This window comes from Coleofasciculus sp. E1-EBD-02 (assembly GCF_040218245.1).
Lineage (GTDB): Bacteria > Cyanobacteriota > Cyanobacteriia > Cyanobacteriales > Coleofasciculaceae > Coleofasciculus.
Window position 1 is genome coordinate 1 of record NZ_JAVJQN010000122.1, and the last position, 57,671, is coordinate 57,671.

The 57,671-nt window shown below is 46.5% G+C and carries 48 protein-coding genes and 2 pseudogenes; 24 read left to right on the forward strand and 26 right to left on the reverse strand.

Going from position 1 to position 57,671, the window contains the following annotated elements; genetic code table 11:
* The first annotated feature begins 140 nt into the window (after positions 1 to 140).
* The 7 genes from recO to RIC07_RS19610 all read left to right on the forward strand — a co-directional run bounded on the left by recO (position 141) and on the right by RIC07_RS19610 (position 10,516).
* Positions 141 to 1,010, forward strand: coding sequence for a DNA repair protein RecO (gene recO, locus RIC07_RS19580; RefSeq protein ID WP_446395983.1), 870 nt, complete (start codon positions 141 to 143; stop codon positions 1,008 to 1,010).
* Between the two features lie 393 nt (positions 1,011 to 1,403).
* The gene (locus tag RIC07_RS19585; protein ID WP_446383305.1) at positions 1,404 to 2,867 is read left to right on the forward strand and encodes an MFS transporter; all 1,464 of its coding nucleotides are present in this window, start codon (positions 1,404 to 1,406) and stop codon (positions 2,865 to 2,867) included.
* Between the two features lie 20 nt (positions 2,868 to 2,887).
* The gene (locus RIC07_RS19590) at positions 2,888 to 4,051 is read left to right on the forward strand and encodes a glycosyltransferase family 4 protein (protein WP_446395984.1); all 1,164 of its coding nucleotides are present in this window, start codon (positions 2,888 to 2,890) and stop codon (positions 4,049 to 4,051) included.
* 3 nt (positions 4,052 to 4,054) lie between these two features.
* The gene (locus tag RIC07_RS19595; protein WP_446395985.1) at positions 4,055 to 4,207 is read left to right on the forward strand and encodes a hypothetical protein; all 153 of its coding nucleotides are present in this window, start codon (positions 4,055 to 4,057) and stop codon (positions 4,205 to 4,207) included.
* 470 nt (positions 4,208 to 4,677) lie between these two features.
* Positions 4,678 to 6,177: an efflux RND transporter periplasmic adaptor subunit gene (locus tag RIC07_RS19600; protein WP_446395986.1), complete on the forward strand. Its 1,500-nt coding sequence runs from the start codon at positions 4,678 to 4,680 to the stop codon at positions 6,175 to 6,177.
* Between the two features lie 299 nt (positions 6,178 to 6,476).
* Positions 6,477 to 7,355 (forward strand): Rpn family recombination-promoting nuclease/putative transposase, encoded by an 879-nt coding sequence (locus RIC07_RS19605; protein ID WP_446395987.1) that lies wholly within the window; start codon positions 6,477 to 6,479, stop codon positions 7,353 to 7,355.
* Between the two features lie 71 nt (positions 7,356 to 7,426).
* The gene (locus RIC07_RS19610; protein WP_446395988.1) at positions 7,427 to 10,516 is read left to right on the forward strand and encodes an efflux RND transporter permease subunit; all 3,090 of its coding nucleotides are present in this window, start codon (positions 7,427 to 7,429) and stop codon (positions 10,514 to 10,516) included.
* Positions 10,517 to 10,878: 362 nt separating this feature from the next.
* Here RIC07_RS19610 and RIC07_RS19615 read toward each other — a convergent pair whose 3' ends face one another.
* The 5 genes from RIC07_RS19615 to RIC07_RS19635 all read right to left on the reverse strand — a co-directional run bounded on the left by RIC07_RS19615 (position 10,879) and on the right by RIC07_RS19635 (position 18,250).
* Positions 10,879 to 12,069: a glycoside hydrolase family 10 protein gene (locus RIC07_RS19615; protein ID WP_446395989.1), complete on the reverse strand. Its 1,191-nt coding sequence runs from the start codon at positions 12,067 to 12,069 to the stop codon at positions 10,879 to 10,881.
* A gap of 496 nt (positions 12,070 to 12,565) precedes the next feature.
* Positions 12,566 to 13,450, reverse strand: coding sequence for a pentapeptide repeat-containing protein (locus RIC07_RS19620; RefSeq protein WP_446395990.1), 885 nt, complete (start codon positions 13,448 to 13,450; stop codon positions 12,566 to 12,568).
* Between the two features lie 529 nt (positions 13,451 to 13,979).
* Positions 13,980 to 15,128 (reverse strand): DNA replication/repair protein RecF, encoded by a 1,149-nt coding sequence (recF, locus tag RIC07_RS19625; protein WP_446395991.1) that lies wholly within the window; start codon positions 15,126 to 15,128, stop codon positions 13,980 to 13,982.
* A gap of 84 nt (positions 15,129 to 15,212) precedes the next feature.
* Entirely contained in the window at positions 15,213 to 18,047 is a 2,835-nt protein-coding gene (locus RIC07_RS19630; protein WP_446395992.1) for a cation-translocating P-type ATPase, read from the reverse strand.
* A gap of 74 nt (positions 18,048 to 18,121) precedes the next feature.
* Positions 18,122 to 18,250 (reverse strand): hypothetical protein, encoded by a 129-nt coding sequence (locus RIC07_RS19635; RefSeq protein WP_446395993.1) that lies wholly within the window; start codon positions 18,248 to 18,250, stop codon positions 18,122 to 18,124.
* Between the two features lie 93 nt (positions 18,251 to 18,343).
* On the opposite strand from RIC07_RS19635, the gene RIC07_RS19640 reads away from it, so the two are divergent.
* From RIC07_RS19640 to RIC07_RS19670, 7 genes are all read left to right on the forward strand, one after another.
* Positions 18,344 to 18,922, forward strand: coding sequence for a hypothetical protein (locus RIC07_RS19640; RefSeq protein ID WP_446395994.1), 579 nt, complete (start codon positions 18,344 to 18,346; stop codon positions 18,920 to 18,922).
* 169 nt (positions 18,923 to 19,091) lie between these two features.
* Entirely contained in the window at positions 19,092 to 19,682 is a 591-nt protein-coding gene (locus RIC07_RS19645) for a CHAT domain-containing protein (RefSeq protein ID WP_446395995.1), read from the forward strand.
* Entirely contained in the window at positions 19,672 to 20,382 is a 711-nt protein-coding gene (locus tag RIC07_RS19650; RefSeq protein ID WP_446395996.1) for a hypothetical protein, read from the forward strand. The genes RIC07_RS19645 and RIC07_RS19650 overlap by 11 nt, the downstream gene beginning before the upstream one ends.
* A gap of 2 nt (positions 20,383 to 20,384) precedes the next feature.
* Positions 20,385 to 21,311 (forward strand): DUF1822 family protein, encoded by a 927-nt coding sequence (locus tag RIC07_RS19655; RefSeq protein WP_446395997.1) that lies wholly within the window; start codon positions 20,385 to 20,387, stop codon positions 21,309 to 21,311.
* 19 nt (positions 21,312 to 21,330) lie between these two features.
* Complete coding sequence (locus RIC07_RS19660; protein WP_446395998.1) at positions 21,331 to 24,522, forward strand: NACHT domain-containing protein; 3,192 nt, start codon at positions 21,331 to 21,333, stop codon at positions 24,520 to 24,522.
* Between the two features lie 57 nt (positions 24,523 to 24,579).
* On the forward strand, positions 24,580 to 24,741 hold the full coding sequence (locus RIC07_RS19665) for a hypothetical protein (protein ID WP_446396036.1): 162 nt from the start codon (positions 24,580 to 24,582) through the stop codon (positions 24,739 to 24,741).
* Positions 24,728 to 24,841 (forward strand): type II toxin-antitoxin system TacA family antitoxin, encoded by a 114-nt coding sequence (locus RIC07_RS19670; RefSeq protein WP_446396032.1) that lies wholly within the window; start codon positions 24,728 to 24,730, stop codon positions 24,839 to 24,841. The genes RIC07_RS19665 and RIC07_RS19670 overlap by 14 nt, the downstream gene beginning before the upstream one ends.
* A 172-nt stretch (positions 24,842 to 25,013) precedes the next feature.
* On the opposite strand, the gene RIC07_RS19675 is transcribed toward RIC07_RS19670, so the two are convergent.
* The 9 genes from RIC07_RS19675 to RIC07_RS19715 form a co-directional block, all read right to left on the reverse strand.
* Positions 25,014 to 27,299, reverse strand: coding sequence for a ShlB/FhaC/HecB family hemolysin secretion/activation protein (locus RIC07_RS19675; RefSeq protein WP_446395999.1), 2,286 nt, complete (start codon positions 27,297 to 27,299; stop codon positions 25,014 to 25,016).
* 304 nt (positions 27,300 to 27,603) lie between these two features.
* Complete coding sequence (locus RIC07_RS19680) at positions 27,604 to 27,843, reverse strand: hypothetical protein (protein ID WP_446396000.1); 240 nt, start codon at positions 27,841 to 27,843, stop codon at positions 27,604 to 27,606.
* Positions 27,831 to 28,988, reverse strand: coding sequence for an RRXRR domain-containing protein (locus RIC07_RS19685; RefSeq protein ID WP_446396001.1), 1,158 nt, complete (start codon positions 28,986 to 28,988; stop codon positions 27,831 to 27,833). Before RIC07_RS19685 ends, RIC07_RS19680 begins: the two co-directional genes overlap by 13 nt.
* A gap of 196 nt (positions 28,989 to 29,184) precedes the next feature.
* The gene (locus tag RIC07_RS19690; protein ID WP_446396002.1) at positions 29,185 to 29,637 is read right to left on the reverse strand and encodes a hypothetical protein; all 453 of its coding nucleotides are present in this window, start codon (positions 29,635 to 29,637) and stop codon (positions 29,185 to 29,187) included.
* Positions 29,638 to 29,783: 146 nt separating this feature from the next.
* Positions 29,784 to 31,037, reverse strand: a complete 1,254-nt coding sequence (locus RIC07_RS19695) for a DUF4912 domain-containing protein (RefSeq protein WP_446396003.1) — start codon at positions 31,035 to 31,037, stop codon at positions 29,784 to 29,786.
* Between the two features lie 18 nt (positions 31,038 to 31,055).
* Complete coding sequence (locus RIC07_RS19700; protein WP_446396004.1) at positions 31,056 to 31,184, reverse strand: hypothetical protein; 129 nt, start codon at positions 31,182 to 31,184, stop codon at positions 31,056 to 31,058.
* Positions 31,185 to 31,647: 463 nt separating this feature from the next.
* The gene (locus RIC07_RS19705) at positions 31,648 to 31,797 is read right to left on the reverse strand and encodes a hypothetical protein (RefSeq protein ID WP_446396005.1); all 150 of its coding nucleotides are present in this window, start codon (positions 31,795 to 31,797) and stop codon (positions 31,648 to 31,650) included.
* Positions 31,775 to 33,190 carry an LCP family protein gene (locus RIC07_RS19710; RefSeq protein ID WP_446396006.1) on the reverse strand — a complete coding sequence of 472 codons (1,416 nt, stop codon included), beginning with the start codon at positions 33,188 to 33,190 and terminating at the stop codon, positions 31,775 to 31,777. Before RIC07_RS19710 ends, RIC07_RS19705 begins: the two co-directional genes overlap by 23 nt.
* 242 nt (positions 33,191 to 33,432) lie before the next feature.
* Positions 33,433 to 33,810: a hypothetical protein gene (locus RIC07_RS19715; RefSeq protein WP_446396007.1), complete on the reverse strand. Its 378-nt coding sequence runs from the start codon at positions 33,808 to 33,810 to the stop codon at positions 33,433 to 33,435.
* 55 nt (positions 33,811 to 33,865) lie between these two features.
* On the opposite strand from RIC07_RS19715, the gene RIC07_RS19720 reads away from it, so the two are divergent.
* Positions 33,866 to 34,069: a hypothetical protein gene (locus RIC07_RS19720; RefSeq protein ID WP_446396033.1), complete on the forward strand. Its 204-nt coding sequence runs from the start codon at positions 33,866 to 33,868 to the stop codon at positions 34,067 to 34,069.
* A gap of 177 nt (positions 34,070 to 34,246) precedes the next feature.
* Here the strand turns inward: RIC07_RS19720 and RIC07_RS19725 are convergent, their stop codons facing one another.
* A complete protein-coding gene (locus RIC07_RS19725) occupies positions 34,247 to 38,704 on the reverse strand; it encodes a CHAT domain-containing protein (protein WP_446396008.1) in 4,458 nt (1,485 codons plus the stop codon).
* Positions 38,705 to 38,949: 245 nt separating this feature from the next.
* On the opposite strand from RIC07_RS19725, the pseudogene RIC07_RS19730 reads away from it, so the two are divergent.
* From RIC07_RS19730 to RIC07_RS19765, 8 genes and pseudogenes are all read left to right on the forward strand, one after another.
* Positions 38,950 to 39,517: pseudogene (locus RIC07_RS19730) on the forward strand (IS607 family transposase); the annotation flags it as partial.
* Between the two features lie 18 nt (positions 39,518 to 39,535).
* Entirely contained in the window at positions 39,536 to 39,895 is a 360-nt protein-coding gene (locus tag RIC07_RS19735) for a zinc ribbon domain-containing protein (protein ID WP_446396034.1), read from the forward strand.
* Positions 39,896 to 39,949: 54 nt separating this feature from the next.
* Entirely contained in the window at positions 39,950 to 40,159 is a 210-nt protein-coding gene (locus RIC07_RS19740) for a hypothetical protein (RefSeq protein ID WP_006100380.1), read from the forward strand.
* A 41-nt stretch (positions 40,160 to 40,200) separates the two neighbouring features.
* Entirely contained in the window at positions 40,201 to 41,139 is a 939-nt protein-coding gene (gene accD, locus RIC07_RS19745) for an acetyl-CoA carboxylase, carboxyltransferase subunit beta (RefSeq protein WP_446383271.1), read from the forward strand.
* Positions 41,140 to 41,288: 149 nt separating this feature from the next.
* The gene (psbV, locus tag RIC07_RS19750) at positions 41,289 to 41,777 is read left to right on the forward strand and encodes a photosystem II cytochrome c-550 (protein WP_044206775.1); all 489 of its coding nucleotides are present in this window, start codon (positions 41,289 to 41,291) and stop codon (positions 41,775 to 41,777) included.
* A gap of 139 nt (positions 41,778 to 41,916) precedes the next feature.
* A complete protein-coding gene (gene psbV2 / locus RIC07_RS19755; RefSeq protein WP_446396009.1) occupies positions 41,917 to 42,453 on the forward strand; it encodes a photosystem II cytochrome PsbV2 in 537 nt (178 codons plus the stop codon).
* A 273-nt stretch (positions 42,454 to 42,726) separates the two neighbouring features.
* Entirely contained in the window at positions 42,727 to 44,547 is a 1,821-nt protein-coding gene (locus RIC07_RS19760; RefSeq protein WP_446396010.1) for a hypothetical protein, read from the forward strand.
* Between the two features lie 661 nt (positions 44,548 to 45,208).
* Positions 45,209 to 46,207 (forward strand): DMT family transporter, encoded by a 999-nt coding sequence (locus RIC07_RS19765; protein WP_446396011.1) that lies wholly within the window; start codon positions 45,209 to 45,211, stop codon positions 46,205 to 46,207.
* A 154-nt stretch (positions 46,208 to 46,361) separates the two neighbouring features.
* Here RIC07_RS19765 and RIC07_RS19770 read toward each other — a convergent pair whose 3' ends face one another.
* Together RIC07_RS19770 and RIC07_RS19775 are read right to left on the reverse strand one after the other, a co-directional pair.
* A complete protein-coding gene (locus RIC07_RS19770) occupies positions 46,362 to 47,162 on the reverse strand; it encodes a DUF5829 family protein (protein WP_446396012.1) in 801 nt (266 codons plus the stop codon).
* A 438-nt stretch (positions 47,163 to 47,600) separates the two neighbouring features.
* Positions 47,601 to 51,512 carry a PatA/PatG family cyanobactin maturation protease gene (locus RIC07_RS19775; protein ID WP_446396013.1) on the reverse strand — a complete coding sequence of 1,304 codons (3,912 nt, stop codon included), beginning with the start codon at positions 51,510 to 51,512 and terminating at the stop codon, positions 47,601 to 47,603.
* Positions 51,513 to 51,554: 42 nt separating this feature from the next.
* Here RIC07_RS19775 and RIC07_RS19780 point away from each other — a divergent pair, with 42 nt between their 5' ends.
* Positions 51,555 to 52,214 (forward strand): hypothetical protein, encoded by a 660-nt coding sequence (locus RIC07_RS19780; RefSeq protein WP_446396035.1) that lies wholly within the window; start codon positions 51,555 to 51,557, stop codon positions 52,212 to 52,214.
* A 129-nt stretch (positions 52,215 to 52,343) separates the two neighbouring features.
* On the opposite strand, the gene RIC07_RS19785 is transcribed toward RIC07_RS19780, so the two are convergent.
* The 9 genes and pseudogenes from RIC07_RS19785 to RIC07_RS19825 all read right to left on the reverse strand — a co-directional run bounded on the left by RIC07_RS19785 (position 52,344) and on the right by RIC07_RS19825 (position 57,643).
* Positions 52,344 to 52,583 (reverse strand): DUF5838 family protein, encoded by a 240-nt coding sequence (locus tag RIC07_RS19785; protein ID WP_446396014.1) that lies wholly within the window; start codon positions 52,581 to 52,583, stop codon positions 52,344 to 52,346.
* Positions 52,511 to 53,104: a LynF/TruF/PatF family peptide O-prenyltransferase gene (locus RIC07_RS19790; RefSeq protein WP_446396015.1), complete on the reverse strand. Its 594-nt coding sequence runs from the start codon at positions 53,102 to 53,104 to the stop codon at positions 52,511 to 52,513. Before RIC07_RS19790 ends, RIC07_RS19785 begins: the two co-directional genes overlap by 73 nt.
* 102 nt (positions 53,105 to 53,206) lie before the next feature.
* Positions 53,207 to 53,371: pseudogene (locus RIC07_RS19795) on the reverse strand (microcyclamide/patellamide family RiPP); the annotation flags it as partial.
* A 109-nt stretch (positions 53,372 to 53,480) separates the two neighbouring features.
* Entirely contained in the window at positions 53,481 to 53,609 is a 129-nt protein-coding gene (locus RIC07_RS19800) for a hypothetical protein (protein WP_446396016.1), read from the reverse strand.
* Positions 53,610 to 53,640: 31 nt separating this feature from the next.
* Entirely contained in the window at positions 53,641 to 53,847 is a 207-nt protein-coding gene (locus tag RIC07_RS19805; RefSeq protein ID WP_446396017.1) for a type II toxin-antitoxin system HicB family antitoxin, read from the reverse strand.
* A complete protein-coding gene (locus tag RIC07_RS19810; RefSeq protein ID WP_446396018.1) occupies positions 53,844 to 54,068 on the reverse strand; it encodes a type II toxin-antitoxin system HicA family toxin in 225 nt (74 codons plus the stop codon). The genes RIC07_RS19805 and RIC07_RS19810 overlap by 4 nt, the downstream gene beginning before the upstream one ends.
* 15 nt (positions 54,069 to 54,083) lie before the next feature.
* Positions 54,084 to 56,414: a TOMM precursor leader peptide-binding protein gene (locus RIC07_RS19815; RefSeq protein ID WP_446396019.1), complete on the reverse strand. Its 2,331-nt coding sequence runs from the start codon at positions 56,412 to 56,414 to the stop codon at positions 54,084 to 54,086.
* A gap of 235 nt (positions 56,415 to 56,649) precedes the next feature.
* On the reverse strand, positions 56,650 to 57,333 hold the full coding sequence (locus RIC07_RS19820; protein ID WP_446396020.1) for a cyanobactin biosynthesis PatC/TenC/TruC family protein: 684 nt from the start codon (positions 57,331 to 57,333) through the stop codon (positions 56,650 to 56,652).
* A gap of 73 nt (positions 57,334 to 57,406) precedes the next feature.
* Entirely contained in the window at positions 57,407 to 57,643 is a 237-nt protein-coding gene (locus tag RIC07_RS19825; RefSeq protein ID WP_446396021.1) for a cyanobactin biosynthesis system PatB/AcyB/McaB family protein, read from the reverse strand.
* Positions 57,644 to 57,671 lie beyond the last annotated feature (28 nt).

Here is a 57,671-nt window from a genome sequence, read left to right on the forward strand (position 1 = left end):
ATGACAAATGACAAATGACAAATGACAAATGCCAAATGACAAATGACAAATGACAAATGACAAATGACAAATGACAAATGACAAAAGACAAATGCCAAATGACAAATGACAAATGACAACTGACAAATGACAAATGAAAAATGACTAAAACCTATAACGCCACGGGGATTAACCTGAAAAGTATGCCGCTAGGTGAAGCCGATCGCCTAGTCACGATTTTAACGCCAGAGTGGGGATTGATTCGGGTAGTGGCACCAGGTTCCCGCAAACAGAACTCGAAATTGGCGGGTAGAATGGGCTTGTTTGTGGTGAATCAGTTATTGATTTACAAAGGGCGATCGCTTGATAAAATTACTCAAGCTGAAACCTTGGAATCCTATCCAGGATTGGCGAAGGATTTAGGGAAACTAGCTGCAAGTCAGTACCTCGCGGAATTAGTCTTGTGTCATGCTCTAAGTGAGCAACCCCAAGCTGAACTGTACGCTTTGTTTAATGAGCATCTGCGGCGATTGGAACAGTTACCCCCCTTAAGCAGCAGTCCCTCCGGTACATCTCTCCTTTTGGCACACCTTTGCCAGGGGATTTTTCACCTATTGGCGTTAGCTGGGATTGCGCCGCAAGTGCAACAGTGTTGTATCTCTCAGCATCCGATTCAGCCTGATTTTACGGATCAGAATTGGCAAGTCGGGTTTAGTGTGGAGGTGGGTGGAACCTATCGTTTAGCGGTAGAGGCGTCTCAACCTCAGAGGATACTCCATCCCGTTGCTAGCCGTAGCCATGGTGTCGATCAATCCCCTCTGCCACGGTTGACCTGTAAACTGAATGCCATTGAATTAACAATAGTACAACAGCTCGCGGCGGCTGAGTTATCCCCGTCATGCCTAGACGCGATCGCGCCCCTCTGGGTAAAAGTGGAACGCATGTTACGGGATTATGCCCAGTATCACTTTGGTCGTTCCATTCGTTCAGCCACGTTAGTAGACGCCTTGGCGATGTCTGCCGAATCATAGACCCGCCATACATAATTTACCGGACACTGCGTATCTTTAGACAAGGGCGAGTCGAGACAGGTTAATTCTCACACCGCCATATTTGTGCAGCGACTCGCTCCTACAACCGCAATAATCCCGAACATCCTGCAAATCATGACAATCGATTCTCTATAAATAATTTGTGGTCTAATTTAGCATCTGTCCACAAACGAACATAGATGGTTTTTACGGCGAAAGCAATCCTCCACGAAGTCAAAAGCCCACACTCTACCTGATTAGAGATTAGCGCTGGGTAGTTCACATGCGATGATAGAGAAAGTGTAGTTTCATACAAAACCGATCAAAATACCTGGAGTGGACGATTCACCCATTGGGGTTAATCAGCCACAGCAGCCAACTGAAGAGTAAAGAATGCGATTATCTGAATCTGAATCCAAACGAGTTAACCAACATCCTGCCCAAAAAAAGTCATCGTCTGCGACTAAGCGCAATTATCGAGAACCTCACCAGCCGCCGCGTCAAGCAGAGAACGTCCCGGCGAAAACGGCTGAACCGACTGCTGAACCAGGCAAACAGGGGTTTGTACCCGTTCTGAAAAATGGTAATTTCTTAACCTTGTGGAGTGGTCAGGTTTTTTCTCAGCTTGCTGATAAAATCTATCTGGTGTTGATGATTGCCTTGATTGCTAGCCACTTTCAGCAGGCGGGAACCAGCATCAGTGGTTGGGTTTCAGCCTTGATGATTGCGTTTACGATTCCGGCTGTCCTGTTTGGTTCTCTGGCGGGGGTGTTCGTGGATCGCTGGTCAAAAAAGGCGGTACTTGTCTCGACAAATCTGCTGCGCGGTGTCTTGGTTTGGTCAGTTCCGGCGGTGTTATGGCTGACTCAGGATTGGAGTCCCATCTATAAGTTGCCCGTCGGCTTCTATGGCTTGTTGATTATCACATTCTTAGTTTCGACCTTAACCCAATTTTTTGCCCCGGCTGAACAGGCGGTTATTCCGTTGATTGTCAAGCGTCGTCATTTGCTCTCGGCGAATTCCCTTTATACCACGACGATGATGGCATCTTTGATTATTGGATTTGCCGTGGGTGATCCGTTATTAGCCTTGACCGATAAATTAGTCGCGCAGTTAGGGATTGACTGGCAATTTGGCAAGGAATTCGTCGTTGGCGGGGGGTATGCGATCGCGGGATTGTTGCTGCTAGTGCTGAAAACTGGTGAAAACACGGAACCAACCGAAGGTGAAACCCCCCACGTTTTTGCCGATATCTGGGAGGGACTGCTTTACCTCAAACGGCAACGGCGCGTCCGCAATGCCATGATTCAATTAGTGATTTTATTCTCCATTTTCGCCGCTTTAGCCGTGTTAGCGGTACGACTCGCCGAAACCCTTCCAGGGATGAAAGCCTCCCAATTTGGCTTCTTACTGGCAATGGGCGGTATTGGAATGGCTGCGGGTGCGGCGATTCTGGGACATTGGGGTCAGCATTTTACCCACAATCGCTTGAGTCTCTATGGATCAATCGGCATGTCAGCGGCGCTAGTGGGGTTATCGGTGTTTACTCATAGTCTCTGGATGGCGTTAGGAATGACCGCCCTGTTGGGGATGTGTGGGGCGATGGTAGGGATTCCCATGCAAACCACCATTCAAGCCGAAACCCCGGAAGAGATGCGAGGGAAGGTTTTTGGACTGCAAAATAATGGCGTAAATATTGCCCTGAGTCTGCCCTTAGCCTTAGCGGGTTTAGCCGAAACCTGGCTGGGTTTAGCTCCCGTCTTATTCAGTTTAGCCATAATTGCGATCGCGGGAGGGTGCTTAAACTGGTATATTTCCGGTACAGGATCAGCGATGTTAACCCACGCTGACAAATAGAGACTCACGATTCAACTTGAATGCATATCGCCTGGATCGGAAAAAAATCACCCTTTTGTGGCAATGTCACTTACGGTCGAGAAGTTACTAATGCTTTACTCGACCGGGGATACCAAGTTAGTTTTCTCCATTTTGCCCACGACGAAACCGCCGCAGATCCTCTGTGTTCGGGTTGTCAGGAGGTATCCCTCCCTTGCTTGTATAAGTCCCAAGTTTATACGATTCCCTCTCCTAAAGCGAGTAAGGTTTTAAAACAGGCTCTACAGCAACTCCGCCCGGATTTAGTCCATGCGTCTCTCACTTTGTCTCCCTTAGATTTTCTGCTTCCAGAAATCTGTGAAGACCTGAATTTACCCCTCGTTGCCACATTTCATCCCCCCTTTGATGGCAAACGCCGCAATTTTAAATCGGGAACCCAACTGGTTGCTTATCAACTCTATGCCCCGTTTCTGGCACACTATGATCGGGTGATTATCTTTTCTCAACTGCAACGGGATTTGCTGGTGCGTTTGGGAGTTCCTCGCCATAAACTCGCCGTAATTCCCAATGGAGTTGATGTGCAGAAATATGCTCCTGGCACATCGAATTTGAAAGTCCGATTTGATGCCCAACGTCTATTTGTTTATCAAGGTCGCATTGCTACAGAAAAAAATGTAGAGGCGTTACTCAAGGCGTGGAAACAGTCGGAAATGGGCGGTCGTTGTAAGCTTTTGATTGTCGGGAATGGACCTCTGGTTCCCACGTTAAGACCTTTTTATGATAGATCCGATGGGATTCTCTGGTTAGGATTTGTGGCAGATGAACAGCAGCGGATTGAGATTCTGCAAGCCGCCGATGTATTTATTTTGCCGTCGTTATTAGAAGGACTCTCCTTATCATTACTCGAAGCCATGGCTTGTGGTTTGGCTTGTGTCGCCACTGATGCGGGGGCGGATGGTGAGGTTTTAGAAGGTGGCGCGGGTATTATTCTGAATACCCATCGGGTCACGTCTCAATTGAATACGCTATTGCCCTTGTTACGAGATCATACGGAATGGACAACGCTTCTGGGTCAAAAAGCTAGAGCTAGAGTTTTAGAACGCTATACCCTGAGTGGGAATATTAGTCAATTAGAAATTTTATATAAAGAGGTGTTGAAAGGAACTCAGGCTTATGTTCCTTATCCTAGTCCCTCTTCCTTATGAGCAATGCCAATTCGGGGGAATGGGAGGGCAGAGGGAGCAGAGGGAGCTGGGGAAGCAGAGGGAGCAGGGGGAGCAGGGGAAGCTGGGGAAGCTGGGGAAGATTGTGTAGGGGCGGGTTTCACTATTATCTTTTCGGTTACACCCAGATGTAACTAAACCCGCCCCGACGTTACAAAGGACAAAAGACCTAAATCGAATGTCACTGACTTAAGCTGGGTTCGTAGTAGGCACTTTAGTGCCAGAAGCGCTTAAGCGCTTACTACAAACTCTAAAGTCAGTGGCATTCGACCTAAATCACTCTGTCGGATGAGTCTAATGGGTGATGTTGAAGTCGTTACTTCTGCCATATCTTAAAGAAAGGTTACATCTTCCCCAGCTTCCAGACGTGCCGTGGCACTGCATTGCCTCCTCATACCAAATCCGCCTTTGTACATTTATACCTTGAGTCCTGTTGCCTGTTGCCTGTTGCCTTGTCCCCACCATAAAGGGGGGTTAACCCGAAGTATCAACCAACAGCTTGGTCAAGATTGCGCTACAATGTAAAGTAGTGTTAAGTAAAGTAACCAGATATTCATCAACTTATCGTTACAAACCTAGTGACCTCGATTCGTCAAAGAGGAATAACCGTGACTCAGACAGCACCAAATCCCAAGAAAAGCCAGTTGAATAGTTCTTCTATCGCCAAGCCTGCCGAACTCAAACAGGATGTCGATGTTGTATTCTATCTCCCTGACGCTGAAGCCGACACTTATGCACAAGATGCAGGTTCCTCTCCCCAATCTGGAACCGAGAACGCCAAAAAAGGCTGGCTATCTGGTGGAAAAGGGCTGTTTTTGGGTATCGGCATTGGTGTCCTCTTAGCGTTAGGGGCGACGCGCTTAGTCTCGTCTCAACAAGCAGACGCCCCAACAGCAGAACCTCCCGTCGCCACATCATCTGCCCCTAGTCAAAGCGTAACTGTAGCCCAAGTGACATCCGAGAGTGTCAACCGCCGCTTAGACGCCACCGGAAGTGTCGCTGCTTTTGAAATGAGTCCCGTCTTGTCTCAGGCGACAGGCTTACAAATTCAACAGGTGTTAGTGGAAGAAGGACAGGTTGTCAAAGCTGGACAGTTATTAGCCCGTCTGGATGATTCGGTACTCCAGGCACAATTACGCCAAGCCCAAGCATCTGTGGCTCAAGCCGAAGCCCGCCTCGCGGAACTTCGGGCGGGTTCCCGTAGTGAAGAAATTGCCCGTGCTAAAGAATCCGTCAGCAGCGCTGAATCTGCTGTTGCAGCCGCTGAGTCAGACTTAGAATTAGCTAGAACCCGGGTCGATCGCAATAAAATACTCCAAGCTGAAGGGGCTATTGCCCGCGATCGCTTAGATGAAGTCTACAATCAAGAACGCAGCTATCGTTCCCAACTCGAACAGGCACAAGCCCGGTTACGAGAAGCCAACCAGCAACTTGCTCAACTCCAAGCTGGACCTAGGCGGGAAGTGATTACCCAAGCCGAAGCCCAACTCGCCCAGGCACAGGCGCAGGTGCAATCGACGATGGCACAACTCAACAACACCCGCATCGTTGCCCCCGTGAGTGGTAAAATAGCTGAACGGAATGCCCGTGTGGGAGATGTCACCTCTGGTTCCCAAACCCTATTCAAAATCATCGAAAATGGACGTTTAGAACTGATTGTTAACGTCCCCGAAACCCAACTTCCCCAAATTAAACCGGGACAATCGGTAACGATTACCTCAGATGCGGATAGTAGCTTGCAACTGTCGGGTAACGTTCGGGAAATTGACCCGATGATTGATGAAGCATCGCGTCAGGCGCAGGTGAAGATCGATTTACCTGCCTCAGCATCATTAAAACCGGGTATGTTTTTACGGGCGTCAATTACCACCTCAGCCGCCCAAGGGTTAACAGTACCCGCCAAAGCTATTTTGCCTCAAAGTGACGGTAATGCGATCGCCTATATCGTGCAACCCGATAATACGGTTAAAGCCCAGTCTGTAGAGGTGGGCGAACTTCTGAGTGATAATCAGGTTGAAATTAAAAGTGGGTTGTCTCCTAGCGATCGCGTTGTGGTTAAAGGTGCAGCTTATCTCAAAGATGGCGATAACGTGAATGTTGTCAACTGATTGGGTAAACAGTCCCAAACAAGTACGGGAGAACATTCTCATCCCGTAACCATCCCGTCACTCTATTTTTCTGATCGTATCGTACTGGCGTGACCCACCTAAAATGGTGAAATAGATTTGGTTCGTAGTGAGGGCTTTAGCCCTCTCCAGCTAGGCGTTAAAGCACGCTTTGTGCTTACTACAAACAAAGTCCTATTTTAACCCGGTCACGCCAGTACTGAACGTTAGACTCAATCCAAAGCGGAGTTTGGGTTATACTCAACGTAGGAGGACTAAGCTGTTTTTCCTTAACACTGATCATGAGATTTATTAGTCCCAAGACTGACTTTGCGTTTAAGAAAATTTTTGGCTCAACACGCAGTCAAAAAATCCTCATCAGCTTTCTTAACGCTATCGTTTATGAAGGCAAAAATACTATAAAATCATTAGAAATAATCGCTCCCTATAATCCGGGGAGTACCAGCACGCTTAAAGATACTTATCTCGATGTTAGGGCAGTTTTAGATAATGGCTCTACAGTAATTATTGAAATGCAAGTCTTAAACGTTGAAGCATTCGAGAAACGAGTGATTTACAATATTGCCAAGGCTTATGCAAACCAATTAGATATGGGAGAACAGTATACAAGATTACAACCATTTATTGCTTTGAGTATTGCTGATTTTTTGCTGTTTAAAAATAGCTCACAAATGATTAATCGGTTTCGACTCAAGGAAGAAAAACAGCTATTTAACTATCGAGACGAGTTAACATTAATTTTATTAGAATTGCCAAAATTCAATAAAGAACTATCAGAATTAGAAACCCTTAGCGATAAATGGATTTATTTTCTCAAAGCTGCCCCCAGTTTAGAGAGGGTTCCCGAATCCCTAGGGGCAGTGCCGGAAATAGAAGAAGCGTTAACTATTGCCAGTCGTGCTAATTTAAGTAATCAAGAATTAGAGGAGTTGCACAAGCAGGAAGTATTTATCGGAGATAGGAAGGGTGAGATTGCTCTTGCAAAAATTGAGCAGAATTTAAAATTTATTTCCCTGGTCATTGAACAGAAATTCGGAGCAGTTAATCCAGAAGTAATGACTACTATAGAGAAATTGTCGTTGTCAGAATTAGACCGTTTGGTTGAGACGATTTTAACGTTTAAAGCTATGGAAGACTTGGAATGTTGGTTATATAATTAATTGCAATCATAACAATTACACTCACCTTAAACTTGATGGCGCTAAAGCGCAACTACATACAAACGAAGTTTATGTCTTTTAATCTATCCGCTTGGTCAATTAAAAAACCTGTTCCGACGATTGTCTTATTCCTAATTTTGGGCATCTTTGGTTTGGTGTCCTTTTTTCGCTTAGGAATTGACAGTAATCCGAATATCGATATTCCCGCCGTGATGGTAACAGTTACCCAACCCGGTGCGGGACCTACGGAATTAGAAACTCAAGTCACTAAGAAAATAGAAGATTCGGTGGCGGGGTTGGGAAATATTGATGAACTAACCTCCACGGTGACGGAAGGGAGTTCCACCACTACCGTTAGTTTTGTCCTGGGAACGGATAGCGATCGCGCGACGAATGATGTGCGGAATGCGGTTGCCCAAATTCGTCAGGATTTGCCCCAAGATGTGAATGAACCGATTGTTAAGCGTCTGGAGTTTGCTGGCGGTTCGATTATGACGTATGCGGTGGCGTCTGAGACGCGATCGGTTGAACAATTAAGCGATTTAGTCGATCGCACGATTAGCCGCGCCCTGCTGAATGTACCTGGCGTGGCGCAAATTGACCGTTTGGGGGGTGTGGATCGGGAGATTCGGGTTGATCTTGATCCGAGTCGTTTGCAAGCTTATGGGATTACCGCCACCCAAGTTAATGATCAAATTCGGAATTTGAATATTGACTTACCCGGAGGGCGGGGAAATGTCGGCGGAAGTGAGCAAAATATTCGGACGCTGGGAAGTGCAGAAACGGTTGAGGAATTACGCAGTTATCGGATTGTTCTGCCCAATGGTGCGACGGTTCCCTTGTCCAGTTTAGGGGAAGTAGAGGATAGTTTTGCTGAACAGCGACAGGCGGCGTCTTTGAATGGGGAATCCGTGGTTGCTTTTTCGGTGCGGCGGAGTACGGGGAGTACGTTAGTCACCGTGGAAGAAGGGGTACGTGAAGCTGTTTCAGAATTGGAAAAAACCCTCCCCGATGATGTAACTCTGGCACTCATTTTTACCCGTGCCGATGCGATTCGGGATTCCTATCAAGCCACAATTGATGCCTTAATTTTAGCCTGTATTTTAACAGTGATTGCCGTCGGTTTGTTTTTGCGGGATTGGCGAGTCACACTGATTACGGCTACAGCGTTACCCCTATCGATTATTCCTACATTTGGGGTGATGAAAATCTTGGGGTATACCTTAAACGGGATGACGTTATTGGCGTTAGCTTTAGCCGTGGGTAACTTAGTCGATGATGCGATTTGTATGATTGAAAACATCGACCAGCACTTAGATATGGGCAAAAAGCCCTTTAACGCTGCATTGGATGCTTCACGGGAAATTGGGTTAGCGGTGGTGGCGACAACTGCCACGATTGTGGCGGTGTTTCTTCCGGTGGCATTTATGGGGGGTGTACCGGGTCAGTTTTTCCAACCGTTTGGCGTTACTGTTGCTGTTTCCACGATGTTTTCTACATTGGTGGCTTGTACGATGACGCCGATGTTGAGTGCTTATTTGCTGAAATCGAAAGGGAATAGGCAACAGGCAACCCTTCAACTTCGTTCAGGGCAGGCAGGCAACAGGCAACAGGGGCAAAAACGAATTCACCCTTACCGCAATCTACTCACTTGGGCATTACGTCATCGAATTACAACTTTATTAATTGCGGTTGCTTTCTTTATCGGTAGTTTACAACTGGTGCCGTTAATTCCCAAGGGGTTATTTGATAGCGGGGATACGGGGTTGAGTACAGTTATGGTTGAACTTCCTCCTGGATCAACCTTGAGTGAAACTGAAGCGATTATGCAACAACTCAACCAATCGTTGCAAGAAAATCCGGCGGTTGAAAAAGTTTTTACTACGGCGGATAAGATCAATTCGGGTACAGTCTACGCCAACCTGCTACCTAAAGATGAACGGGAGGTTTCCCAGCAGGAATTTGAACAACAAATGCGCCAGGTGTTTCAAACCATTCCGGGGGCGCGGATTAGTTTCCAAAGTCAAGGTGCAGGGGGAGGAGGTAAGGATTTATCGATTGTTCTCAAGAGTGAAAATGCCCCAGCGCTGACGCAAACAGCGGAAACCTTGGAGAAACAAATGCGCGATATTCCGGGATTGGTGGAAGTGACATCCAGTACCAGTTTAGTTAAGCCGGAAATTGTGATTCAGCCTGATCCAGAACGGGCAGCGGATTTGGGCGTTTCTGTAGGCGCGATCGCACGCACGGCATCGTTAGCGTTAATTGGCGATAATGAGTCGAATCTGGCGAAGTTTGATTTAGCGGATCGGCAAATTCCGATTCGGGTACAACTTGATCCAGAAACTCGCGCCGATATTAGTACGCTGAAAAATTTACAGGTTCCCAGTCAAACCGGGAATTTGGTTCCGATTAGTGCGGTGGCGGATATCCGTTTGGGAAGTGGTCCAGCGCAAATTGACCGTTTTGATCGCAATCGTCAGGTATCGGTGGAAGCGAATTTAGAAGGAATTTCTCTGGGGGATGCGTTAGAAACGGTTAAAGCATTGCCCGCGATGAATCCCCTCCCGCCAGAGGTATCCGAGGAACCGGCTGGTGATGCCAAGATTATGCAGGATATTTTTACCCGGTTTGCTACCGCATTAGGGGCGGCGATTCTCTCGATTTATGCGATTCTGGTGTTGCTGTATAGCAATTTCTTGTATCCCTTTGGGATTTTAGTCGCCCTACCGTTATCCATTGGTGGGGCGTTACTGGGGTTGTTAGTGACGCAGAAAGAGTTAGGCTTGTTTGCCCTAATTGGCATTGTTTTGCTGATGGGATTGGTGACTAAAAACGCGATTTTATTAGTAGACTTTGCTTTAGCTGGGATAAAAGAAGGAAAACCCCAGTTTAAGGCAGTTGTTGAGGCGGGAGTGTCTCGGTTACGCCCAATTCTGATGACATCGGTGTCTACAATTGCGGGAATGATGCCCATTGCCTTAGAATTAGGGGCGGATGGCGAGGTACGCAGTCCGATGGCGATCGCGGTAATTGGTGGGTTTACGACTTCAACTTTGTTAACCTTGGTGGTGGTTCCCGTGTTATTTACTTATGTGGATAACTTATATCGCTGGATTCGGGGATTATTTGGGGGAAAGAAAAAGCCGGTTCAGTTATAACTAGGGGCTGCTGAATAAGTGTTGTGGTGAGGGGGAGCTGGGGAAGCTGGGGAAGCTGGGGGAGCTGGGGAAGCTGGGGAAGCTGGGGGAGCTGGGGAAGCTGGGGAAGCTGGGGAAGCTGGGGGAGCAAGGGTATATTTTTCCTGAGCCAGGTGATGCCATACATTTGAAGGATGCTACCCGATTTCCGTGAATCAAACCCTCTGTCAATAAAACTCACAGTATTGATGGGCTTTGCGGTTTTGGCTTTGTGCAGCAAGCCCTAACTAGGGGCTGCTGAATAAGTGTTGTGATGGGAATAGGCAATAGGGAATGGGCAATAGGCAATGGGCAATGGGCAATGGTTTCAACCACCTGTTGAGTCAGGATTCTTCTGCGATCGCGGGATAGGGAAATAATTCGCGAAATCCCTGCCTTCGCTGTTGCGGAGACTCTGGAGTCAAATAACTCCACAGGGTTTCCCAATAAAAAAAGGATACACCATCAAAGGCGCGATCGCGAACGGCTTCAACTTGGGCTTGAATTTGTTCAAAGGGAATCGGATCACCTAAGGTTCCTGTTAAAATGCCAATACTTACCGGAATAGTTCGCCGCGCCATGCGTACTGCGGGTTGATTAAGTTCCGCCGTAAAACGACTCAACTCATCCCGATAAACCTGTAACACTAATTCATCCACCCAACCCCGTTGTACCCAGGTTTGCCAGTCTTGGAGATAATGTTGATAAGCAAAGGCTTGGGGATTGGGTGAAAGCGAGATGATACAATCCGGTTTAATTGATTTAACCGTCTGGACAATCTCTCCCATAAACTCGCTAATCTTATTCGCCCGCCAGCGCATCCATTCACTATTTAACGGCGAATTCGGGGGAGGATTCCCATAATGTTCTTGCTGATAACGCTCAATGGTATAGGGATCATAACCCAATTCCACAGGCATCCCAAAGTGATCATCCAACTGAATTCCATCCACATCATATTGGCTGACTACTTCCTTAATTAGATCCAGGATAAGCTGTTGTACCTCTGGATGCAACGGATTCAGCCATAAGAGTTGGGGATTCTCCGGATCAAATTTTTGAGTTAAACTCTGAGTTATCCAGGTGGGATGACGCCGCGCTAATTCAGAATAAATCGGTGTCATAAATCCATACTCAAACCAAGGAATTATCCGTAACCCTTGGCGATGTCCCTGCTGTACAATTTCTTCTAAAACATCTCCATTGAGGCGCATAATTGCTAGCAAAGGTTCTTGTGTCGCCACCGCACTCGGATAAAACGTATGTCCCCGATTCCAAACCACCGGATACACCGTGTTAAAGTTCAGTTTAGACAATTGCGCGATCGCTCGGTTAATTCCCCACGGCGAAAATAATACACCACTGGCGACATTTGTCAACCAAACGCCTCTAATTTCTGTAATTTTTGTTGGCGTTTGAGAACGCGCCAAAGATGGGGAAAATACAATCGATTTAGCAACCAGTAGGACAATACTGAATACCAGCCCTAATGCTAGAAAAACCCTGAATCTACGTTGACGTTTGTCATTCGTCATTTGTCATTCGTCATTCGTCATTCGTCATTTGTCATTTGTCATTTGTCATTTGTCATTTGTCATTCGTCATTCGTCATTTGTCATTTGTCATTCGTCATTTGTCATTTGTCATTTGTCATTTGTCATTTGTCATTTGTCATTCGTCATTTGTCATTTGTCATTTGTCATTTGTCATTTGTCATTTGTCATTTGTCATTTTATGGGCTTTTGTGTTTCTCTAATATTTTCCCTACACCCTACACCCCATACCCCACACCCCATACCCTACACCCCATACCCCACACCCCATACCCTACACCCCATACCCTACACCCCATACCCCACACCCCATACCCCATACCCCACACCCCACACCCCACACCCCACACCCCACACCCTGCCTCCCCTTGATAAGGGGAGGGTTAGGGTGGGGTCAGATCAAGGTATTGCTTTCTTTTTGAAGCTCAAGTTGACATCAATGAAGGCTTGCGCCCGATTCTATAGGCATTAATTTTCGTCAAACAGCCGTTGAGTAAACAAATTGGTTATTAGCTTGAAATCCAACGCCTTGGTTACTAGCTGGAAATCCTCCCCCTTTACTCCCCTGCATCTCGTTAATATCTAAACCATAGAGTTTTGCACCTTCCAAATTGGCATCCAGCAACTCAGCTTTTCTGAGAATTGCCCAGGTTAGATTCGCATTCTCCAGATTCGCATTCTCCAAATTAGCGCCCGTCAAATCTGCGCCTTGGAGATTCGCCCAATCCAGTTTAGCGGATTCTAAATTCGCGGCAATCAAACTTGCCCCTTCTAAATTCGCCCGACTTAATCTCGCGCCACTGAAATTAACCCCTTCTAAATCAGCGCCCGCTAAATCTAAATCTTTTAACCAGGCGTAGCTGAGATTGACAAAACTCAGTGCTGACCCATAAACCCTAGCACCAATCAACCGTGCTTCCGATAAATTTGCCCATTTAAAATTCACGCCCGTTAAATTTGCATCCCGCAAATTCGCCCGTTCTAACTGCGCTCCGCAAAGATTTGCACCCCATAAGTTAGCCCGTCGGAGGTTTATACCATTCAATATTGCCCCACTGAGTTTAGCACCCGTGAGCTTTGATTTGACCATAAAAGCACCATTGATATTGGCTTTAGTCAAATCAGCATCAACAAGTTTGGCATCGCTCATTTTAACGTAATTAAGATTCGTCCAATTCATCTGAGCGCCACTCAAATCAGATTTGAGTAAAAATGCTCTGGTCAAATCAGCACCTCTGAGATTCGCCCCTGTTAGGTTAACTCCGATTAACATAACTCCCCTGAGGTTAGCCCCACTGAGGTCAATCCCGGTGAATTCTCGATTTCCTTGTTCGTACAGTTTGAGAAGTTGTCTAACGTTCATAGCTACAACGTCCACTAAGTATTTATGATTTGGGCAAAGTTGAATGATTGATAATTTTAATGGAATTCTCTTTCTACTTTAATCCTGATAGTTAATGAATAAACATTCTTTGAAAAAATTTACGTTTATGCCCAAAGTCCTTAAACTGTAGTATAATCCATCCTTTATCTCTGATCCTATTCCTAGAAACCGGGTTTCTCGTCAGGATAACAACGCAATATCAACCTTTCACCCAAAGAAACCGGATTTCTTGACCGATGTCCTAGGACATCGCCAAAATGTTCCTGTCTGACTTTACTAATAAAGATTATACTGCTATACGATTGCCATTTCGCCCAAATCGCCGCCTTCTTTATCAAGCTTAAAGAAATTGTTTAGTAATATTAATTTCAACCCTGTCCGCCTAATAATTCAGATTACACTGCCATACTTGTCATACACCCTATACCATTTAAATTGGCAAGTAATGGGCTGATATAGTGATGATTAGAAAAAACTAAATAATTGTATGACAAATGACGACTGATTTTTAAGCCAGGGTGTGAATTTGACCCGCTTGAACAGAAAGAATTTGGGAGGAGTTCAACCACTGAGAATCAAATGCACCTAAGTGAGTGGTTGTAATCAGGGTTTGAAACCGATCTTGAATCGCATCCAAAAGCTGATTTTGGCGGTTAGGATCAAGTTCTGCCAAAACATCATCTAGTAATAACAGGGGCGGTTCACCCACAACTTCTTCTATTAGTTTTAACTCTGCCAATTTTAGTGCCAAAACCAACGTCCGTTGTTGTCCTTGAGAACCATAGGAACGGGCAGGGGTTTGGTTAATTGTAAATTCCACATCATCTCGGTGTGGACCAACCAGAGTTATTCCCTGACGCTGTTCAGGAAAACGACGATGATGGAGTTTATCTAAAAATGCCTGTTGAACACCTTCTGGGTCATCCTTCTCTAGGTTGACATTTGGCGCGTAGGTCACTTCCAGTAACTCTGTTTTACCACTAATACTACTATGCCAAGATTGAGCAAGTGGTGCTAATCGTTGCAACACTCTAGCACGACGCCGAGTCACACGCGACCCAGCCGTTGCCAGTTGTGCATCCCAAAGCGCCAGTTCTGCCTGGGGCTGCTTTGATATTACCCCCTCTGGTGTCCTCTCTTCTTCCTGCTTCCGGATGGTTTTGAGCAAGGCATTGCGCTGGCGCAGGACTTGATTATACTGCTGCAAAATATAAGCATAAATCGGTTCAAGTTGGGTGAGAATAGAATCCAACCAATTCCGGCGTCGTTCCGGACTTCCACGAACTAAATCCAAATCCAGACTGGAAAACTGTACCGCATTCAAAATCCCCAAAAAATCAAGCTGGCGACGTAAGGATTCGCGATTTAAAGCAACAGTCCGGCGTCCCTGACTGCGAAGGGTTAAGCCCAGTTCAATGGAACCATACGCCCGTTCCAGGATAGCCTGAATCTGACCCATCGAGGCATCCTCCAACACCATTTCGCGATCGCGCCCTGAACGATGACTCTTCAGCGTCGAGAGTAATTCTACCGCTTCTAGCAGATTGGACTTTCCCTGAGCATTATTTCCCACCAAAATCGTTTTCGGTGCTTCAAAATTAACCAAACAATCCTTGTAATTCCGAAACTGGCGCAACTTTAAGCGTTTTAAGTACATTGGTCATGGTTGACTGGTGACTATTAATTGCTCCCAATTACCTGTTCCCTGTTCCCTGTTCCCTGTTCCCTGTTCCCTGACCAATCACCGATTCTTGTACCAACGAATAAACAGTTTCTCCAACTCAACCCAAATAAACAATGACGTACTAAATCCTAAGCAAATCAGCAATTCAGTAAGCGTGAGCGGTTCTGTACCAAAGAAATTTTGTAAAAATGGCACATAAACCAATGCCAATTGTAAGATAGTCGTGACCGTGACTGCCCAAATTAAATAGGGATTCGAGAACAGATTTATCTCAACCGTTAAACGAGTATTGGAACGAACCGCGATCGCATGTCCCATCTGAGCCAAACATAACGTGGTAAAGACCATCGTCTTCCAGTGGAGTGGATAATAGTCATAAGCCAGCGCCATTAAAATAATCGTGACAATGGCGAAAATAATCCCAATCCGCACCATATAGGCACCCAGCCCCCGGGCAAAAATACTCTCACGGGGACTAAAGGGAGGACGCTTCATCACATCCGGTTCAGCCGGTTCTACCGCCAACGCTAAAGCAGGTAAGCCATCAGTCACTAAGTTCATCCAGAGAATTTGTAACGGGGACAGGGGAACATCTTGGAGTCCCATAATCGGTGCTGCGGCAATCGTTAACACCTCACCAATGTTACTGCCCAAGATATAACGAATAAAGCGACGGATATTATCATAAACCGTGCGACCTTCTTCCGTGGCAGCAACAATCGTGGCAAAGTTATCATCCAGCAATACCATATCACTGGCTTCTTTACTCACATCTGTCCCCGTAATCCCCATAGCAATCCCGATATCCGCTTGCTTCAGGGCGGGAGCATCATTTACCCCATCCCCCGTCATCGCCACGAATTCACCTTGACGCTGAAGCCCTTGGACAATCCGCAGCTTATGTTCCGGAGACACACGAGCATAAACGCTCACCTCTTCCACCTGGTTGTCAAGATCCGATTGGGAAAGCTTTTGTAACTCCTGACCCGTGAGAACCCGATCATGTTGATCCGCAATACCCAACGCATGAGCGATCGCGCGAGCCGTAAGCTGATGATCGCCTGTAATCATCACCGGGCGGATACCCGCATTCCGACAACGGCGCACGGCATCCATAACTTCTGGACGAGGGGCGTCTAACATCCCCACCAGCCCTAACCAAACTAACTCTTGCTCAGTCGTTTCACTAGAATCTACCCCGTCATCAGGTGCAGCATCTAGAGGCTTATAGGCAAACCCCAAGACTCGCAATCCCGCCCCAGCCATTTGATTATTGTGTCGCAAAATATCCGTCCGTTGCTCGTCGGTCAATACCTCGGTGCGATCGCCCGCCTGCAAAGAATGGCAACGCTCTAAGACTAACTCAGGGGAACCCTTGGTAAACATCAGGTAGGTTCCTTGTCCATCATTCGTTCCCACTGAGCCATTTGACCCTTGACAGATTACACTCATGCGCTTTCGCTCTGAGGAAAAGGGAATTTCACCGACCCGAGGAAACTGACGCCGCAACGGTTCTTTATCAACACCCCCCTTCCCGGCTAAGGTAATTAATGCCCCTTCAGTGGGGTCTCCTAAAATCAGCCAATCATCCTGTTCATACTGCAAAATAGCATCATTACAGAGGGCGCACCCTTGCAGTAAGACCTGTAATTCGGGATACTCTTGGGTAGAAACGGCTGTCTCGGCGATGAGAAATTCCCCGTTAGGCGCATACCCTTCTCCCGTAACTTGGAACGTGTGCTGGGGCGTGATTACCCATTGCACAACCATCTTATTTTGAGTCAGGGTACCCGTTTTATCCGAACAGATCGTCGTCACACTCCCTAAGGTTTCCACGGCTGGAAGTTTACGGATCAGAGCATGGCGACGTACCATGCGTTGAGTTCCTAGTGCCAAGGTAACGGTAATTACAGCAGGTAAGCCTTCTGGCACCACCGCTACCGCCATACTCAGGGACACTTCCACCAGTTGTTGCAGAACACCTAAATCCCCGCCACTTTGAATTAAGCCACCAACAACAACCAGCACCACCAAGATCAGAGAACCACTGACCAAGACATTTCCCAATTGGGTCATCCGCTGTTGCAAGGGCGTCGGTTCACTTTCCACCCCTTGCAGCATTTCCGCAATCCGTCCCAGTTCCGTCTTCATCCCTGTGGCTGCAACCAAGACGGTACCACGACCTTGAACGACTTCGGTACCTTGAAAGACTAAATTAATGCGATCGCCTAAAGGGGTATCCTCCGCTAAAGTGAGGGCAGCTTCCTTATTCACCGCGTTCGCTTCTCCAGTTAAAGCCGATTCCCGGATCTGGAGGTTTGATTCCTCAATTAACCGTCCATCAGCCGCAATTTGCACACCCGCTTCCAGGAGCATAATGTCTCCAGGGACAAGCTGTTTGCTATCCACCTCCATCGGTCTACCCTCGCGGAGGACACGGACTTTGGGAGAGGCTAGATTTTTCAGGGCGGCGAGGGCTTTTTCAGCACGACTTTCTTGGAGATAGCCCAAGACACCATTAAGAATAACGATTAATAGAATCGCGATTGTATCCTTGAATGGAACTTGACCCGCCTCTAATCCTCCTTGTCGCCAATCGATCAGATCAATGACTCCGGAGATGATTGCCACCACAATCAGCATAATCAGCATGATGTTGGTGAACTGATCCAGAAGAATCACCCAAGAACTGCGACCCGCAGTTTCTTCGAGTTCATTCAATCCGTAGTATTGCGATCGCTCTCTGACTTGTTCAGAGTTCAAACCCGTCTGGGGATTGCTATCCAGTTGGGCAAGGGAATCGTCTATGGATTGGGTATGCCATGCATTTAACGGATCAGGCAACGAATGGGAACGATGAGATGAAGTCACGGGGCAGGTTTGCATAAACATGATACCCAATCAATCATAGTCTTTTCAGTCAGTAACTGTAAGCAGAGGATTGGAGATGGTTCAGACATAGCATACTACGTCTCTACTGGCATCGAGGAAGGAGTCAACCTATTTGATGAGAGTGCGATCGCGACTTGACTCAAAACTTGAAATGCCTTCAGGCTCAGGGTTTTACCGTCTTTCGGTTCGGCTTCATTAGGCAAATTTTCATAAATTTCTGTTCTACCCCTGAGATAAATATAGAAGGTTAGTTGAATACAGCCTTAACACATAGTTAGTCAATGAGGATGATCACTATGAAAGTAAAAGCTCTTTTGAGTTCTACATTATTGGCATTGGCGTTCCCTCTTAGTGCTTTCGCCAGTGCTTATACTCAAAGCTATCCCTCACATTCAAGTCAGGGACTGTTTAATCATACAGGAACTGTTGAAATTGCTCAACGGCAACGGTATGTAACTGCTCAATATGTCTCGTCACGGTTGTACCGCTCAGAATCACGGATCTTAAATATAGCCCGTGATGCTTCTAATAAAGTGAACTGGAAGTCTATCAACGTTGAAACGTTTAGCGCTGACCGGATGAGGCTTAATATCGTTGGGAAAGTTCCAGTAGGCGGAATATGGGTGAAAGATAATAATATTCGCGTTGGACTTTTTTTGCAGCGCGATCGCCAAGGTAATTTCCGAGTGGTTGATTACGACTTTCGTGTTTGGGGGGGTCATCATACTGGTCGCGTCAGAAGGGAAGCGGCGAAAGAGTTAAGAACTCTACCCAATCATTATCCTCGTTTCCAGCGGGTACTTAACAGTATCCTTGCTCAGGGTAATCAGAGGGGAGGATCAGTTAGAGCCGTTACCGTAGATCGGTTACCGTAAATTAATGGTTCGACTTCTATCCCTTACTCAGAAAAGTTTTCAGTCACTCTAGGGGCTATAGTCCCATTAGAAGCGAAGCTTTTAGAGCATTATTCAAGGCTAAAACTCTTAAATTTGTATCCAAGAGCTTCGCTTTTTTCACTTCAGGGATTTTTCAAAGGAGGAGCCAATGTACAATAATAGCGCCTTAGTCAAATCAATCCTGATTCTAGCCGCTAATCCTCAAGGAACCTCAAAGCTTCGTTTAGATGAGGAAGTCCGCGAAATTGATATTGGGCTACAACGTTCTCAGAAACGTGAGCAATTTGTTTTAAAACAACAATGGGCAGTACGTCCAAGGGATATTTATCGAGCTATTCTAGATGTTCGACCACAAATTGTTCATTTTTGTGGTCATGGAGAGGGAAACGAAGGATTAGTCTTTGAGGATGAAAGCGGGAGAACTAAATTTGTTGATTCCGAAGCATTGGCTAATTTATTTAAACTTTTTTCTACTCAAGTAGAATGTGTACTGCTCAACGCCTGCTACTCCGAAATTCAAGCGACAGCAATTAGTCAGTATATTGATTATGTAATTGGGATGAAACAGGGTATTGGAGACAAGGCGGCAATTAACTTTGCTGTCGGTTTCTATGATGCGTTAGGTGCAGGAAAATGCTATGATTTTGCTTTCAATCTTGGCTGTTTAGCTATTCAGTTATCAGGTATGTCTGAGGAATCTACTCCAGCTATAAAAAAAAACGATGAACATGACAGATGAACAATTCCAACAAGCAATTGCTCTGATTTGTGGTAATATGGGTCTCACATCCTCAGAGAGACGGAAAGCAATTAATCGGTTACTAATTGCACTTCAGCAATTACCCCAACTATGTAAATCGTCTCATCCCCTTTATTTTGAAGCTTTAGACAAAACTTGGGAGTGGGTTAGTGAAAATATCTGTACGTTTCAACCCAAGCCACATCTGTCCATTCAAAGAAGCTTAGTGAATTGGATTAACGGATATTTAAGGTGGAGAATCAAGGATTTATATCAAAATAGCCAATCTGATCAAGAATACAGTTTAGATGTTCTCATCAATGAAAATGATGGAAATCAAACAAGGTGGCTTGATCAACTATCAGAAACTGGATTTAATCCTCCTAAGCTGAGTGGACTTGATGCTTATCTTGAAGAACGAAGAAGAGAAAAGAATCGTATGATTTGGCAAAGATTTCATAACTATGTTACAGAAGATCCAGAAAAGCGCTTGCAAAATTGCCACCCTCGCCAACATCCTAATTGTCACTGTCAGTATCTTTGTCAACAACTACTTTTTCAAGAACCTCCAGAACCTTTGGCTAAAATCAGCCGAGAGTTAGGTGTCAATTACCAGACTCTCAACTCACACTGGAAAAACAGGTGTCTGCCACTCTTGCAACAAATTTTAGAGGCTCTAGGATATTCAAGGAACGAATAATTATGAACAGTCAAGAAAACCAATTTTTAGAAGTTCCACTCGGTATTGAAGCACATTCCCGTGCTAGTAAATTTGCCAGCGAACAAGTCAACGTTGAAAAAAGTAAACAAGTTTACTTGAATACCTTAGCGGTTTATGCCGTTCACCGATATCTCAAGTGGTTAGGAGTTAAAACTGACGTAACTCAAGGTGACTCTTGGCATCCCATTCTCAGAAATCGATGGAACGTTGCCGATTTAGTTATTGATACTATTGGTAAACTAGAATGTCGTCCTGTGTTACCTGGAGAAACGACTGTATCTTTACCTCCAGAAATTCGGGACAACAGGATTGGTTATCTCGGCGTGCAATTCAGTGAGAATTTGGATACAGTTCAGCTGCTAGGATTTACGAAAACCGCAGCAACGGGAGTTCTGGACATTCGGCAATTGGGTTCACTTGATCAATTAATTGATGTCATTTCCACGCAGCCAGAACCTTTAGTCAATTTGAGTCAATGGTTTGATGGTATTTTTGATCTGGTTTGGCAAGGGATAGAAACCCTATTAGTGCCGAGAAAGTTGGCGTTTAAGAGTTCCATGGATGCAATCAAGCTGGAAAAGATTGAACGAGCCAAAAAGATTAATTTAGGACTATTAGTCAATCGGCAGGGATTCGCTTTAGTTGCTAGTATTTGGGTGGAAGAAAATCAAGAAATCGGTGTGCTAATTCAAGTTCATCCCCTGGGAGAACAAGAGTATTTACCTCGTGGATTAAAACTGAAAGTAACTCTTGAAGGTGAATCAGAAGGCAAATTAGACTCGGCGGAAGTTATGGCAAGGGAAGCTGATAATTGGATTCAGCTAGAATTTACTCAGATACCGGGAAAACAGGTGACAGTTCAACTGTCTCTAGACAATGAATCTGTGATTGAAAAATTTGTCGCTTAGTTTTTGATAAAGGGAAAAAATGATTACACAAGTTATCCTAACACTAGGAGATGGTAGTTTTATTGAGGGATTTGGTCAAACGACTATCCAGATTAGAACAATAGGTAAACCTCAAAATAATTATTCCCTGCAATGGAATTTACCTCACTATCCTGCACTCATCAATACTTATCAAAAATGGCAAGATATTTATTATGCTGTCATGAATACTAGAGCTGGCTTTAAAAGTCAAGTGACGAATGTAAGTATTTTTGGGTGTAATCAAGAGATTGAATCCTTACGCATTTATCTTAATGATTGGCTTGCTCCTGTTAAACAAAGATTAGAGCCAATCCTGGAGATAAATGAATCAACCGAGATTCAATTGGTGATCCAAACCCAGAATATTAACAATGAAGCTACCAAAAATCTATTAGAAAAATTGCCTTGGCATTGGTGGGATTTGGATTTATTTCATACAAAAGGTTTTACTGATGTGGCAGTATCCTTTACTGAATTAGACCCTATTAGCGATATATCTGAACAAAGATTAGCCAGACCGAAACGAGTCAAAATATTATGTATTCTCGGAGATAGTGAGAATATTGATGTCGAAGCGGATAGACGATTACTCCGACAAATACCAGGAGCCTATTGTGTCTTCCTCCGACAACCTAGACGTTCAGACTTGGAACTCATCTTAAATGAACGTTGGGACATTCTCTTTTTTTCTGGGCATAGTAAAACCGATGTAGATGTTAACACAGGATTGCTCTATCTTAATCCAGAGGAAGTCTTGAATATTCAAGAGATCAGAAACGCCATTCAAGCGGCGATTGATAAAGGATTAAAGTTAGCCATTTTTAATTCCTGTGATGGGTTAGGATTAGCCCGTCAACTCGCCGACTTGGATATTGCCCAAATTATTGTTTGGCGAGAACCTGTTCCCGATAAAATAGCACAAGAGTTTTTGAAGTATTTTCTTGATTTTTTTACGACTGGTTTTTCCCTATATAGTTCTGTGCAGCAGGCTCGGATTAAGGTAAAAGAATATATACAGAATCCAGAGATAAACGAGCAATTTCCCAAGGTCAGTTGGTTACCCGTCATCCATCACAATCTAGCTAAAGCAGAAATGAATTGGCATAAATTACGCGGATACACAGGTAGTGAATCAAACGTAAAAGATAACCAGGGCAAAAATAATCCGCGTCAAATATTACTGAATTTAGTGCAAAAATCATGGATTGAAGGAGTCCTCGAAAAATCATTGCATCTTGAACACATGATTGAGTTAGGCTTGGAAAAAAACTTCAATGCCGTAACAGTAACGAATGCGGAGAGTTTCAACCAAGAGAATCAAGTCTTACCTGAAGGAACCAGAGCCATTGATATATTTGGTGAACTGGAAAACAAAAGAACAATGCTAATTCTCGGTGAACCCGGAGCGGGCAAAACCACTGCACTTTTAGAAATTGCTCGTGAATTAGTTAACGACGCCAGGGAAGATAACACTTTACCAATTCCTGTAGTCCTTAATCTCTCTAGTTGGGGTGCAGATAGGAAACAAAAATCCTTGGATAAGTGGCTGGTTGAAGAATTGAATAGATTCTATCAGTTCCCGCGATTTATCTGCGAGTCCTTAATTAAAAACCAGCAATTGCTACTGCTTTTAGATGGTTTAGATGAAATCGGTGCTTTAGATAATGAAGTCAATCAAGATTGGCAACGAGAGGCTTGTATTCGGGCAATTAATCAGTTTCTGCGAAGCCATGAAAAAACTGAAATGGTGGTTTGTAGTCGGCTCAATGAATATAACCTAATTTCAGAAAGACTTGACTGTCAATGTGCCGTTTTGTATAAGCCAATTACATCAAATCAAGTCAACCGCTATCTTGATGATAACCAGGACACATTACCCGGTGTTAAAGTGTTGTTTCCAGAAGACTTAACCATTCAATCCTTAGCTGAAAATCCGCTAACTCTGAATATAATGACCTTTGCCTATCAAGAAAAATCACGGGAAGACTTGGCAGGAATTAACTCATTCTCTGAACGGGAGAAAAACTTGCTTGACACTTACGTTGAAGAGAAGTTTAAGCGAGAGCAAAGCGGTGATTCTTATTCAGACAAAAATGCGAAACATTGGTTAACCTGGTTAGCACAAAGGATGCTACAACAGCCAAAACAGTCTAAACAGATATTTCTGATTGAGCAAATTCAACAAAATTGGCTACCCAGAGGTATTGATACTTTGATATATCATATTGGCATCCTATTCATTTGGGGAGTGATAGCTGGTTTGATTGGAGTTTTGCATTTTGGCACACAGGTGACAGATGATTTAGGCGAACAAATATCTTTTGCCTTTCCTTCTATAGTAGCTGGGATAACATCAAGTCTGATTCATCTGGTACTCTCTAATTTTTTCCTTCAAGTTATGCCCAGAAGTCTAAACAGAAACATCCCTCATGTTATATCAGGAATTTTGTCTGGACTAATATATGTGATCATTGCCGCACCATGGGTCTATGCAATTGCTCAAGGAAGTTTTGATGAAAAATGGAGAGAGATTGTGTCTCCACTGGTGGTTGACGGAGTTGTTTTAGCAGTATTATTAAGTCGCTTTAGAATAGAAATAGGAATTATTGATGCAGTCAAAACATCCTGGAAACAAGCTAGAATATATGCGACAATAGGTCTAGTCTGTGGTTCAATTTATATCCTTGGTCGCTGGCTTTTTACTGACCGATATAATATCGGTGATTCAGCTTATATTGTCAGTGTCATTTGGACTGAGTTAGCATTGTCTACTCTACTACCTGGGTTGGTTGGTTTCTTAGACAAAGGAGTAAGCGTTTCTCAAACAATAATTCCCAACCAGGGTATTTGGAGATCCGCCAAGAATGCTTTTTTGTTCTTTTGCATCTTTTTTCCTGTCGGAATGTTTTGTGGATTACGTTATGATAGGGGAGGAATTCATGAAACCATCAGTATCGGATTAGCGGTTGGGTTGACTGGTGCAATGGCAGGTGGAAAAGGTTCCGTGTGTGCCGGTTTTGTTCTGATTCAACACTTCATGCTGCGGGTGATTCTCTGGTTGCGAGGCTTTGCGCCTTGGAATTATGCTCGTTTCCTAGACTACGCGGCGGAACGGGGTTTTTTACGCAAAGTTGGTGGTGGTTATATCTTTATCCATCGGATGCTGATGGAACATTTTGCTCAAATGTAGTGGACTGACACAGCTAAAATTGTGGGATAGATTTGACGGTTAAACCGGGCGCAAGCCTTGCGCCCCTACAATTCTCATCCACCAATTAAGGTATGCTACGCCAGTAGTGCGATCGCCTATTCTTCTGCTTACCCAGCCAATCACTTTCCTCATCTGGATTATCGCGATTTCCCTATCAATGTGAGAGGCATTGCTAGATTGGATATTGTTCCGCCTTAATGACGAACAGTGGAAAGCGTTTAATCAGGCGCTTGATATGCCACCAGAGAAAAACGAAAAATTACATCAATTACTTCAGGTAAAATCTCCTTGGGAATAATCGTTATCCTGCGGTAATTAGCTCATGTAGTATAGCAGTCTATATTAGCGATTAGGACAAATGAAGGTACCGAAACCTTTACCAGTCAATCTTTTCCCTTCTGCCTTCTGCCTTCTGCCTTCTGCCTTCTGCCCTCTGCCTTTTGCTATACATCCCCACGGGACACTTCAGATTAAAACTGATAGCGAACTGAAAAGTGAAATCCCTCATCTTGAGCATTTTCACCTTGATCCTCCAGTTCCACTAAGGGTAAACCATAGTCAAGGCGCAAATTTAATCCGGGTAGCGGTTGCCAAAGTATCCCCATACCCAGACTGGCTAAAAACTGCTCTTGAGGTAGAGGGTTCTGATTATCAGGATTATTCCACACCCAACCCGCATTGAAAAATGGCGCAATTTGGAACGTTGACGCACCGGATGCATTTTTCTCTAAGGTGATCCGGTCTTCTAAGAATAATCGCACGCCATTATCTCCAATTCGAGCATTCTGTCGATAGCCTCGCACGGATTGAGCGCCACCAATGACAAATTGCTGAGACGGTAAAAGAGTATTGGGAGTCAGTTGAATGTCAGCCCCCATAATTAAAAAATGACCATCACTGAGAATTTGGACTCGTTGGATCTGACCCAGCCAGCTCAAAAAACGTCCATCCGGATCAGGATCGGGATTAACAGTCGCATCCAACCACCCTGTACCCAGACTAAAGAGCGATCGCACTGACCACGCTCCCCCAGAATCACGACGTAGGTAGTCTTGTCCAAATTGAATCACACTGGTGCGCGTTATCCCATCAGCATCAGCCCCAGGACTTAACGGGAAGGGTTCATTAAAAAAAAATGTCTGACTGTCTCTCAAGCTAAAAGCTAGGGATAGGGCTAATTCTTCGCGGGAGGTGCGAATTAAGGGTTGATTAAAACTAATCTCATACTGTTCAGATTCTCCCTCAATCTGAATACCTAAGCTAGGAAAAGGTTCGGCTGTGACTTGATTGCGATCAACGCTGGCTTGCACTTGCAGGGTGCCATTTTTTGGATTCAGGGGAAGGCGATAGCCCATGTTAATCACCTTTGAGCCACCAGTGGTGGAATAGAAGTAACTCGCCGTCAGTTCATCCCCATACCCGGTCAGATTACGATAGCGTCCATTTACGCCCAATCGTTCTGAACCTACACTCGGCGGTGAATAGTTATCGGTGGTGAGGCTACCTTCAAAGGGATTGGCTTCAACGACACGAATAATTAAATTGCTCTTTCCCGGTTGACTACCCGCGCGAAGACTGGCGTCTACAGATTCAAATAAGGGATTCGCCCGCAGTAGCCGCAATTTATCTTCCAAGCGAGCGGTATTTAGGGGTGTGCTGACGCCTAGCTGAATCCGATTCTGGATGTAACTGGGTTTAAGGCGACGAATCCCCTCAATTTTAATCTCCTCCAGACTCCCTTCCAGGACAAAAATCTCTACGACACCATCAGTAATCACCTGGTCTACTAGAATGGCTCTTGAGGTGATGTAACCACGATTTAAATAGAGTTGAGTGATAGCATCAGCAGCCTGTTGGAGTTGTTGCAGGGTAACGGCTTCTCCTTCCAAGGGTTGGACAATGGGAGCGAAGTCCTCGGGTTCAAAGATGGTGCTACCTGTGACATTAATTTCCTCGATTTGAATAGCCTCCACGTTAGAATTTGTGGGACGAGAGGGAGTGGGTTCGGGTTGGGTCAACGGTGGGGACTCATCAGGACGTAAGGGTTCAGGACTAGGTGTGGGTTGAGGAAAACGATCGTCTGGACTGGGTTGGATGGTTTCGGGGTTGGGAATCGTGGGCGGGGTTTGTGCGATCGGAACCTCATCCAGGTAAGCGTGATCTGGGGTCAAAATAGGGTTGAGTGATGAGTGTGTAGGGATGAGTTTCACGTCCACCGTTTCTTGGCTCATCCCAATGTGATTCAACTCGCCCTGACTGAGTGAGAGAGGGTTGACCCTTAGCGACTCTTGATCCCATGGTTTGGAGTGAGACGCTTCTGGATCAAAAGAGCGATCGCAAGATTCGAGTTCAGCACGATTGGGCTGCTCTCTACAGGCTTCCTCAGCTTCTCTCTCCCCGTACTGGAGATCCTTAGTTAGCTCCTGTTCGTTTAAAGCGTGATTATCTCCGTCTACTCTGCCATTTAACTCTTGTCCTGGGAGCCAGTCCTCCTCTGTCCTAAAGTCATTTTCTGCCTTCTGAGAGCCTTCTACCTTCTGAGAGCCTTCTACCTGCTGAGATTGCTGGTGAGAGAGTTCCATAAGATTAGGGAAATGAACAGGGTTGTGGCTCACTGGTGACACAGACATTGGAGTTGTACCCAACGCCGTTGATGCATTTAGACTGATAATACCCACCCAAACAGGTGTCAGTTGTCCCAGAATCTGCCCCTTAAAAAAAATCTTCACTAAAAGCTTACTCTCCGACTCTTTCATCGTTGAGCGCCCCCAGTGACTAATTGTTCTGGAATAACTGCTCCTAAGCTCATACTATAGATTCCAGCGCCTGAATATCGCGTCTGATTTCCTACTCTACTCTTCGAGGAGGGTTTAGCCCAAGCAGGAGCAGCTTGCGCGTCTATTGTCATGTGTACGCACAGTTTTTTACCGATGCCAAAGTGCAGACACGCCCTGGTGCGTCTCTACTGACGGTGGTATTTTCATCCCTTCAGGAGCAAGGAATTTCTCCCATACCCGATACCCTACACCCAGTCTCCCTTTTAGCTTTCTTGTCACTCCTTCAGGGTTCTACTTCTGACCAAAGACGTTCTAAGCGCCGTTGCCATTGTGCCAAGACTTCTTCTGTTTGTTCTCTGGATTCCATCTCACCCATCAAACCTTCCCGATAAAAGCGATCCAGAGTTTGCAAGGTTGTCTCAACATGAACGTGGGAGTCCTCGGATTCAACTCTCGTAATCCGAGGAGGGATAGCGGGATGCAGGAAGAATGGAGGCGTCCATCTCCCCTTTAGGCTACACACAATCCATTATTCCTCCTGATTAACTCGACTTTACTGGGAGCAAATTGTCCGATACGTTTCCAGGTGTAGTCACAAACAGAAACCTTCTGGGTATCTTTAGTCTTGGTGAACCCGCTGACGTAGCCAATGTAAGTTTTCCCGGCTTTTTCGGCTCTTACTAAGTCACCAACCCTAAGACCAAACGGGGTAATCGTCCCACCCTTGCGCTTCCTTGTCCCCGACTTATCCGGCACTTCAAAGTGCAATTGACGGCGGAAAAAGCCGTACTCTTTTCCCCGTTTCACCGCACCAGGGCGGGTGATAATTTTGAACGGAGAGGGAGTAATACCGACGCTGCCTCTGTGGGTGTAACCGCGAGAGTTAGATCCACTAAATTGAACATATTTGACGAAGTAGCCGCAAGCCAATGCCACTCCATCAACCGCGTGAGTATCCGGTTTGGCTATAGACTTGTTAGCCTTATCCTTCTGTAGACCTAGCTGGGTTCGGAGTTGAGATGTGCCGTTTCCATCTTTTTGCCAGCCGTGCCGGACGTAGACAGGGGTGATTTTTTCCATCTGGGATATTGCCCAATTTTGCCCAACCATTACCGGAGAGAAGCCTTTGCCCGACTTAGCTCGTTTGCGTTGGGTTTGGTCTATGTCGGCTTTAACTCGCTCATAACCAATCGCAGTTACCGGAAATATCGCCGCCAACTCTTTGACTACCCTTAATTCCAACTGCCGTGAGGCTTTAATGGATGGGGGGAGTTTGCACTGTTTGCGGTTATCAAAGCGGCATTGCCGATGGTTACGTTGCTTGAACGGAACGTCCCGGTTAATTCGTCGAGACCGTCGAGATCGTCGTAGCAGGGCGCGGGTTTCCATCCGCTTTTTAACGCGACCAAACGGAAGAATCAGGTGCAATTGCAGCAGGGTAAACTTTGCGGACTGGACACAGACGCCAGAATAAGATTTTCCGGGATCTACTCCGACAGCAATCGGTTGTACTTCCTCTGCCGATGGTGCGGTGAGTTGAACGTGATATACACCCAAGTCCGACCATTTCCCGACAGCTTTGCCTTCCTTAACCCACCGTCTAGCTCTGGATGGCTTAGTGGGCATCAGTGGCTTTCCTTCTTTGCTAACTACTGGAACACGATTCATAGAGATAATCCACTCGTGTAAAATGTTTGCGTCTCTTAAGGCATTGGTAAGGGTGTGTCCTGGATTTACCCAGTTTTCAGAGATTCCTGAACCTACATTTAAGCTGAACTAGAGAAGCGTTCAGCAGTGATTACCCCTTACCAACTCATGCCCTATTCATGACTTCCTGACAGGTTCCCTCTGTCAATCCGCGTCTTCACGAAGTAAGGCGCGGTTCATGAAATGATTGCCCTTGCTGCTTTGCCGCTCTAATGATTTGACGAATTTGACGATCTACAAACTGGTCAAAGCTGGACTCTAACCCCTGTTGACACAAGGCAACCAATCGTATGACTGCGTAACCAAAATCATCAGGGTCAAGCGTCTCCCGCTTATGTTGAAAGACGCCCCAAAGCACATTTTGATTCAGGGCATAGCGAGTGTCCTGAGTTTCATCAAAATTGGCTTCTAGGAGTTGTTCCAGAAAGGGTTGAGCCTCTTGAGCCGATGCTATGGGAACCAAAATTCTTAGCCAAGACTGGTCGGACGATAGCAGGATTAACACTCTCAGTTGAGGTGTTTCCACCTGCCACGTCCCTGATTCTACCTGTTGAACCGCCTGGGAATTAAAAAGTTCTGTCAGCTTGACCGTAATTTCTTCGGGTTTCATCTTGTTTTTTCCAGAGAATTTCGTAAAAAAATCCCCCGACAGTCGTCAGGGGACACTTCTAGAAGTATGAAAGATTCGGGATGAAGTGTGAAGTGGCAAGATTAACGATAGTTCGTGGTTATCCTTTGTGCTTCACACTGTAATTGTTAGAGCCATTCGGGAACCATTTCTTCTTTAGTGTTGGTATGGCGGGAGGGCGTCTCGCGGGTAAATTTCATCTGAATCGAGCGAGTTTGTTCGCCATCGGCTGCCACTGCCATAATCGGGTAGTCGATCAAACCATCTTGGAAGGACATCTGGAAGCGGAAGGTTCCGTCTGGGTTCAGTTTAATTGGACGCCCGCCAATGGTTACGGTGGCATCGGGTTCGGTTGCGCCGTAAACAATCAATTCAGCATCGGCAACCAACCAGAACTGACGAGGACGAATGGGTGGCATAGACGCCGACATCCCCATCCCGACTCCGGACATGCCAACACCGGACATGGTTAAGCCAGACATGGTGGGTACAGCCCACATCCCCACCCCAGAGGGGAAGATGTAGGAACTGACGGATTGAGACGGAGCCATCGATCCAGGAACATGCTGCATTGAACCGTACATAGAACCCGCGACGCGCTGGGCTTCGGCGGATTTCGCCATGCCAAAGATTTCGTCGTAGATGGGGTTGTCGGTATGGGCGGTATCTGCGGTAACAGGTTGGCGCTTGCTGGGAGGAACCAACTCGTATACGGTTTTGCCTTGGAGTTCTTCATCCCAGTTAACGGTGATGAATTGGTCTTCAATCCAGTCACTGGGATAAACAGGGGGAACACGGACAGGTGTAGAACGGGCTAGGATTAACCAACGACCATCGGCACAACGATAACCGATATCTACTGTATAGTCGCGATCGCTAACGGGTAGAGGTAAGTACCATTCCCGTGCTAGTTCGTCACAGGGATATTCCTGAATGCTATGGGCGCTTTGGTATTCCAGGTTAATATCGGTGACATCATAAATCCGCAGTGCTAATTGCTGTCCTCCCTGACGCCGCAGATCTTCCTTGTGTTCGTTAGGAATATCCCAGTAGGTATACGCCCATTGAGGATCGCGGGGCATGAGGACGATCCGACTTTCACCATACCCGGCGGGTAAATCAGGTAATCCTTCGTCTACAGATGCTAGATCACCGCCAGTGCGATCGTCTTGACCGAGTTCAAATTTAGATGCTTCCACTTCTGGTTGTGCCTCCACTGTGCTAGTTGGACTGAGCGAGATTTTGGTATGTTGGACTTTTTGAATTTCTGCCAGTAACTGCGCCTTACGCATCCGGCTATACCGTGAGATGCCGTACTCACTGGCAACTCTACGCAGTTGCCGTAAGGTCATCTCTTCTAAAGGTGGGCGTTCTTTTGCCATGAATATGTTCTCCAATTGTTAGGTCGGTAGGTTGTATCTCTCCTGGTGAATCAAAAAATGGGGATCATGATTTAACAACATCACATTTGATAAAGGTTGATGATTCCTACCGCCTTGGAGTAAGTCAATCTCGGTGACGTATTGCATTCGTCTTTCGTTTGGGCAGGTACAAACTCACGCACGACTTACTCTTTAGGCAGACGTTGGGATTACTCCCGATAACACTTAGATTTCTCCACTAAGGATCACAGAAATACTCAAATCAGTATTTCTTTGGGATCGCTTTATTTATCTATGTACCAGAAAAGCCTTAGGTAAGGTCAAGGGGATCAAGACACCAATTTTCAAGAATTGACGAATTTACAAGCTTATCGGGGATCGCAATGTCATAGTTTCATGACATTTATAGGAAAAGGGGGATCGCTTAGTGGTGAAGGGGAGCTGGGGGAGCGGTGTAGAGACGTAGCATGCTACGTCTGGGAGATGAGGAAGATGAGAGAGATGGGAGAGATGAGGAAGATGAGAGAGATAGAGGAGTCATGTTCCAGGCGTGATTACAGAAGCATCTGTCTGTAGGGGCGGGTTTAGGGACTAATATTGATTGTTATCCCTAGCTTGGCAGCAAAACCCGCCCCGACCAAATGACAAATGACAAATGACCAATGACCAATGACCAATGACCAATGACCAATGACCAATGACCAATGACCAATGACCAATGACCAATGACGAATAACCTAGAAATTAAAAAACCCCTCATCAGAGAAATCCTGCTGTTCCAGCCAATCTTGACCCAACTGAATCGTCACATCGGAGGCTAGAGAACCCGTACTCTCGACGCGCACCTCACCAAATCCCAAATCAGCGCGGATAGCCGCAGCGCTGGCTTCGTCTCCTTGTTGGGCAATGATGCGGGTGACACGCAAGGGTTCTGCCCAGGGTTCACCGACATAATTATTTCGATAACCGGCTTCTCTTAGGGTACTGATTAGGGATTGAACGGCTTCTGGATTATCGGTACTATCTTGAATCGCCACCCGCAAATAAGCTGGATCAATATCGGAGAGTTCGCTATAACCTTGATCGAAATGTTGAGCCACCATTTGCCGAATCTGGCGGTGATTGGGTAACCAGTAACTGACTTCATTTTCGCCCGTGCCGTTAAACCGCCCCGGAACCATTAACATTTGTACATCAGACCGTTTACTATCAACAGCAAATCCGATTAGAGCCACCAATTCTTCAACGCTTAAGTTGGTGTCAATATGAGACTGAATCACCGATAAAATTTTAGGCAGTCGGGCTAAAGTTGTAGGATTGAGTGCTTGCTCTATTAATGCCCGCATCAGTATTTGCTGGCGCTGTACTCGACCCACATCCCCATATTTGTCATAGCGAAACCGCAAAAATTGCATGGCTTGATCGCCATTCAGATGCTGTTTGCCTTGCTTAAGGTTGATATAGAGATGTTGAGAATCATCTTGATATTTCATGTCCTGGGGAACATACACTGTGACGCCACCCAAGGCATCCACGAGCTTTTCCACACCTTGTACATTCACTCGGACATAACGGTCAATCCCTACACCATCGAGGAGTTCACTGGCTGCCTTTGCCGTTAATGCTGGTCCACCATGGTAATTAGCCGCGTTGATTTTAGTCACACCATACCCTTCAACGTAGGTTTGGGTATCGCGGGGAATGGAGAGAACATTTAATTTTTGGTTATTGGGGTCAAACCGAGCCAACAGCATGGTGTCGGAATGCCCATCAAAGGAATTGACCAGTGCATGATAACCTAAGTCGTCCTCTGTCAGTTCATCTAAGTCAGAGGTGAGAACTTTTGTCCCCAAAATTAATATATTGACAGGTCGTGTTAATTCGGGCAGTCGCATACTATTGCGGGTCATACTACCCTTGTCGCTAAAGACGGCTGCCTCATCATCACTCAGTTGGCTTTGCAGTAAAGGCATACTCGATAGCGAAACAGCAAGCATTGCCCCGGCTGTCGCGGATAACATGGCGACGCCAGTAAAGCCTAACCAAAGCCAAAGCCAATGTCCTCGTTTAGCTTTAGCCGATTTCTTTTTCGGCGGTTGACTCCTCTTTTTCTGTCCTGGGCGGGGTTTTTCGTAGGTTTTTCGAGCTGGCACTTGGTTTCCTCACACACACATAAGCGATCAGGATGGGTTTGGGCAGATGATACACGCCGATGCCCTCATTGCTTACCCTGAGTCTGGTTTAGAGCGTTTGACACAAACACTCATATCAGGTTTTCTCACCGTTTGGGGCAAAACCAGGCAAATACGGCAAAAGATGAGAACAGTTGATCAACTTCAGGCAAAAAGCCCGTCACCATTTTCCTATAACCGGACAACCCAAACGCTGAAATCGTTTACTCGGACAGATGCTTTCGCACTTTTCCTTCCGCCACCTGGCTAATCCCAGGGAGACGGGGTAACTTCCCTTGCCACAAGCGCACCATGAGCCAAACACTGGCTAAAAAATACCCAGAGGTGAGCATGGTATTCATAAATAACAGGCGGAAGCTCCAGAACTCGGTGAGCTGCGCCCCTGACAATAATAAAATGTAGCCTACTAGCCAAGCGAAAGCCAAGGTTACGGACAAGCGACTCGCCGCTTGCTGTTCTCGTGTTCCTTGGCGACGGTAGAGTGTCCACAGTGCCGGAAAAAAGCCGATCACGGGCAGCAGGTAGGCAAATAGCTGTAAACGTTGGAGGTTTTGATTGTCCAATGGGTCAAGTTGATTCATTGGTGCTAAAAAAGGGAATAATATCACAACCGCATACCAGGTGGCACACAAACTTATGGGTATTCAAGTCAATTTCATTGTCAAAGTCTTAATTCTCTCCCTTGGCATTTCCCTGCTGATTAAGTACGCCAGTCCTAGTTTACCCCCTATTCCGGCAACGTCCGGGAATGCCCTGATTGCTGTACTCACACCCGCTATAATTTTGGCGATCGCTCTTTTGTGGCGCTTCTGGACATTTCAAAAGCATCCGGTTGAGTAGTAAGTAGGTAGAGACAGTTAAAGTTAACGGTGGTGATCGTCATTCGTCATTCGTCATTCGTCATTCGTCCTTTGTCCTTTGTAAGGGTTTGAGGGTTGCTTACATAACTTCATAAAAAGAGAGAGGAAGTGGACAATGCCCGCCAGTAGAGACGTAGCATGAGGAGTCTCTACACCCTTACCAAGGACTTCCTACTAATGTAAATGCACTCCAAAAATAAGGATGAGTAAACGCCTTATCCTCAATTCCCGCTAATTCTTCAGGTAAATCAATCGTGCTATTGGGAGTAATCAATTGCCCATTTTCAATCCTCACCTGACCCTGAATCATCGCTAATTGGGTTTGTCGCAGCGCTTCGGCTTTAATTGGGACTTGCTTTAAGTTTTGATAAAACGTGGTCATTAATCCCAATGTCCCCTCATCACTGACATACCAGAGGCTTCCTAACGCTGATTTTACCCCCGCTTGTACCGCTAATCCGGTAAATCCTAACTCAGCCTCTTCATTTCCTAATGCGGTTCGACAAGCACTTAATACCATTAGTTCTACAGGTGGATTATGTAGTCCAAGTTGGCGAATTTGATCCAGGGATAGTCTCGTATTCCAAAACTGGATATAGGAATTTTCTGGTTTACCTGGTTTAAATTCACCATGAGTTGCCAAATGGACAATACCAAAGGGTTGATTCGCCCGTGCTGCTTTAAGATTAGCGGGAGTAAACGTAGAATTGAGGAAGGATTCACCTTGCCATAGTTTATCTGCGATCGCGGATAATTCTACAGGTACAGCAGGTAAGGGATTTTGATTCGTAAATTCCGACGCCCCCATTGCCAAAACCTGTAAATCACTCACATCCACATAACGAGTATCCGTTAGCGATAAAGAAGGCATAAACCCAATACTATACCGTTCAACAATAAAGCCATTCCCATCATGAAGCGCCGCCACAGGTAAAGAACGCAAACCCTGATCCATAATAAAAGCCAGATTATTAATCTCTCTCTGTTGTAACTCCTCCTCCAAAGGAGCAATTAACCACTGATATAATTGTTGGGCGTTGGGAAGATACGGACGAGGAATACGAATATCCGTAACCGCACGACGGAAACTTTGTAGCGTTTCCATCACCATTTTCCGACTTACCCCCGGTACAACAAATCGAATCGGTTCCCCATCAGCCGTAACCAAAATCAACTCCAACTGCGCCCCATCTTCCAACACCTCCTCCGCCAAAACTATAGACTCCCAACCACCAAACCCCTCTGCGAACCTCTGCGCTTCCCTCTGCGAACCTCTGCGTTTTCTCGTCTCAACTTCCACCCTCCCACCATCATCTCCAGTAACATTTCCTGGCACAAACACCGCATAAATCAGAGCCGGTTTCACCCCAGCCGCCTGTTCAATCCTTTGTAAAGTCCTTTGCGCTTGTGCCAGCGTAATAATTGGCGTCTCAGTTAACCCCCAATACTCTTCATATTCATTCGTGAAGGCGGCTTCAGTTTCCGCGATTGGATTAAACACTGGAGAAGTATCAATCACCACGTCTTCCGTGATATCCTCAGATTCATCTATCTCAGATTGTTCAGTGTCTAAACAGTCAGGAGGACAAGAACCCGTGATAAATTTATCGGTGATAATCCGAATATTCCCTTCAGTTTGATTATCAGGAAACGATTGGAACGGTTCCAGGTTGGACTCGCCACTGGTAATCGCACCTGCTGTACCGTTAATGGAGGCATCACCCACATTAAAAGGAATCAAACCTTGACCGCCATGTTCGATAGTAATCACACCTCCGCCGTTACCTCCGGCTGTAGAAATACTGACATTTTTTCCATTTTGATCGATGAATGTGTCGGTTATCTGGACGAACCCGCCAGCGGTAATATCAACATTTCCTCCTGTACCATTACTTCCCCCTTGAGTATTAATTGAGGTGACTTGAACATTATTTCCTGCATTAAGGGTAATGGAACCGCCATCACCTGAACTGGAACTTGTGTCTAGGGATTGAGTCGTAATATCTTGACTCGCTGTTAGGTCAATACTATTGGCAGCTATTGTCTCATTGGCTATGATATTGGCTGCACTATTGACCGTTAATCCACCAAGTTGCCTTGAGGTGGCTGTACCTGTTCCCGTGGTGTATTGAGCCGCCACCTCGGAAGGAGATAAGGCAGAATTGTAAATGGCAACTTCGTCAATACTGCCCGTGAAAAAGTTATCAACTGGTGAGTTTGACCCTCTACGTGCTAAAAAAAGTGGAGAATTATTTTGTGTCGGGCGATTTGTCATATCGGTATTCGTATCTTGTAGAATCCCATCAACGTATAAAGAGAGTGTCGAACCCTCTTTGATAAAAGCAACATGATGAAACTCTCCATCATTTAAGGATACGGTTGAGGTAACGCCAGAAATATTCGGGTTATCAAATCGCAATGCAACAATTTTGCCTGGGTTCGGATGAGTTTGGTTGTAATACCGAATCACATAAGGATATGGCTCGGTTCCACTCCATTTTTCAATAACATCATTATCTGCCTGTTCCCTATCCAATTGTTCAGGCGACACTTTAATCCAAGCGGTTATCGTAAAATCTTCATTCGTGCCAAAATCAATAAAATCTGAATCCGGAATTTCTACATACCCCGTTGTACCATCAAAAAATGGGGCTGGATTAGCATCATCCACTAACGCCCCCTCTTGATTACGATTTACCCCACCAAAATAAGTGCCATCTATATTATTTCCAGACGAGTCAAAAGCCGTCTCCCCCTCTTCATCCAAACGCCAATATCCTACCGGATCATCTAACAGTACCGCCACATTATAAGGTAACGCTCCACCTACAGCACCATTAAACGTAATATTCCCGGTTCCAGCTTCTAAGGTTAACGTATCCGTACCTGGATTAAAGGCATGAAGACTACGATTAAATGTAATATCCCCGCCCACTGTAGAACCTGTGCTGACTGTCTGACTACTGCGAAGAATCACAGGGGCTTCAAAGGTGAGATTTCCACCATTCAAGTAAACTGAGGCATCCAAGTTTATAAACGCCGCCTCAAATAATAAATTGTTGCTACTACTGGAATTAATATCACTGACAATATCAATATTTTTACTCGCAGCAATTGAGACATCCCCAGAATTTAATGCAGTTAACAGTGAATTAGCAGAAATCAGGAAACTCCCGCTACCGTCTCCCGACAGGATTTGATTATCGTTGAGTGCTGTATCATTGGTTCCACTTGTGCCAATAATCACGCTAGTGGGATCTAATAATAACTGTCCCGCTTCACCCCCACTGCTACTTACATCGACAAAACCGTCAAAGGCTAACTGTTGCTGACTGGATATTTCGACAAAACCGCCGTTGCCAGAATTATGTCCGCCACGAGTGCTAATGTTGCCATAAAATGCAGTTTGATTACCCGCCCAGATAATTACAGTTCCACCATCACCTGCGGTTATAGCATCAGCTTTAATCGTAGAATTTTCATTAACTAATGTGATGTCAGCATTCGGGATTATTCCTGCACCTTGATAGTCGCCGCCAATGCGAATAGTACCGCCATTATTTGTACCGGATGCGTCAATATTGGCGCTGATTAATCCTACAGTTTTGCCAATAACATTTATCTCGCCGCCAGTTGCAGGTGAAGGCGCATAGACGTGCGCCCCCACGGGTGTTCCAGCATTTCCGATCTGGGAAACGTCAATTGTGCCAGAGATAATAGTAACCTCTGGCTCATTAGGAAGAATTAATTCAGAATCCGTTAATTTCACCGTTTCGGCTGAATCTACCTCAACGCCTGTCTCCAGGTTTTCCTCTGTCCCCGTCAACAATTCAGCTAAATCTAACGGTGTAAAGGGAATAACTTCTCCCGAACTATTCACCAATGGTTCAACTTCCAAAGACAGCAATTGTCCCGGCTGAGAAATCTTAACCCGATGAGAACCCGGAACGGCTGCAATCGTAATCCGTCCCCCTGGTGCTGTCAGTTCTCCCGTATTAATCACTGTACCACCGAGTAAAGTTAAATTCTGACCCTGGGAGATAGCTAAATTTCCGGCATTAACAATACTTCCGGGCTGAGATACATCAAAAATAAACTGTTGCGGATTTCCGACTAATTGCTGATACTCATTTGTGCCAAAGGCATTGAACCAAAGATTCTCGCCAAACCCAATCCCTGTCGCTGTTGTCACCATAAAATCAGCCGGGACATTTAACTGGGCATTTTGCCCAAACACTATCCCCGCTGGATTCATTAAATATAAATTGGCATTTCCCCCCGTCACCTGAATCAAGCCATTAATCAGCGATGGATTTCCCCCCATCACTCGTCCGAAAATAGTGTTGAGGTGAGGATTTGCTAAAAAGTTAGCGGTTTCACCTGCATCTAAACCAAACTCCTGGAAACTGTGGAATAGATTGGTTTCGTCGCTTGACAAACTACCGCCATTAATGTTATGTATATTTCCCTGTTGGTCAATAATCGTACCCGTTCCATCGGATGCTGGGATAATTGATTGCGCCAGTGTTTCTACACCAATAAGACTCACCACTATTGGAAAAAGAATAGCTGGAGTAACAGACAGCAATCTCAAGTACCATTGAGCAGATTTCATGAGAGACACCGAGACCTATTCAGTTGAATTTTACTCCCTGCCGTTCAAGGGTTGAATCAACAAGCAAGAAAACGCTAGAAAACGATAAGATACTTGAAGTTTTGTGATTTTACGATACTTTGGGAGGAATTGGAGAAGGGCGGGTTTAGTTAAGTTATCAGTTGGGTGCCATAAGTTATCTGTAAAACCCGCCCCTACAATTTGACAACACTGGACAATCTAGCCATACTCTAGGATAATTGGGTATGGCTAAATTTGTTAAACCCAATGAAGCAGCTAACACTCCCTTGAGTTTGCCTCCGAACCCTCAGACGATGGGAAGCCGAAGGTAAAATCAACACGATCAAAACGCCGTCAGGACAACGGCGGTACGACATCGAAAAGTTCATCAAAGAAGAATCAGAAAACGGAAGAAGACGCGCCACTGTTATCTATGCTCACGTCTCTACCCGACCTCAAAAATCAGGTCTTGATAGACAAGTTGAAAGACTATCAATGCTCTACCCAGGCGCTGAAGTTATTAAAGAAGTGGGAGGAGGACTCAATCTTAGGCGGAAAGGACTCGTCTCTATTTTGGGACGAGTTTTGCAAGGTGATGTCGGAACTATTGTGGTTGCCCACAAAGACCGACTGGCGCGATTTGGCTTTGATCTTATCGAGTGGTTGTGTGAGCAATTTGACTGCCAAATCGTGGTTCTCAACCAAGTCAGTCTCTCTGGGCACTCCTGACTTGTTCAAGATATCGTCGCCATCCTGCACAGTTTCTCTAGTCGGCTTTACTCCATCGGAAGACTTGAAAACCAAATCAAGCAGAAGTTACAAACTGAAGCCATGGTTGTCAAGTCTAAGCGAAAGCTACGCAGCAAAACAGCAAGGCAAATGCTCACCTGGTCGCACCATCGGTTTAAGTTAACACTCAAGCAAGCAGCTAAGAAACGTGGAGTTGTAGTGATTGATGTCAATGAATCCTACACCTCAAAGACTTGTACCAAGTGCGGACACCAGCACTCAAAACTAGGTGGCTCGAAGATATTCAAATGCCCCAGTTGTGGTCACGAACATGACCGAGACTGGGGCGGCGCACGGAACATTATGATTCGTGCTTTGAGGGACGGCTCCTTTGCTCTCAACCTATCGGTTGAAGGCATTGCTATCGCGTCAGATGTTTTTGTCCACAGATGTACAGCGTAACACCGTCAGCAAACGAGTACAATAACTCTTGTCTTGTGATCATCCTGCTTTATTTTGACCACCTGGATCACCCTAAAAACAACTCATACCCGCTGGGAAGCCGAGCTGATGCAGCAGGTTCTGGCAGCTCACGACATCCCTAGTCGGATTATTGACCAGGGTATCCCATCCTATTTTGGCGCGGGAAGTCCGGCTGCGTTGCAAGTTCGCTCTTATGATCAATGGACAGCTTTGCTATTACTCAGTTCTCCAGACGAGGAATAAGCAGAAATATCGGATAATTATTAAGGAATTAAAAACGTTTCATGTCTTTATTTGACTGGTTTGCCAATCGACGAAAATCAGAACCGATGCCCCAACAACGACGGGAACGGGAGATTGCTGATGGATTGTGGACAAAATGTGAGGCGTGCGCGGTTCTCACCTATACTAAAGACCTGAGAGCGAATCAAATGGTCTGCTCTGAATGTGGTCATCATATCCGGGTATATAGCGATGAACGGATTCGCCAGCTTATTGATGGGAATACCTGGATACCCCTGGATGAGCAAATTCGCCCCACTGATCCGCTAAAATTCCGCGATCGCAAATCCTATACAGATCGCCTACAAGACTACCAAGACAAGACTAAACTAACTGACGCCGTGCAAACGGGGATCGGACAGATTCATGGATTACCTATCGCCCTAGGCGTCATGGATTTCCGATTCATGGGCGGGAGTATGGGTTCAGTCGTGGGTGAAAAACTGACCCGCCTGATCGAACAAGCCACCCGCCAACGCTTACCTGTGGTGATTATCTGCGCCTCTGGCGGGGCGAGAATGCAAGAGGGGATGTTAAGCCTGATGCAGATGGCGAAAATCTCTGGGGCGCTGGAACAGCATCGTCAAGCTAACCTACTCTATATCCCTGTATTAACCCATCCCACCACGGGAGGCGTTACGGCTAGTTTTGCCATGTTAGGGGACATTATCCTGGCTGAACCCAAAGCTACCATTGGTTTTGCGGGACGCCGAGTGATTGAGCAAACCTTGCGCGAAAAACTCCCCGACGACTTTCAAACCTCTGAATATCTACTCCAGTACGGCTTTGTCGATGCGATCGTTCCTCGCACCCAGTTGAAAAAGACGTTAGCCCAGCTTATCCGCCTCCATCAACCTTTTCCCATCTCACCTACTGTGGTTTCCCATTCGGAACCGATGACGTTGATGGCGAAAGGCGCTGATCATACAACGGAGTTTTGAGGGGGAGGGTTTTGTGAGTTTTTACCTATAAATCTTTGATCCCCAGAAGTGGTTGACGGCGATGCCCTTCAGGTAGAGTATAAGCTACAGGTTGAGCAATTTTCATGCATTTAAAACGAATGAGCCAAATTTTCCAAGGAGAACCCCGAATGAAACGATTGATCTTGCTGGCTGTGGCAATGGTATTCTTTGTATTTCAAATAGCGGTGAGTAGCGCAACTGCTCTTGAACTCAGTGAGGACATTCGCACCGTTCCCGTGAATGAACAGGGTAATACCACTGTTCTCAGCCTAGAAGAAGTCGCCAAAGGCAAACGCCTGTTTAACGATAGCTGTAGTCAATGTCATATCGGCGGCAGAACCAAGACAAACCCTAACGTAACCTTACGTCTAGAAGATCTGAAACTGGCATTCCCGCCTCGGGATAACATTGCTGCTCTCGTAGACTATATGAAAAACCCAACAACCTACGATGGATTTACGGAGATTTATGAATTCCACCCCAGCACTCGCAGCGCCGATATCTTTCCTGAGATGAGAAATCTGACGGAGGATGACCTCAAAGCGATCGCAGGTTATATTCTAGTCCAGCCGAAAGTCCAAGGTATCATGTGGGGAGGCGGCAAGGTTTACAATTAAATTCGGATTTTTCTGAATGAGTCGTTGAAGGGTTGAAAGGAGACGATTAAAAGGTTGGAGTTTGAAAGCATTCAACGTTTAATTGGCTATTATTCAACCCTTCATAAACCAAAAACAAAAGACAAAAAACTAAAAAATAATGCTGAATAATTGGATTAAAATATTTCGCCTTAGCCATTCCTACCGATATAAAATTTTTTCAGTTCGCGGTCTTTTCGCTACGTTGATGGCTATCTCTATCGTCTTTCTAGCCAGCTCTCCGGCTTATGCGATAGATGACTACGTTAAACGCTTCTTAAAGGTGACTGAACCCATTGCGTTAGATGTAGATGGACAGGGACAGACTAAGGCATTTACCCCAGGCGATTTGGCGGAGGGGAAAGAATTGTTTAAAACCCATTGCATCAATTGTCATGTTGGCGGAACCACCCTCCAAGATCCCAGAGTATCCCTAGGATTGGAAACATTAGCGGGAGCTACCCCACCTCGCGATAATGTTGATGGAATTATCTCTTTTCTCAGAGAACCCATGACTTATGATGGCAGCGCCCCGAGTTTTTGGTGTCGCCAAGTCCCAGACACTTGGATGCCACGGGAGCAAATTGAAAAGTTAGCTGCATTCGTCCTGAGAGCGGCTCAAAAGGCTCCCGGTTGGGGTGGCAAGGCTTCATCTTAAAGCAGGGGAGCAGGGGAAGCTGGGGGAGCTGGGGGAGATGGGGAAGCGATAGAGATAATTGATTCGGTAGGGGTACGATACTATAATATCCACCCGTGTCAACTTAAGCTCCAGCCCTCACCCCCAGCCCCTCTCCCAAGCTTGGGAGAGGGGAGCAAGAGGGGAGTAAGAGAATCCAGTTTCCCTTCTCCCGTGCAAAAAAAGCGAAGCATCCTATACTAATACGTCATAATGGGGGGTAAATTTTGAGAGTAGCGCTCAAGCTTTGAGCAAATGAAAACAGCGACGCGCCCAGAGGAATTAACAGATTTAGGCAACTGCTTACAGGAGGACTTGCAGTCATACCTGCATGAGAGCATTCCTGTTCAAGTTCGGTGTCGGCGAAGTGATGAACGGTTAGCGATTTGGGTACAGCATCCCGCCGAGGCGACGCTGGATCAAGATGAGATTCTCGCCTTTTTAGAACAAACGATCCACAGCCAGTATCCATTGGTGGCTCAACAAGTAAAAGTTAACCTGCTGCGAGCTGGCGAAAAGAAACCTTACGTTTCGCGATCGCTCTTCCTAGATTTGCCTGAACCTGAACCCGGAACCACAACCCCCTCTGATGCGGATTCGGTAGAAACCAACGAGACAGAGGAGACTAACCCCCCGTCTGAAACGGAAACTCCACAAAACTCAGACTCGGACGAAACACAAGCCGAGTCATCCCATCCGTGGGATCAACCGATTCCGGAGGTAAACGATGAAGAGGAAGCCGATGAGTCAGAATCCGAACAACCGCCGTCAGTCAAGCTCAGGTTAAAATCATCCTGGCTACCTTTGGTAGTAGCGGGTGCTGGGTTGAGTTTGGTGGTTTTCTTTAGTACGCTTTATGTCCTGACTCGTCCTTGTGTCATGGGTAAATGCACGGTTTTGCCAGAAGCGGAACAGTTAAGCCAAAAATCAGCAGAAACCCTGCAAAACCCAGAATCGGGCAAAGCGGTTTTGGAAGCACAGGAACAGCTACAAGAAGCGATTCAATTAGTAGCGGCGATTCCGCCTTGGTCTAGTTACCGCCGCCAAGCGCAACAAAAACTCCAAGTCTATCAGTCTCAATCCGAAACCGTGGCGGATATGGTAGAGGCACTGAAAAGGGCGGCTAGAGCCGGGTATGAGAGTCAAAATCCGCCACATCCGGAGTCGAAGTGGCGGGAAGTTCAGAACCTCTGGCGAGACGCGATCGCGAAATTGGAACAGCTTCCCACTGATAGCAATCTTCAACCTTTAGCCAAAACCAAAATTAAGGCGTATAAGACGAACTTAGAGGAAATTAATCAGCGACTACTCAAAGAACGAAAAGCCCAGGAACATTTAAAAGCGGCTCAAGAAGCGGCGCGGATGGCTGAAGTGCGTCAAGGGATTGCCCAATCCTTATCAGACTGGCAATTAGTTTATGCCACTTGGCAAGCGTCGATGCGGCGTCTGAAGCAGATTCCCCAAGGAACAACTCCTTATGAGGAAGCCCAAGAGTTATTGGCGCTGTATTTACCAAACCTTGCCAAAGCCCGCGATCGCAAAACTCAAGAGCAAATTTCTGCCAATGCCTATAATCAAGGCGTGCAGTTAGCTCAACTGGCTACGAATTCTCAAAGCGATAAGCAATGGTCAGTCGCTCTAGTTCACTGGCGCAATGCCTTAACCTATGTCAATCAGGTACCCCAAGAGACCTATTACTACGCTAAGGCACAATCTTTGGTTGAACCCTACCGAGGTGCGCTTAAACAGGCTCAAAACCAGCTTCAGTTAGCTGTCAAGATGCAACAAGCCCGTCGGGATCTTAATCAAACCTGTTCAGGGACACCCAAAATCTGTACCTATACAATTGACAATCAGATGATCAAGGTGCGGTTAACCCCTGCTTACGTCCAGATGGTGCAAAAAGGGGCAATGATAGCTAAAGCCCAAGGCGACTCAAATGCTCATGCAGGTCTTGTGAATCACATTTTGACCTTGGGAGAAGCGTTGGAAGTGATTAGCGATAACGCCCAATTGCGAGTGGAGGTTTATACGCCAGAGGGTGTGATGATCCAATCCCATAATCCAGCTCAGTAGCTTGTATAGCGCTACGCGCTAGGCTTTCTTGCAATAGGCAACACCTCGACTTCGCTCGGTGTGTCATAGGCAATAGTGAAGATAAAAGCTTACCTTACAAGGGATTGAGAGATTTGATTAGTTGACGTAAAACTGTTCTATATCAGAAGCAGCTTGGTGAAATGAGTAGTCTTTCTTGGAATTCAAGTATTTTAAGGAATACGGTGTAATGTGAAAAAATATTAAATTAAATGACAAAACACAAAAGAATAGCCGTTTAAGTCGCTCTGAAACCTTAAGATACCTAGTAGCGTTAGTTAAAAAGTAAAAGCTTCTACAATCCAAAATATCAAAGGGGCTTTTCTTCTTTAAATAAAATGTAGACGTTCTTTGCGCCCTGTCTTTGCGCCCTCTGGCACAAGGCAAATCAGATAAACTCACGTGAGTTTAAATGATTTGTGAAAATAAAGGTGCGGAAACGGTTGATATTTTACAACGAAGTTGAATTTAATTGTATATAAATATATTCATATTTAGAACCCAATAAAATCCATAAAAATAATCAATGAGATGACAACCTAACGATAATGAATGAATGATTGATTGATTGATTGATTGAATTGACCAAAGCTATTTATAGTTATCGGAATTAAAAGAGCAAGTAATTTTCTATTAACTTTAAATGATACAGAAAACTCAACCATTACACTTATCCCAATCTCAGCTCAACCCTAGTCCAACGATGATGGCTCTATTTGCCATATTTACAGCCATCGTCGCTTTATCCCTTGCGGCTATATTTATCCGATTGAGCGAACGAGAACTTGGTCCATTTGCCACCATCTTTAATCGCTTCTGGATTGCCTTTATCGTCTTATGGCTATTGAACCAGTCAAGGGCGCGATCGCAACCCGATGAACAATCGTCTGTACCTCAGTCAGAGTATACCGTTCGCGATTGGCTCATGTTAATTGCGGCTGGAGTAATGTTCTGGGGGTGTTTGGCACTTTGGGCATGGTCTCTCACCCAAACAGGCGTTGCCAATTCCACCATTTTACATAACCTGACTCCCTTATTCACAACCCTGGGAGTATGGTTGATATTCGGTCAACACTTTGACAGTCGGTTTTTGATGGGGTTGATGATGGCAATGGTGGGGGCAACTGCCCTGGGACTTGATGATTTACAAGTCGCGACGGATAACTTTGCCGGAGATATTGCCGCGTTGTTATCCGCCCTGTTTTCCGCCGCCAACTTGATGCTGATTGAAAAACTGCGTGCTAAGTGGGATGCCACAAACATTATTATGTGGTGCTGCTTAGTGGGAACAGTAGTAACGTTACCCGTTGTCCTGCTAACTGAAGACAGACTGTTCCCGATTTCGGGTTCAGGCTGGTTATCAGTTATCGGTTTAGCGATTGTCTGTCAAGTCGTTGGTCAAGGACTTCAGGCATATAGCCTCAAACGCTTATCTTCTGGCTTAGTGGGTGTATTCCTGCTTCTTGATCCTGTACTGGCGGCGTTAGTGGCGTGGGTTCTGTTTGCCGAACACTTAAGCTTGTTTAACGGATTGGCGTTTGCTGTAGTTTTACTCGGCATATATATTGCTAAGTCAAGTCACTACGCCTCTCAGGTTATGGAAAAGGACTCCCAACCCGCGCTTTGTGTTGCTGGGAAGTAATTCTTACGGTTCAATCTGAAAAACCTCTCTGGAAAACCTCTCTCCTGCGAGGAGAGAGGCTTTGAATTCTCCACCTTTTGAAAAATGTAGGGACACCATCCTTGCGCCCTCACGCCTGTACCTCACCCGGTTGCCAACCGCTGTATTCATTCAGTTATCCAAATTTCCAAATTGCCAATTCTCTACCGACAGTTAACTGGGCATTGTCACCGAAGGTGAAGGTTTTTTCCGGATGCAGTTGCTCTTTCATTGTGCAAACAATTTGGCGAATTCGATACCTTGGCGCCGCGTTCTGAGATACTTGTACTGTAAAACCATCAGAACGATAGATGGTAATATCTCCTAAACCAGATGCGTGATAGCCAAAGGCTCGCAGCAGTAATGCCAGTTCCTCATGTTCCGATACAGTTAATTCAAGATGAACGTCTGATATGTCCTCAAATAAAGATGTTTCGGACGTATCTAAGGTTTTCAGATACGCCGCACGGTCAAAGCAACCCCCAGGGGTGAGTTTGATGTTTTTATACTCTAAATAATCCTGATGAAATTCCATTAACCACGCCGCGAAGGCTTCTCTCTCGGATGGGTTGAGTGTCAAGTAATGAAACCAGGGGACTTTTCCAGATTGGGTGTGACGAACTTGCAAATCAGAAAATGTTTCTTTGGCGCTTAATCCTCTTAGTTTTTTCGCTACACTATCAATTTGTCCGGCTTGTTGAGTATTGAACCCAATACCCGAAAACCCTTCGCTCAATCCTTCAGCACCTCCTGGAGGAAAAAGTTCAAGATAGGCATAGTTTCCCCTGAGATAAATTCCCGACCAACGTTCTGTATCCGTTTCTACGGTATCTCTGGATACTGTGCAGAATGATTGGTTAATGAAGTCGGATTGGGCGATTGATTCTAGGGTATCTCTGTCGAGCGTGACATATAAATGGTTAAATTCTATTCCCATAGTCTTACTTATTGAGCTTAAACCAAGTTGCATTCTATTATGTCTAGGAAGAGCGAAGCGTCGTTACCCATAACCTCTATCTGTAGGGTGCGTTAGCGAAGCGTAACGCACCATCAAAGCGAAGCGTAACGCACCATCAAGACCTCTAAAATTGTGGGATAGATTTGACGGTTTGATGGTCGCACGTCGGTGCGGGAAAAGGGCGCACGTCGGTGCGGGAAAAGGGCGCACGTCGGTGCGCCCCTACAATTTTAATCCACAAAATTAGGTGTGCCGAGCCAGTCGAGTAACCCAACAGGCTAACGATGGTGTTGGGTTTCGCTTACGCTCTACCCAACCTACGAGAACTCTGGCAATCTTGTTATGACTGTTGACAAATGACAAATGACAAATGACAAATGACCAATGACCAATGACCAATGACCAATGACCAATGAATTAACTGTGAGACTTTCCAGGGATTGACCAGCGCTTGATCCGACCAATGGTGACAGGCATATTCAGCGCCACATCTAGGGTAAACCGGAAGACTCGCCGCGATCGCCGACCGTTTTCGGGGTCAAAGAAGATTAGTAATACATCCCAGCAATCGCTGTTAATTCGACAGTAGGGGCTTTTCTTCACCTCAATCGTGTCCAGTTGACGAAAAGAGGCGATCGCTTCGGCAAAGACGGAGGCGGATTGGAAGATGTTGGTGGCGGCGAAGTTGAGGGCGCGATCGCGTGAGGTTTGTCCCAGGTTCCGTAAGTCGTGGTAGACGCGATTCAGGAAGGCGCTTAAGGCTTCCTGGATTAGGGGTGCTTGGTCGGGGTCAAATTGGTTACTAATCGCGGCTAGGGCAGCGTTTACGAGGGCGTTGACGGTCCAACCATACATCCCGCGCACGTTATTTACGGTTACAACAGGCACGACTTCCCCGGAAAAGAGTTCCACGGTGCGGGTGGTGCGGCGAGCGGGTAGACTGATCCGCTCCACAAAGCCATCGCTGGTTTCTGGCTCTAATTGCCCTGCCAACATTTGCAGGAACATTTCATAAATATCGTCAGCAAAGGGTCCTTTGGGTTCTAAAACATAGATGGTGTTTTGATCCAGGTTGAGTGTCCAGATTAGGGAGCGCCGTTCGTCGGGGTAGCGATCTAGGTGTTCCAGCATTTGGCGCGGATCGTAGGGATCTGGCGGTACCATGATACCGTCAATTTCGGCAGGTGCCATCAGTTGCTTGAATGTATCGCGGCGGGCATCATCGCCAAAGTCGTAGCCCAGGGTGCCAAGGGCGTAAACGTTACCGGAAAAGGCGGTGCTGGCTTCAACGGTGGCGGGGTTGGCTAGTGCAGCATCGGAGTCAGCCGCCGCGATAACTGAGGCTTCTGTGGGTGTAGCGGGTTGTACGGCGGGGCTGGTGGCAGTAATGCTGGCGGGGGTGGGCATGGCATAGCCGGCGCGTTCGGTGCGGGTTACTTGATCGCCAGCAAAGGAAATGGTGACGGAGGGTTGCCCAAATAGCACGTTCATCGCACCAGGGATATTCACAAAGCCGCGTAGACAGCGTTCTAGTTCTTCGACAACATCGGGGTTACAGGGAATCGCGGTGTTGAGCAGTGCCATGCGGACGGCTTCGGCATCGACGGGTTTGCCTTCTTTCAGTTGTAGACTCATTAGCAGGGCGGAGATTCCAGTCATCACGGGAGCTGCCATGCTGGTTCCGGTTAGGCGCACAGGTTTTTCGGTGCAGGGTTGCGCCCCTAGAATATCTTCACCGGGAGCCAAGATACCTTCGTCTGTGTTGTTGCCGCCCCAGTTGCTAAAGTGAGCTGGTGTGCCATCTACGTTGGCAGCGCCTACGGCTAGAGGACCCGATATCACCGCAGGCAGACACCAGCATTCATTGGAATTGTTCCCCGTGGGCGCGACGATTAAGACGTTGTTGTCTTGGCATTTTTTAATCGCTTGGACGAGGAGTTCTTCCCCTTCGCTGGTTTGGGTGGGGCGACAAAAAGCACAGTGGATAATATTTGCACCTAATTCTAACGCTAAGTCGAAGGCACGGGCTAAGTTGAGGGGAGAGAGCAGATCCGCATAGTCCGCAGAAGTTACGGCATCGTGGGGCATATTGATCACCCGGCAGTTAGGAGCAATGCCGAAAACAGGGCTATGTTCTTGACCTACGATGTTACTGGTGACGTGACAGGCATGGTCGTTGAGTTCAACACGCGCTTTGATATCTTCTGGGAGGGCAGCATTAAGTGCGTCTTCTTTCTCTTGACCCTTGAGTCCTTTGTCCCGAATGGCTTGGAATGTGGCGTAATCTTCTGGGCTGGGGGGTTCTGCGGGTTCATGCCAGTAGGGAACAACTTTAGAGACTTGGGCGCCGGCAAAACAGGATAATGTGTAGTCTGGGTCGCCGTCTAGAATTACAATCGTGATCCGGGGGTCGCCAAGGGTTTGGTTGTGGAGTTCAGCTAGTCCGGGAATGCGATCATCCAGGTCATGGGGATGGAGTGCGATCGTTGGGGTGGCAGAACTCTCAACGTCACTGACTGAAACCGCCGCCGACTCTATTTCACTTTCAACACTATCGGATTCTACCTGGCTATCCCCATCTTCATCTGATCCTGTGGGTTCAGATGAAGATGGGGTTAACTCAGATTCAAGAGATTCCACTGCATGACTTGATGAGTCTAGAGTATCAGTTGGACTCTCTGAAGCGTCCAACTCAACAGCTTCAGTCGGCTGAATTTCTGCTACTAACCCTGCTGGCTCAATCTCACTTGCCCACATTTGTGCTGTAGCCGACTCGGATTCGGACTCAACCCCATCAGATTCAGTCTCACTGGTTGATACAGTTGCTTCAGCAGGCTCTTGTGAGTCATCCACCTGACTTAACTCCAGCCCACTGGCTTTGACATCACTTTTAGGCAATGATCCGAGGAGAAATTCTCCGACAGCCGACTCTTCCACATAGTTTAGACCCACCGCCCGACCAAACGCATCGCTATCCCCAACCCCCAGCGCACAGGGAGCCAGACCCATATTTGTTGCCACCAAGTAAAAGTTTTGCTGTAGTACCCCAACATGCTTAAGCACGGCTGCATAACCCATAGAGCGATAGCGACGAAATATTCGACCGAACCGTGCCGTAATCACCAGTAGCACTTGTGGCTTTCCCAAAGGCTCTGAAAGGTTGTTCAAACCGTCATAACCTGACACTGCAAAGACAGTATCATCTGTCCCAGTAATATGCTCTAGTTGATGGTTGAGCGGGTCGTAGTGGTATATGCCTATATCCAACCCTTCACATCGCCGCACCACTGGATAAATTTCTAATTCATACATTGCCCCGCCACTGGGATAGGCGCGACGGCTCAACTCGCCATAGTCAATATCTGCTTCAAAACCGAGTATTTCTCGCCAATTTTTACCGAACCACTCTTCTACGCTAAGTAATTCCTTGACACGGGCGGTGCGATACAGGAATTCTCCGAGTTGTTCAAGGGTGATCGGATGGTTATCGTCATAGTCTCGGACTGATTTTCGTGATTCAATCGCTTCTGTTAGTGTGGCATCGTTACACATCAATGCTCCCAGGTTCGGATGCGGAAGGGACACAATCCGATCACTCATGGGCGGCTTCACCACCGAGAAATCTGACCAGTGATCAATGTCATCGTCCGTAAGTGGGTAGTCATGTCTACCAAGTCGGCTGCGGCTGTGGAACAGCAGGTTATGAAAGTCCCAAAGCTGGAGCGAGGGAGTTTCGGGGTCAGCCGTCAGAAAGCCCGCCGCCCATAACAAGTTGAGGAACTGATAGGCGGTTTCGGGCCCGAGTAAGGGTGGGGGTGTGAGTGTGGTTAGGGATTGGGGCTGAGCGAGTTGAGCCAGGATTGCACTTGCTCGCCAGTCAAGGAGCTTGAGTCGAAACTTCGACAGGGGCGACTCCAGCACCATTGTGCCGTCGTAGGGATGCTGATAAGCAAAGCGGGAGAGGGTGATACGGGTTTGTGTCCAGTAGGGTTCGGTCAGATTCAACTCGGCGGAATCCACCATCGGAATCGCCACGGCTAGGGGCAATACGGCGTAACTCAACCAGCCTCGCTCATCCAGTTGTTGTAGCATCAGGGTGAACTGTTCCCTAGCTGCCCCGCCATCAAGTTCAGCTAACCCTTGCATGAGCGATTCGGTGGTGGTGTTGCCTGCTTTGAGATGATCAAGAGCCATACTGATTCCGGGCGTTGTGGCAAGGGTGAGCCAAGCCGTCGGATCAGTTTCGGCTGATTGCAGGGTGTAGTGATCTCCAGTGCTTGTGATTTGGATATCGGGATTGAGGGAAACAGCGAAAGGGTAATTGCTCATGGATGATGGATAATGGGAAACGATGATTGGGTAAGTGAGTCAATGACAGCCGCGATCGGGGAAATTATCAGAAATGGAATTTTATTTGATGTTAAGAATTGGCGCAATTTAATGTCAGACGGTTATGATTTTTTTCAGGCTATTGAAGTCCTGTTTGACAGGTTGACTGAACGAGAGATTCCTTATGTCTTGGTTGGTGGGGTAGCTTTACTGAGTTATGTAGAGGGTCGTAATACTCAAGATATTGACCTAATCTTGGCTCGTGCTGACCTTGATGCTTTCCCTGAGATAGTTATCCAGAATGAAAACAAAGATTTCATTCGGGGGACATTTGAGGGATTACAAGTTGACCTGTTGTTGACCCAAAACCAACTCTTCCGAAAACTATCGCAAGAGTTTGTAACAGAACAGAGCTTCGGCAACCGACAAGTTCGCTGTGTCACCGTGATAGGACTCCTAATTTTAAAGTGTTACGCATTACCTTCTCTCTATCGTCAAGGACAATTTAGTCGTGCCAGTATTTATGAAAATGACATCCTTTTATTGTTGTTAAACTATTCGGTTGATTTAGATAGGGTTTTTGATATTTTATCAGACTATTTGTTGTCAAGTGATTTAAACGAGGTAGAAAGTATTTTAGACGATATTCAAAGACGAATTCAACGGTTTTCAACGCAGCAGCAATCCTTAGAAGAGGAGTAGGGGCACAAAAGCCGTCAATTACAGCGCTTCGCGCTCTTATGGAGTACAGTATTAGCCCGCTATCCCTGAAACTGCCAGATTGATGTTGTACCTCATAGCAGAGGAAAGCGCTGTATCAATTATCATTCATTAATTATCCTGTTTTGTCGCTAACAGAAAATGTTTACATTCATCCCTTTTATTGTAAATAAAACTAAATTTATCTAATCGATTTTTTTCTAATTCCCGCTCTGTAACTGCCACAGCCGCATAAGTGATACAATCTTGATTTTGACAAAAGTTGTAAATCCGATCACCTAAATTGTTGAACAGGAAATTTTTGCGAATATAGTTAAGATCATCATAATGAAATAGTAGAAGTGGCTCCACCTCATTTTAAGTAATACCTGTATGACTTCAGCCGAATAGCTAGCACCATCAAGTTGGATTGCTGTCTTTACTAAGTCTTCAGGTTCTTCTTCCAGACTAAGGTGCAAATATACCTTTATACAAGACTCCTCATATTTCGGTCGTAGGTAAATTCCTATCGTGTTATTTTCTATTTTATGAGAACCCATGTGTACTGCTAAAAACTGCTCAAGTAAATTGCGATTGAGTCGAACACCTACTTGACTTTCAACTTTCTCCAACAACTTGACAGCATAGGTTAAAGAACTTGGCCACGTTTTTCCTTCATCATTGCAAACTTGAAACTGAACTGGAAACAATTGGTCTTGTTCAACAGTACATATTGCTTCAACCCCACAAGTCCCTTCTATTCCTTGGACGGTCTCTTCAAAAAGCGAAAGAATAAACGTTGGCTCCACATCAAAAGCATCTTGATGGACACGCATAAACTGGATGCGGTGCTCTTTGAGATAATTATGTTGAAGCCTAGAATTTAGAGTCATGATCTTATTCTTGAGGTATCGGATCAAATCCCCCTTTTAAAGGGGGATTTATCGGGAATCTAAACAGATTCAACTCGTAACTAGCACCTTAGGTGATCCTTATGCTTCGTCACCATCGTAGGCGCAAGTACAAACGGTGACAGACGCTTCCGCACCATTACCACCGAGAGCTTCTTCAGACAGTTCAGCCAAGTGGCTGGGGAGTTTACCCGTGGTGGTACGGAACACAGGCTTGCCTTGTTGGGGCAGGATGTTTTTCTTGTCCATTGGACTAATCCTCATATTGTTGTTTACTTTATTAACCCGTTAGGGTGGGTTAGTCCCCTTCCACCTTGCGGCGAAGCTTGTTAGTTGGCACCTGGTTTGAAGGGAATGATCAGTTGCCAATCAAATTCTTAACTATCGGGTGGATGCCAATTTTCAGCCACCCAAATTCGGCGTGATGCGGCAAGATTGGAGGCGCTAAAGCGCCCACTACGAACGGCAGGTCGATGGTAAGTTGCATGATGATGTTGATTTATGTCAAAGACAACTTATTAGACAACTTGTAAAATTTCTGGAGTTGGCAGAGGCTTTCCGGTTTGCCCGTAGCCATAGACCAAATCTTCCAGAACCTCTTTGGCATTTTCCAAGGCAACTTCATAGGTGTCACCGTGAGTCCGTGCATACTCACCCCACTCTGGCAAACTTGCCACATAAGCTCCGTCTGGCTCAGACCATTGAATTAAAATGCTGTACTTCATTCTTCTTCCCCTTGCTCTGTTTGTTCGACATTTCTCAATGCAGCATTTACTTGTCGCTCTTGATAAGGTTTTGCATCCCCAGCATCTTTGCCTGACAAAACAACTGGCTTTGGCAATAGTGGATGTATCCAATAAGAATGGCTACCTTTACCACGTTTGGGTAATAATGTAAACCCAGCTTGTTTAAGCATTTGCTTTAGCTCCCTGATTGTCTTAGGCATTTCACAAACGAGCTCTTAAAACGGAATATTCATCGGGTTCATCTCTGCCTCAGCCAGGGGCACCGTTCGCCACCCCAACTTCACTGGCACGTCATAGAGTCGCCCTGGACCCAACCGCAACCATAAGCCTCGCATTCCTGGTATAATCACCTTGACCACATTCAACCCGATATCCGGTCGCGTCTGGTCTAGCACCAGGGTTTCTAGCCCTACCCCTTGGGCAATCTCCACACAAGTCATTACATCGGTATAGATGTCATCACTCCAGCGCTTAGGGTAATCCTGGGCAGTCTTCATCGGCTGGGATGCATCGGGGACTAAACAGGGATGACTCGCTCGAGTCACTTCTAGCAGCCAGTCTTTCGACTCACCCTGAAGCTTATCGTCAGGAATTTTGTCCAGTTCCAGCCCAACTTGATTCACCTCAGTCAGGGCGCGAAGAATGGCAATTTTCGGGTCGAGGTGAGCGCCAAACCCGATCGCGATTCGCTCGGTTCCCACCGTGCTATAGGACAACCCGGCAAATGCCGGAATCCCCGTGTCCGCCGTCAAATCCAGCACCCAGATTTCCCGGTTCTGTTTCTGGTAGAACTGCTGCAACTGGATAAAATACGGCTCATCAAAGCTGCTCAAATCCACCCCAGGGCGGCTCAATTGGTTGTACCACCACAGTGCTACACTATCCCGCTCCACCAGTTCCATGAACCCTTGCAAAATTGCTTCTTCTAAGGTATTCCCTGTGGCATTCCCATTAGAATCCGCCTTACAGAAGCGCTCGGCGTCTGGCATGGGATAGAGGTAGTAGCAAAAGGCAGTGGGGAGATATTTGTGCCGCTGCTGTGTCAACGACCAAACTGGTGTCCAGTCAATCGCTTTACCTGCATCAAACCGATGAGGAATCCAGCGATAGGCGGCGGCTGAACCCTGGGCATTTAACTCGTCCCGGTCGGCATATTGGGCGTCGCTAAAGTACAACAGTGACTCCGGATGAAATGCCAAGTCTCCCAGTTCCGCCAGGGTAGCCCGTTTCCGGGGTTCGTCTCCCTGAAAGATACCGGAATACCGCTCTACTGCCTCACACAACCCACTCGCCCGGGATTGGCTATCGGTTTTCCCCTTACCGGAACTCTTGTGTTTCAGGTTATTCCGTAGCCCCCGCAGGGAGGTGGCACTACCAAAACTATGCCCCGCCTTGTAGGTATGCACCAAGGGATTGGCTGGGTCAGAAATTCGTACCAGTTCCGTTACCACTCCCGTCACCGGACTAATGAGATGCTGGTATCTCTGCACCGTTTGTTCAGGGGTAGTGGCGCGATGACCGCCATCGCTGGTGAACTGCTTGGGACGCGACTCCAGGTTCAGCGACTCAAACCCCCGTCGTTGCAAGAGTTGCGGATCACCACAGGTGGGACATTGAGGACGCTTAATCAGGATATGGCGTTTCAACTCCAGAATCATCTGGTTAAACGTGAGAATCGTCCCCTCTAGGGTGGGAAAGTATGCCGTTTCCGATGTCGTGGTAGTGATATAGTGCTTAACCACCCACTTAGCAATCTCCGTCGCTGCCAACTGTAACCCGGTTTGCCGAGTTGAGGGCAGCATCGCCCGTGCTGTAGGGAAGCAGCCCAGCATCCCCTGCCCATTCTGACCATTACGCTGCTGCTGTGCCTGTTTTTGCCGCAACACCGACGACTCCACTTCCCGGTTACCCCGGAGAGGATGGGCAAGACAGCGCCAACACCCCGTCTTCCCCGGCACAAACACCGGACCCAGCCACAGGACACTACCCACCGGCTTCACCAGCAGCCAGGGTTGCTGACGCTCTAATGCCTGCTGGTTAATCGTCGCCAGTTCCGGTTGCAAATAGTCATCGGTTAAGACAACATGCAGCGCCGTTGGCGAATCCGCGTCGGGAGGTGCCACAGAAATGCCCACATCCCCCAGAGCAGCTTTCAGCGCAGCCACCGTCACCTCACTAATAGCCTGACCCACCGTTGTCAGCGTCACCGACTGCCGTAGCCCCTGGGCTGCCACAGGCGGGGCAATCCCTAACTCACTCCAGAATGCTGCCACCTCTGAAGATAGCTCTGGTGCCGCCTCGGTGAGATACCCCTTCTCCGCCAAGCGATTTAGCACATAGTCAATGTAGTCTGGGGGGACTTCCCCATCCAGCTTTTCGACAATCTGTTCTAGAGTGTATTGCCCATTCAACAGGGGCAGAATCTGGCAGTAAAGTTGTCCAGTCAGGGCGTGGTTGCCCTGTTCTCCCAGGAGATATACCTGCTTCGGCTCGATGATCTCCACATGGAAGTGGGGCTTAATTTGGGGCAGTGTCGTGGATTCCATAGCGCGAACAGTCAGTAATCAAGTGTGAGTGTAAGAAGGCAGAGGGCAGAGGGCAGAAGGTAGGGAAAGTGGGGCGGACTTTTCACAGTATGTAGCCCAAGGTGAGTGTGAATCGTGTAGGGGCGGGTTTCACCACTATCTTTTCGGTTGCAACCCGATGTAACTAAACCCGCCCAGACGTTGCATGCAACGTCTCTACAATAGTTTTGAGACCTTCCGTGAAAAATCAGGACGATTAAGCCCAGATGCGCCCCCGGCGGAAGGGCTTGGCTTCACCCTCAGAGTTCTTTGCCTGCTCCCTACAGTAACTCCACCAATAGGAATAATCTTGTAGCCCAGTTTGGGTGGTTGGCACATAAGACGTTTTCACAGTCGTTTCTGGAGTAGCGTTTTTCTTAGCCATCGTTTTATTCAGTGTTTCTGATTGTTGGGGGGCGACAACCCCGTTGAGCTTGAGGTAGTCAATCCAATGGGCGCCATCTCCTACTCCACCAGCGGTAGTCAGGGTTAAGGTATGTTCCCCAGCGTTGAGGGCAGGTAAAGGCGTCTGGGTTTGCTTGAGTTTCCCTTCCCCCACACCCACCAGTTCAGCCACAGCCTCACCATCAACCAAGAGGGTGTCTGTTTCCGAGCCGAAAAAGTCGTAAAAAAGCGTGAGTTCACCGGCGCTGTAGCTCTGGGTAAGAGTAAACTGGATATTCAGTTTCTCTGTGGCAAACAGTTGCTTGCGTTTGCGCTTTGGCTTCGTCTGGCGACCTGGAACCACGAGTAACGGTGGCATCTGGGGCTTGTTTATCGAGTCGGCATCAGACCCAACCACGTAGGTAAATTCCGCTTGCCAGCCACCCGCTTGGACAAACTCCTGCCCCCCTTTACCCGGTTTACCAATTTGCCATAAGGTTTCCGTTGCTTGAGTCATGGTGATGATCGGTTACGTTTCTTTACTGAGGACGCTGCCCGATTGGGTTAAACGTCAGACATCTTGCCGATCCTTAAAAGAAGCGTCCCATGCCCCCAAAGCCACCCCAGCCCTGGCTGGCACTTGAGTGCATCACCTGGTTAAAACTGCGGTTGGCATAGGCGGGCGGATCATTATAGTTAGCGCCATGGAGCAAATCCATACGAATATGCACCAAATCTTCGAGCCGACCATTTTCCAAATCCACGCACTTTGCCGGCTGGACAAAATGGGGACGTTTGACAGGGGGAGACAGTATAGGAAGTCGCATGGTTTAGAATTCTCCGCATTAACGTATA

Excerpts from the sequence above, each read along its gene's own strand:
- recO (WP_446395983.1), top strand. The coding sequence starts at position 141 with ATGACTAAAACCTATAACGCCACGGGGATTAACCTGAAAAGTATGCCG.
- RIC07_RS19585 (WP_446383305.1), top strand. The coding sequence starts at position 1,404 with ATGCGATTATCTGAATCTGAATCCAAACGAGTTAACCAACATCCTGCC.
- RIC07_RS19590 (WP_446395984.1), top strand. The coding sequence starts at position 2,888 with ATGCATATCGCCTGGATCGGAAAAAAATCACCCTTTTGTGGCAATGTC.
- RIC07_RS19595 (WP_446395985.1), top strand. The coding sequence starts at position 4,055 with ATGCCAATTCGGGGGAATGGGAGGGCAGAGGGAGCAGAGGGAGCTGGG.
- RIC07_RS19605 (WP_446395987.1), top strand. The coding sequence starts at position 6,477 with ATGAGATTTATTAGTCCCAAGACTGACTTTGCGTTTAAGAAAATTTTT.
- RIC07_RS19610 (WP_446395988.1), top strand. The coding sequence starts at position 7,427 with ATGTCTTTTAATCTATCCGCTTGGTCAATTAAAAAACCTGTTCCGACG.
- RIC07_RS19615 (WP_446395989.1), bottom strand. The coding sequence starts at position 12,069 with ATGACGAATGACAAACGTCAACGTAGATTCAGGGTTTTTCTAGCATTA.
- RIC07_RS19620 (WP_446395990.1), bottom strand. The coding sequence starts at position 13,450 with ATGAACGTTAGACAACTTCTCAAACTGTACGAACAAGGAAATCGAGAA.
- recF (WP_446395991.1), bottom strand. The coding sequence starts at position 15,128 with ATGTACTTAAAACGCTTAAAGTTGCGCCAGTTTCGGAATTACAAGGAT.
- RIC07_RS19630 (WP_446395992.1), bottom strand. The coding sequence starts at position 18,047 with ATGTTTATGCAAACCTGCCCCGTGACTTCATCTCATCGTTCCCATTCG.
- RIC07_RS19640 (WP_446395994.1), top strand. The coding sequence starts at position 18,344 with ATGAAAGTAAAAGCTCTTTTGAGTTCTACATTATTGGCATTGGCGTTC.
- RIC07_RS19645 (WP_446395995.1), top strand. The coding sequence starts at position 19,092 with ATGTACAATAATAGCGCCTTAGTCAAATCAATCCTGATTCTAGCCGCT.
- RIC07_RS19650 (WP_446395996.1), top strand. The coding sequence starts at position 19,672 with ATGACAGATGAACAATTCCAACAAGCAATTGCTCTGATTTGTGGTAAT.
- RIC07_RS19655 (WP_446395997.1), top strand. The coding sequence starts at position 20,385 with ATGAACAGTCAAGAAAACCAATTTTTAGAAGTTCCACTCGGTATTGAA.
- RIC07_RS19660 (WP_446395998.1), top strand. The coding sequence starts at position 21,331 with ATGATTACACAAGTTATCCTAACACTAGGAGATGGTAGTTTTATTGAG.
- RIC07_RS19675 (WP_446395999.1), bottom strand. The coding sequence starts at position 27,299 with ATGAAAGAGTCGGAGAGTAAGCTTTTAGTGAAGATTTTTTTTAAGGGG.
- RIC07_RS19685 (WP_446396001.1), bottom strand. The coding sequence starts at position 28,988 with ATGAATCGTGTTCCAGTAGTTAGCAAAGAAGGAAAGCCACTGATGCCC.
- RIC07_RS19690 (WP_446396002.1), bottom strand. The coding sequence starts at position 29,637 with ATGAAACCCGAAGAAATTACGGTCAAGCTGACAGAACTTTTTAATTCC.
- RIC07_RS19695 (WP_446396003.1), bottom strand. The coding sequence starts at position 31,037 with ATGGCAAAAGAACGCCCACCTTTAGAAGAGATGACCTTACGGCAACTG.
- RIC07_RS19700 (WP_446396004.1), bottom strand. The coding sequence starts at position 31,184 with ATGCAATACGTCACCGAGATTGACTTACTCCAAGGCGGTAGGAATCAT.
- RIC07_RS19705 (WP_446396005.1), bottom strand. The coding sequence starts at position 31,797 with ATGAGGGGTTTTTTAATTTCTAGGTTATTCGTCATTGGTCATTGGTCA.
- RIC07_RS19715 (WP_446396007.1), bottom strand. The coding sequence starts at position 33,810 with ATGAATCAACTTGACCCATTGGACAATCAAAACCTCCAACGTTTACAG.
- RIC07_RS19720 (WP_446396033.1), top strand. The coding sequence starts at position 33,866 with ATGGGTATTCAAGTCAATTTCATTGTCAAAGTCTTAATTCTCTCCCTT.
- RIC07_RS19725 (WP_446396008.1), bottom strand. The coding sequence starts at position 38,704 with ATGAAATCTGCTCAATGGTACTTGAGATTGCTGTCTGTTACTCCAGCT.
- RIC07_RS19735 (WP_446396034.1), top strand. The coding sequence starts at position 39,536 with ATGGTTGTCAAGTCTAAGCGAAAGCTACGCAGCAAAACAGCAAGGCAA.
- accD (WP_446383271.1), top strand. The coding sequence starts at position 40,201 with ATGTCTTTATTTGACTGGTTTGCCAATCGACGAAAATCAGAACCGATG.
- psbV (WP_044206775.1), top strand. The coding sequence starts at position 41,289 with ATGAAACGATTGATCTTGCTGGCTGTGGCAATGGTATTCTTTGTATTT.
- psbV2 (WP_446396009.1), top strand. The coding sequence starts at position 41,917 with ATGCTGAATAATTGGATTAAAATATTTCGCCTTAGCCATTCCTACCGA.
- RIC07_RS19760 (WP_446396010.1), top strand. The coding sequence starts at position 42,727 with ATGAAAACAGCGACGCGCCCAGAGGAATTAACAGATTTAGGCAACTGC.
- RIC07_RS19765 (WP_446396011.1), top strand. The coding sequence starts at position 45,209 with ATGATACAGAAAACTCAACCATTACACTTATCCCAATCTCAGCTCAAC.
- RIC07_RS19770 (WP_446396012.1), bottom strand. The coding sequence starts at position 47,162 with ATGGGAATAGAATTTAACCATTTATATGTCACGCTCGACAGAGATACC.
- RIC07_RS19775 (WP_446396013.1), bottom strand. The coding sequence starts at position 51,512 with ATGAGCAATTACCCTTTCGCTGTTTCCCTCAATCCCGATATCCAAATC.
- RIC07_RS19780 (WP_446396035.1), top strand. The coding sequence starts at position 51,555 with ATGACAGCCGCGATCGGGGAAATTATCAGAAATGGAATTTTATTTGAT.
- RIC07_RS19790 (WP_446396015.1), bottom strand. The coding sequence starts at position 53,104 with ATGACTCTAAATTCTAGGCTTCAACATAATTATCTCAAAGAGCACCGC.
- RIC07_RS19800 (WP_446396016.1), bottom strand. The coding sequence starts at position 53,609 with ATGCAACTTACCATCGACCTGCCGTTCGTAGTGGGCGCTTTAGCGCCT.
- RIC07_RS19805 (WP_446396017.1), bottom strand. The coding sequence starts at position 53,847 with ATGAAGTACAGCATTTTAATTCAATGGTCTGAGCCAGACGGAGCTTAT.
- RIC07_RS19810 (WP_446396018.1), bottom strand. The coding sequence starts at position 54,068 with ATGCCTAAGACAATCAGGGAGCTAAAGCAAATGCTTAAACAAGCTGGG.
- RIC07_RS19815 (WP_446396019.1), bottom strand. The coding sequence starts at position 56,414 with ATGGAATCCACGACACTGCCCCAAATTAAGCCCCACTTCCATGTGGAG.
- RIC07_RS19820 (WP_446396020.1), bottom strand. The coding sequence starts at position 57,333 with ATGACTCAAGCAACGGAAACCTTATGGCAAATTGGTAAACCGGGTAAA.
- RIC07_RS19825 (WP_446396021.1), bottom strand. The coding sequence starts at position 57,643 with ATGCGACTTCCTATACTGTCTCCCCCTGTCAAACGTCCCCATTTTGTC.